We start from the raw sequence: 55,624 nt of genomic DNA on the forward strand, positions 1-55,624 counted from the left end.
CAGCGGCTCGCCGATCAGTTGCACCAGCATGTTCAGTGCCTGCGCACGCGCACGCGCCTGCTGCTGCTGGTTCGACAGCGCCTGCTCGACCACCGTCTGCGCCTGACGCAGCTCGAGCTCGGAGCCCGTGCCGTTGTCAAACCTCAGCTTGGTCAGGTCGTACTGCGCCTGAGCGGACTTCAGCGTGTCCTCCGTGACCTTCAGCAGGTCATCGGTCGATAGCAGCGTCAGGTATTGATCGGCCACCTGCGACACCAGCGAGATCTCGAATGCCTGCCGTGCATACGACGTCGACAGGTATTGCGCGAGTGCCTGGTCTTTCAGGCTCTGCACGCGGCCGAACAGGTCGAGCTCCCACGACGCGGACAGCCCGACGTTGTAGTTGCGCGAGATCAGCGGCGCATTGGTCGTCGACAAGCCCTGCGGCACGCGCTGGACACTGCCCGTCCCCGTGCCGTCGAGCGTCGGGAACAGGCCCGCGCGCGTGATCTGGTACTGCGCACGCGCCGCCTCGATGTTCAGCACCGACACGCGCAGGTCGCGGTTGTTTTTCAGCGCGATCTCGATCAGCCGCTGCAGGCGCGGATCGACGAAGAACTCGCGCCAGCCGATGGAAGTCGCTGCCTGGCCGTTCGCGCTGCGCGCGCCGGCCGCACCCGGCTGCGTCGCGTAGACGCCGCCGGCCGGGTACGCCTGCGCGACGGGCGCGTCGGGCCGCTTGTAATGCGGCGCCATCGTGCAGCCCGTGGCAAAGAGCGCGACCGCGATTGCAGTCAAAGCGTGTTTTTGCATCATCACTGTCCCTTGTTGCCTTCGTCGCCGTTGCCCGGCTTCTCTTCGTGGTGCGAGTGCTCCTGAGCCAGGCGCAGCGCCTCGTCGACGTCTTCCTTCTCGCCGCTGAAGATCGCACGGATCTTCACGAAGAACATCGGGATCATGAAGATCGCGAGGAACGTCGCCGTGATCATCCCGCCGATCACGCCCGTACCGATTGCGTGCTGGCTGGCCGAACCCGCGCCGTTGCTGATCGCGAGCGGCATCACGCCGAGAATGAACGCGAGCGACGTCATCAGGATCGGACGCAGCCGCAGGCGCGCCGCTTCCAGCGCGGCCTCGATCGGCCCCATCTTCTCCGTCTGCTGCAGTTCGCGCGCGAACTCCACGATCAGGATCGCGTTCTTCGCGGACAAGCCCACGGTCGTCAGCAGGCCGACCTGGAAGAACACGTCGTTTTCCAGACCGCGCATCGTCGCCGCAAGCAGTGCACCGATCACGCCGAGCGGCACCACCATGATCACCGAGAACGGGATCGACCAGCTTTCATACAGTGCCGCGAGACACAGGAACACGACGAGGATCGAGATCGCGTACAGGATCGGCGCCTGCGAGCCGGACTGGATTTCCTGGAACGACAGGCCGGTCCACGAATAGCCGATACCGACCGGCAGCTTCTTCGCGAGCCCTTCCATCGCGGCCATCGCCTGACCGGTCGACTTGCCCGGTGCGGCCTGACCCTGGATTTCCATCGCCGACACGCCGTTGTAGCGCTCGAGCTTCGGCGAACCGTACGTCCAGTGACCGGTCGCGAACGAGCTGAACGGCACCATCCCGCCCGATCCGTTGCGCACGTACCAGATGTTCAGGTCTTCCGGCGTCATCCGGAACGGTGCGTCCGCCTGCACGTACACCTTCTTGATCCGGCCGTCGGTATCCAGGAAGTTGTTCACGTACTTCGATGCCCATGCGATCGAGAACGTCTGGTCGATCGCATCCGCCGTCACGCCGAGCGCATTCGCCTTCTCGCGATCGATATCGACCTTGTACTGCGGCGTATCGTTCAGGCCGTTCGGGCGCACGCCCTGCAGCGTCGGATCCTTCGAAGCCATCCCGAGCAGCTGGTTACGCGCTGCCATCAGCGCATCGTGGCCGAGACCGGCGTTGTCGGTCAGTTCGAAGTCGAAGCCGGCAGCCGTACCGAGTTCAGGAATCGACGGCGGGTTGAACGGGATCACCACGGCGTCCTTGTAACCCGAGTAGCGCCCGAACATCCGGCCGATCAGCGCCTGCACCTTCTGGTTCGCATGCTGACGCTGCGAGTAGTCCTTCAGGCGAACGAACACGAGACCGGAGTTCTGGCCACGGCCCGCGAAGCTGAAGCCGTTGACCGTGAACGCCGATTCGACGATTTCCTTCTCGTCCTTCAGCAGGTAGTCGGAAATGTTCGCGAGCGTCTTCGCGGTCGTTTCCTGCGTCGAACCCGACGGCGTCTGCACGATCACGAACATCAGGCCCTGGTCTTCATCGGGCAGGAACGACTTCGGCAGGCGCACGAACAGCAGGCCAACCGCGACGATCACGACCAGATAGATGATGAGCCAGCGGCCCGAGCGCTTGATCACGTGGTGCACGCCGACGTGGTACTTGTCGCGGCTGTTGTTGAACGTGCGGTTGAACCAGCCGAAGAAACCCTTCTTCTCTTCGTGATGCCCTTGCGGGATCGGCTTGAGGATCGTCGCGCACAGTGCCGGCGTCAGGATCAACGCGACGAGCACCGACAGCACCATCGCCGACACGATCGTCAGCGAGAACTGGCGATAGATTGCACCGACCGAACCGCCCGAGAACGCCACCGGCACGAACACCGCCGACAGCACGAGCGCCACGCCGACGAGTGCGCCGGTGATCTGGCCCATCGCCTTGCGGGTCGCCTCCTTCGGTGACAGGCCCTCTTCGGCCATCACGCGCTCGACGTTCTCCACCACCACGATCGCATCGTCGACCAGCAGGCCGATCGCGAGCACGAGGCCGAACATCGACAGCGTGTTGATCGAGAAGCCCACCATCGACATGATCGCGAACGTGCCGAGCAGCACGACCGGCACCGCGATCGTCGGGATGATCGTTGCCCGCAGGTTCTGCAGGAACAGATACATCACGAGGAACACGAGCACGATACCTTCGAGCAGCGTCTTGACCACTTCCTCGATCGACAGCTTCACGAACGGCGTCGTGTCGTACGGGTACTTCACGACGAGGCCGTGCGGGAAGAACGGTGCCAGTTCGTCGATCTTCGCGCGCACGGCCTTCGCGGTTGCGAGCGCGTTCGCGTTGGTCGCGAGCTGGATACCGAGTGCCGCGGTCGGCTGACCGTTGTACTTCGTGTCGAAGTTGTAGTTTTCGCCGCCGAGGCCGATCTGCGCGACGTCCTTCAGGCGAACCTGCGAGCCGTCCTGGTTGACCTTCAGCAGGATGTTGCCGAACTGCTCGGGCGTCTGCAGCAGCGTCGATTCGGTGATCGTCGCCTGCAGCATGGTGCCCGGCTTCGCCGGCGTGCCGCCGATCTGGCCGCCCGCGATCTGCACGTTCTGCGCGGTGATCGCGGAGCTGACGTCGACCGGCGTGAGGCCGTAGTTCGTCAGGCGGTTCGGGTCGAGCCAGATCCGCATCGCGTACTGCGAGCCGAACAGCGTGACGGTACCGACGCCGTTCAACCGGCTGATCGGATCCTTCACGTGCGACGCCACGAAGTTCGCGAGGTCGTACTTGTTCATGCTGCCGTCTTCGGAGTTGAAGGCGAGCACCAGCAGGAAGCTGCTGCTCGACTTCGTCACCGAGAGGCCGAGCTGCTGCACGACCTGCGGCAGGATCGGCGTCGCGAGCGACAGCTTGTTCTGCACCTGGACCTGCGCGATGTCGGCGTTGGTACCCGGCGCGAAGGTCAGCGTGATCGTCGCGTTGCCCGAGTCGTCACTGGTCGACGACATGTACAGGAAGTTGTCGAGACCGCTCATCTGCTGCTCGATCACCTGCGTCACCGTGTCTTCCACCGTCTTCGCGGAAGCGCCCGGGTAGTTCGCGGTGATCTGGATCGATGGCGGTGCGATCGTCGGATACTGCGAGATCGGCAGCGTGAAGATCGCCGCAACCCCGGCCAGCATCAGGATGATGGCGATCACCCACGCGAAGATCGGGCGATCGATAAAAAACTTTGCCATGAAACAGGCTCCCTGTTATTGCGCGCTCGAAGCAGCGGCAGCACTCGCCGGCGCAGCGCCCGATGCGGCAGCACCGGAAGCGGCAGCGGCGCCGGAACCGGCGGCAGCCGGCGCGGCGGACGCGGCAGCCGCACCCGACGCGGCATCGGCCGCCGGTGCGAGCTGCGCGGGGACCGTCTTCACGGTCGCCCCCGGGCGCACCTTGTCGACGCCCTGCACGATCACGTGATCACCCGCTTGCAGACCACCTTCGACCACCCAGTTCGGGCCCTGCATGCCCGTCGTCTTCAGCGGACGCGGCTCGACCTTGTTGCTGGCGTTCACCACCATCGCGATCGCCTGCCCCTTCTGGTCGTGCGTGACGCCGATCTGCGGCACCAGGAACGCGTTCTCGTTCACGCCTTCCTCGATCCGTGCACGCACGAACATGCCCGGCAGCAGCACCTTGCCCGGGTTCGGGAAGACCGCGCGGATCGTCACCGAGCCGGTGGTCTGGTCGACCGTCACGTCCGAGAACTGCAGCTTGCCCGGCTCCGAATAGGTCTTGCCGTCTTCCAGGATCAGCGACACCTTCGCCGCGCCCGGGCCGCTCGTCTTCAGGCGGCCGCTCTGCACGTCCTGGCGCAGCTTCAGCCCTTCGAGGCTCGATTGCGTGAGGTCCACATACACCGGGTCGAGCTGCTGCACCGTCGACATCAGCGTCGCCTGGCTCGCCTGCACGTACGCGCCCGGCGTCACCTGCGAGATGCCGACGCGGCCGGTGATCGGCGACACGACATCCGTATAGCCGAGGTTGATCTGTGCGGTATCGACCGCCGCCTTGCCGGCCGCGACGTCCGCCGCGGCCTGGCCTTGCGTGGCCACCGCGTTGTCGTAGTCCTGCTTGCTGACCGCGTTCGCGGCCACCAGCACCTTGTAGCGTGCGACCAGCGCGTTCTGCGTGACGAGGTTCGCCTGCGCCTTCGCGAGCGTTGCCTTTGCACTGTTCAGCGCGGCGATGTAAGGCGCCGGGTCGATCTTGTAGAGGCGCTGACCGGCCTTGACGTCGGTGCCTTCGGTGAATTCACGACGCAGCACGATGCCGTCGACCCGCGCGCGGACCTGCGCGACGAGGAACGCGCTGGTGCGGCCCGGCAGGTCGGTGAAGACCGGTACGGCTTGCGGCTGGACGGTGACGACGCCGACTTCCGGCGTTTGCGGCGGCGGTGCCGATTCTTTTTTCCCGCACGCGGCCAGGAAAACGGCGGCCGTCGCGACAGTGATTAAGCGGTATGGAACCCGTTCGACGCGCATGGAGCGACCTCTGTGTATAACCAATGGAATAAGTGCCACACCCGACCGGAGCGAGCGCAACACGGATGCGCCTCACGGCGCAGATCGAACACCTGAATTACTGGACTGCTAGATACAGCAAGCGGCACGAAACCTCCGTGCCGACAGGATGCCCCGCAACTGCGGACTGGTACTTTGGCGGGAATCAGCAGAGTGGGATATTAACTGATTGCCACTTGGGTCATTCGATCGTAGGGTGGTATTGTATATACATTCATGAATGTATGTAAAAAGCCCGCTTGTGCGCGACCGGCTGTCCAGTCTTACGGATTGTTACCAGCCGCGATCATAGCCAGTCTATATGACCGCGCAGAGGGTTGCAGACCCTATATTCACCTACGATCGATCCAATCAGGCCTGCACATGGTCAGACGTACCAAGGAGGAGGCGCTCGAGACGCGCAATCGCATTCTCGACGCCGCCGAGCACGTGTTCTTCGAGAAAGGCGTGTCGCACACGTCGCTCGCCGACATCGCGCAACATGCCGGCGTGACGCGCGGCGCAATCTACTGGCATTTCGCGAACAAGAGCGAACTGTTCGACGCGATGTTCGACCGCGTGTTTCTGCCGATCGACGAGTTGAAGCGGATGCCGCTCGACGCGCCGGGCGGCAATCCGCTCGACAAGATCCGCCAGATCCTGATCTGGTGCCTGCTCGGCGTGCAGCGCGACGCGCAGTTGCGCCGCGTGTTCAGCATCCTGTTCATGAAGTGCGAATACGTCGCGGACCTGGAGCCGCTGCTGCAGCGCAACCGCGCGGGGATGAGCGAGGCCCTGCACGCGATCGACGCCGATCTCGCGGTGGCCGTGCAACTCAAGCTGCTGCCCGAGCGGCTCGATACGTGGCGCGCGACGCTGATGCTGCACACGCTCGTCAGCGGTTTCGTGCGCGACATGCTGATGCTGCCCGACGAGATCGACGCCGAGCAGCATGCGGAAAAGCTCGTCGACGGCTGTTTCGACATGCTGCGCTACAGCCCGGCGATGCTGAAGGACGGCGAATGATCGCGCGACGCGCGTTCGCCAGCGATTCGGGTCTTCGTTTCATCGGGCGGGCCGCCCATCGCGCCGACGCCCGACCCGCCGTCCCTTCTCCCCGACCGGTTCAGGCGGCCTTCGCGCGCTGCGCGCGGGCCCGCCGGTTCGACGCGGCGACCGAATCGCGCTTCGGCATCGGCGCACCTGCCAGCCCCGCGATCCACGCATCGGTGGACATCACGGCCGCAAAATTCGACTGGAACACCACCGCGTACGCGCGGTGAATCTCCTCGGCGCTCGCCGCGCCTGCTTCGTTCTCGTAAGGCAGCGCGCCCGTCGCGTCGTTCAGGTATTCGACATTCAGCCCCGCATGCGCCGCGTGATAGACCGTCGATGCATTGCAGTTGTGCGTCATGTAGCCGGCCACCGCGAGCGTGTCGATCCCGTGCGCATCGAGCCACGCTGCAAGGTCGGTCCCGGCAAACGAGCTCGCGTGCGTCTTCTCGATCAGGTGTGCGTACGGCCGGCCGGCGACGACCGCGTGCAGCGCGACGCCGTCGGTGCCGGGCGCGAAGATCGGCGCGCCGGCCGGCGCGACGTGCTGGACGACGATCACGGGCACGCCGGCCGCATGCGCGGCATCGATCGCGCGGCCGATGTTCGCGAGCGACACGTCGAGCGGCGGATATTCGATCGGCAGGTTGCCCGTCACGTACTCGTTCTGGACGTCGATCACGATCAGTGCGCGGCGGGAAGCAGAATGGGAAACGGAATGCGGGACGGCGTTCGACATGGCGGGCTCCTGGTCCAGGGGCGCGGCCCCGCCCCGGAACGGGGTGGTCAGCGGCGCGATGCGATGCATTGTCGGGGCGCGTCGCTCACGTGGACAGTGGCCCGATAGCCATTCTTCGATAGAATCGGGCCATCACCCATCCGGAGCCCGCCATGACCGCCGCCTCGTCCACCCGGCCTGCCCCGACCGCTCCGACCGTCGTTGCCGTGATCGCGTATGACGGCATCAGCCCGTTCCACCTGTCGGTGCCGTCCGTCGTGTTCGGCAAGGAGCGCGACGCGGCCGCGTCTCCCGCGTTCGAGTTTCGCGTCTGCTCGGCGGAGCGCGGCCCGCTGTCGACGACGGGCGGTTTCACGATCACCGCGCCCTACGGCCTCGACGGGCTCGACGACGCGGACATCGTCATCGTGCCGGCGTGGCGCGACCCGGACGAAGCGCCGCCCGACGTGCTGCTCGACGCCGTCCGCGCGGTCGCCGCGCGCGGCGCGCAGCTCGTCGGGCTGTGCCTCGGCGCATACGTGCTCGCCGCGGCCGGCTTGCTCGACGGCCGCCCGGCCACCACGCACTGGGCATGGGCCGACGACTTCGCACAACGCTTCCCGCGCGTGAAACTCGATCCGGACGTGCTGTACGTGGACGACGGCAACCTGATGACGTCGGCAGGCACGGCCGCGGGGCTCGACTGCTGCCTGCACGTCGTGCGGCGGCGCTTCGGCTCGGACGCCGCGAACCAGATCGCGCGCCGCCTCGTGATCCCGCCGCACCGTCAGGGCGGGCAGGCGCAATACGTGCCGCAGCCGGTCGCCGCGCACCCGCGCGATGCACGGCTCGCGGGCCTGCTCGACTGGGTGCGCGCGCATCTCGACGCCGCGCACAGCGTCGATTCGCTCGCCGAACGCGTGCTGATGAGCCGGCGCACGTTCACGCGCCACTTCCGCCAGGCGACCGGCACGACCGTCACCGCGTGGCTGCAGGCCGAGCGGCTGGCGCGCGCGCAGCATCTGCTGGAAACCACCGGGCAGTCGATCGATGCGATCGCGCAGGCGGCCGGCTACGGGTCGAGCGTGTCGCTGCGCCAGCATTTCGCGGGCGCACTCGGCACGTCGCCGTCGGCGTATCGAAGGGAATTTCGCGGCGCCGGAGCCGGCGCCGATGCCGCGCGGTAGGCGCGCGGCGGGCGAACCTCGCAGCCGAAACGGCCGGCCGCTCAGCCGCCGTTGATCCAGCGCGCCGCGTAGAGCAGCAGCGCGACGAAGACGATCATCGCGGCCCACGCCCACACGGGCACCGTGCCGGAGCCGCGATGCGGGAGTGCGCTGGCGGCACGCCCGGTCAGCGCGCCGCCGAGGTGCGGCGGCAGCGCCCGCTTCGTCGCGGCCACCAGCGACGCCGGCCGCAGAAACACGTGCTGGCGCCGCGGCGCGGCCAAGCGCGCGCGATTCGGTGCGAGACCGTGCTTCGCCTGTACGACCGCGCAGAATTCACGGAAGAAATCGTCGGTCCATTCGCGCAGCGTATTTTCGATCTGCCGCCCCGGCAGCTCGGTGAGCGGGCCGCTCGCCGTCGCCCAGACCACGTACTCGATACGCGTGGCGTTCGCGTCGTCATCCGGCATCAGCACGAGTTCGACCTGGCCGCGCAGCGCGCCGAGCCCGTCGGCCCGCGCCTTGAAATTGAGCACGCGGCGCGGCTGGCCTTCCGCATCGCCCTGCTCGGCGGCCGCATGCGCACGCACGTCGTAGCGGGCGCGCAGCGGGCCGAGCGGCACCGTGATCGTCAGCGCGAACTCGCCGTCCGCAAGCTTCACGAACGATTCGCAATGATCGAAGCTCGCGCGCAGCAGCGCGAGATCCTCGAATGCCTCCCGCACGACGGGCGGCGCGAGCGGTATGCGCAATGTGTCGTTCAGTTCCATGACGCCTCCCCCGTGAACACGCACCGCATCAGGATGTCTCGACGAGGCTGTCGATCCGTGCGGCGTCGAAGGCGACGTAGAGCGCGAGCGCCGACGCCGCCTCCTTCGGTTCCTCGTAACTCCATGCGGCGTTCTCGATCACGCCGTCTTCCGTCTGCAAGTCGAAGTGCACGGCCTCGCCCCTGAACGGGCAGACCGACGTGACACCGGATTTCACGAGCCGGCGCATGTTGACGTCGCGGCGCGGCAGGTAGTGGATGTCCGGCAGGCCCGTTTCGCGCACGGTCAGCGCGCCGTGCGAATCGGCGTACGTGATGCCGCGATGGATCACGCGCACGCGATGACGGTTCGGCACGATTTCGAGACGAGGGTCGGCTGCGTCGGACATCGTTTCTCCTTGGGGCGGCCCGGCTGGCCGGGCTCAGGAAACGAAAAAAGCCACGGCACGGGTGCCGTGGCTTTCATTATGGGCGAAACCGCAGCCGAATGCGCGACCCGGGCCGGCGCCGCGCGCGGCAGGCTACTGCGCGCTCCACTGGAACGCCGTCTTCGCGCCGCCCTTCGCGCCGACCGTGACGGCACGGGATTCCTCGTTGCCCTGGTACGACGCATGCACCGTATAGCGGCCCGGCGGCACCTTCACGAGCATGTACGGCCCGCGCGCGTCGGTCTTCAGCACCTCGTTGCCCTTGCCGTCGACGATCCGCACATGAACGTCGGCCAGGAACTCGCCGCCCTTGCCGGTGAAGCGCAGCGCCAGCGGCCATTTCGGCTCGTTGCGCTGGAACGCCGTCGATTCGTCCTGCCCGACGCCGCCGGACACGAAGGTGACGTCGCCCTGCTGGCCCGCGGCGGGCAAACCGTCCGACTGCGCGTACGCGCCGGTCGCTCCGGCCGCGAGGCCGGCGGCCAGCGCCGCGGCGACGGCAAATCGGGACACGTTGCGTAGATATTGCATGGCTCTCTCCTTGGGGTCGGAACACATACAGGGCGCGGCGTCACGCATTCGAGCGGCGGCGGCGCCCGCCGCGGCCGGCCTGGCCGGCCGTCGGCCGTGGCCGGTCAGCTCAGGTCGACCGGCACGAAGATCTGGGCATTATCGCGCTGGATCAGCAGAGCAAGACTGTTGCCCGCGCCCTTGACCGCGTCGCGCAACTGCTCGGGGCTCGTGACCGGGCGGCCGTTGACCGCGAGGATCACGTCGCCGGGCTGGATGCCCGCGTTGGCGGCCGGCCCGCCGGCCTGCTGCACGATCAGGCCGTGCGACAGGTTGTCGGCGCTGCGCTCCTGCGGCGACAGCGGACGCACCGCGACGCCCAGGCGCCCCTGCTCGACGGGCCCGCCGTCGTTCGACGCGAGCTTCGCATCGGCCATCGCGCCGAGCGTCACGCTGATCGACTTCTTCGACTTGTCGCGCCAGATCTGCAGGTCGGCCTTCGAACCCGGCTTCAGGTTCGCGATCTGCGCGGGCAGCGACGTCGAATCGGCAACCGGCGAGCCGTTGACCGACAGGATCACGTCACCCGGCTGCAGGCCGGCCTTCGCCGCCGGGCCGTTCGGATCGACCGAGCTGACGAGCGCGCCGTCCGGCTTCTGCAGTCCGAACGAGCTCGCGAGCGTCTGGTTCAGCCCCTGCACGGCGACGCCGAGGCGGCCGCGGCTCACGTGGCCCGTCTTCACGAGTTCGTCCTTCACCTTGATCGCCTCGTTGATCGGGATCGCGAACGACAGGCCCTGGAAGCCGCCCGTCTGCGAATAGATCATCGAGTTGATGCCGATCACCTCGCCCTGCAGGTTGAACAGCGGGCCGCCCGAGTTGCCGGGGTTCACCGGCACGTCGGTCTGGATGAACGGCGTGTAGTTCTCGTCCGGCAGCGCGCGCGACTTCGCGCTGATGATGCCCGACGTGACCGTGTTGTCGAAGCCGTACGGCGAGCCGATCGCGACGACCCACTGGCCGACCTTGCTCTGCGCCGGGTCGCCGATCTTCACGGTCGGCAGGCCGCTCGCATCGATCTTCAGCACCGCGACGTCCGACTGCTTGTCCGAGCCGACGACCTTCGCCTTGTATTCGCGCTTGTCGGTCAGCTTGACCGTGACGACGTTCGCGCCGTCGATCACGTGCGCATTGGTGAGGATGTACCCGTCGGAGCTGATGACGAACCCGGAACCGAGGCTCGCGCTCGGCTGGTCGTCCGGTTGCGCGTCGCCGCCCATGCCCGGCACCTGGCCGTAGAAGTGCTTGAAGAACTGGTAGAACGGATCGCTCGGATCGATCGGCAGCTGCGGCTGCGGCACGCGGCGCGACACCTGCTTCACGACGTGCTTCGCGCTGATGTTCACCACCGCCGGGCCGTAAGTCTCGACGAGCCCGGAGAAATCGGGAATGCCGGTCTTGGCGGCCGCTTCGGCCGGCATCAGCGCGGCAGCCTGCGCGGGCGTGATGATCTGCGGATCGGCGCGGCGGGTGCCGGCGACATAACCGGCGGACAGGGCGGCCGCCACGGCGACCGCGACGGCGCCGCGCGCAAGGAATCGGGTATTCATCGTAGGACCTCCTCTTTGTTAGGACGCAGCGTAACGACCCTGACTTAAAGGAGGCTTAATCAGCCTTAAGCGGGGCTTAAGCGGCCGCCGGCGCCCGCCCGGCGGCACGCGGCACGCGTCACACGGATTCGGAAGGCTGCGGCGCCTCGGCCGGCATCTCGGCGTCGCGGAACACGACGCTGACGAGCAGGCCGCCCGCGGCCGCGTCGCCGAGCGACACCGTCGCCCCCTGCTGCGCCGCCACGCGCTTGACGATCGCGAGCCCGAGCCCGCTGCCCGACACATCGGTGCGCGCCCGCGCGGAGCTGTCGCGGTAGAAACGGTCGAACACGCGCTCGCGCTCGTCAGCCGGAATGCCGGGCCCGCTGTCGCCGATCTGCACGCACGCGCGGCCGGCCGCGTCGCGGGTGAGCGACACGTCGATGCGGCCGCCGTCCGGCGTGTACTTCACCGCGTTGTCGAGCAGGTTGCCGAACATCACGCGCAGCGCGCCGACGTCCGCGACGACGCTCGCCGCGTGCGTCTCCTCGAAGCCGAGATCGATGTCGCGCCGCTGCGCGAGCGGCGCAAGCGCAGCCACGCATTCGGCGAGCAGTGCCTGCAGGTCGACCGGTTCGCGCATCGTCGCGCCGTCGGGTTCGGCGCGTGCCAGCGCGAGCAGTTGCTCCGTGAGACGCGTCGCGCGCGACACGCCATCCTGGAGATCCGCGACCGCCTCGCGGCGCGATGCATCGTCCTTCGCGCGGGCGACGAGTTGCGCCTGGATCTGCACGGCCGCGAGCGGCGTGCGCAGTTCGTGCGCGGCGTCGGCCACGAACGCCTTCTGCGTGTCGAGCGCGGCCGACAGCCGCGCGAGCAGCCCGTTCAGCGCCCGCACGAGCGGCTGCACCTCGAGCGGCAGGCGCGCATCGGGCAGCGGATCGAGCGCTTCCGGCCGGCGCGCCTCGACTGCGCGCGTCACGCGGCCGAGCGGCGCGAGCCCGCGCCCGACGATCACCCACACGGCCGCGCCGAGGAACGGCAGCAGCACGATCAGCGGCCACAGCGTACGCAGCGCGACGTTCGCCGCGAGCCGGTTGCGCACCGACAGCGGCTGCGCGAGCTGCACGACGTTGTCGCCGACGATCGCCCCGTACACGCGCCATTCGCCGCGATCGGTGCGCTCGGTCGAGAAACCGAGCTCCGCGCGCGGCGCGATCGGCGCACGCGGATGCGAGAAGTACATCAGCACGCCGTTGCGGTTCCAGATCTGGATCACGATGCCTTCGTCGCCGTTGGTACGCGAGCCGAATACCTGCGAGAACGGTTCCGACGGCAGCGCCGCGGCGATTTCCTGCAACTGGTAGTCGAACAGTTCGTTCGCCTCCGCGAGCGCCTGCCGGTAGATCAGCCAGCCCGCGATGCCCACGCCCGCGACGACGATCGCGAGCAGCCAGATCAGCAATTGATGACGAATCGACCTCACGCGTCAGCTTTCCTTGACGACCATGTAGCCAAGCCCGCGCACGTTGCGGATCAGGTCAGAGCCGAGCTTCTTGCGCAGCGCGTGGATGTAGACCTCGACCGTGTTGCTGCCGATCTCCTCGCCCCAGCCGTACATCTTCTCCTCGAGCTGGCTCTTCGACAGCACCGCGCCGGGCCGCGCGAGCAGCGCCTCGAGCAGCGCGAACTCGCGCGCGGACAGCGCGACGGGCGCGCCGTCGAGCGTCACCTGGTGCGAAGCGGGATCGAGCGTCAGCGCGCCGTGGCGGATCAGCGATTCGCTGCGCCCCGCCTGGCGGCGGATCAGCGCGCGCATTCGCGCGCCGAGCTCGTCGAGGTCGAACGGCTTGACGAGGTAGTCGTCGGCGCCCGCGTCGAGGCCCTTCACGCGATCGGCCACCGCGTCGCGCGCGGTGACGATCAGCACCGGCAGCGCCAGCCCGCGCGCGCGCAGCGTGCGCAGCACGTCGATGCCGTCGCGCTTCGGCAGCCCGAGATCGAGCAGCAGCAGGTCGTACGTCTCGCCGCCGAGCGCCGTCAGTGCGGCGTCGCCGTCCTGCACCCAGTCGACTGCAAAGCCGTCCGAGCGCAGCGCCTTGCGCACGCCTTCGGCAATCATTCGATCATCTTCGACAAGCAGAATCCGCATCGGGACAGGCATCCATGGGGCGAGTCAAACACGCCGACCATTGTAGCGCCGCGAACCCGGCGCGCGGCACCGTGCAATGCAACAGAAAGGCGGATTGCAAGGGGGCTGTCCGGACTTGTCTCTACAATGTGCGCTTTGGCGCCGCGCGCGCCCTGCCCGAACGTCGTGCTTTCCCCGTATTCGCTCATGCCGATTTCCGATCTTTCCAACCGGTTCGCCCCCCGCGCCCGCGTCTGCCTGCGGGCGGCCGCCATCGTCGCCACCTGCACGGCCCTCGCCTTCGCGCCCGCCGCGCAAGCCCGCAAGAAATCCCACAAGGATGCGCGCAGGACCACGGTCGTGTCGCCGGCCGCGCGCGCGGCCGGCCTGCCGGCGTCCGTGCTCGTCGCGCTGCAGCGCGCGAAGGTGCCGGCGTCGGCGATGAGCGTCGTCGTCGAGCGCGTCGGCGATCCGGAACCGCTGATCGCGTGGAATGCAAGCCGGCCGATGCTGCCCGCCTCGACGATGAAGCTCGTAACGACCTTCTCGGGCCTGTCGATCCTCGGCCCCGACTACCGCTGGCGCACGACCGCCTACACGGACGGCACGGTCGACCCCGACGGCACGCTGCAGGGCAACCTGTACATCAAGGGCACCGGCGATCCGAAGCTCGTCCCCGAAGAGCTGATCGACCTCGTCGACAAGCTCCGCAAGGCCGGCGTCAAGCGCGTAGCCGGCGGCCTCGTGCTCGACAAGAGCTACTTCGCGGCGACGACGCGCGATCTCCCTTCGTTCGACGACGATGCGAGCGCGCCGTACAACGTCGGCCCCGATCCGCTGCTGTACGCGTTCAAGGCCGTGTCGTTCACCGTCACGCCGGGCGACGACGGCAAGGTGGCCGTCGACGTGCTGCCGCCGCTCGCGGACCTGTCGATCGACAACCAGCTGGTCGAAGGCTCGGGCTCGTGCAGCGCGGCCGCCGCGGCCGCGCGACCGACGCTGACGGCCGGCGGCGGGATCATGACCGCTTCGTTCGCCGGCGACTACCCGCTGCGTTGCGGCGCGCACACGACCAACCTCGCGATCCTCGATCACACGACGTTCTTCGCCCGCGGCTTCCTCGCGCTGTGGCAGCAGGACGGCGGCACGATCACGGGGCCCGTGAGCGAAGGCAAGGTGCCGACCACCGCGCGGCCGCTCGCCGTGCATCACAGCCCGGTGCTCGGCAGCATCGTCTACGACATCAACAAGTTCAGCAACAACGTGATGGCGCGCAACCTGTTCCTGACGATCGGCGCGGTCGGCGGCAGGCCGCCCGCGACGCCCGAGCAGTCGAGCCGCGTGATCCAGGCGTTCCTGCAGAAGAACGGCATCGCGATGCCCGACCTCGTGCTCGAAAACGGCTCGGGCCTGTCGCGCGAAGAGCATGTGAGCGCACTGTCGCTCGCCGCGCTGCTGCAGGCCGCGAACGCGAGCCCCGTCGCGCAGGCCTTCATCGATTCGCTGCCGATCGCGGGCATCGACGGCACGATGAAGAACCGCCTCACCAACGCCGGCGTGCTCGGCAACGCGCACATCAAGACCGGCACGCTGCGCGACGTGCGCGCGATCGCCGGCTACGTTGCCGGCGCCGACGGCCAGAGCTACATCGTCGTCAGTTTCATCAACAACGATCACGCGGAAGCCGCGCGCGCCGCGCACGACACGCTGCTCGAATGGATCTACGCCGGCGCGCAATGACGATCCGCGCGCCGCGGCATGCCGCGGCGCCGCCGGCCGCCGGCCCGCGCCGGCTTGCACCGGCCACGGGTCCGCACCGCGCAACGGGACCCTCCGGCGGACAATCGGGGCGGCCCGCAGGCGCCCCCGCGCACGGAATCCCGCCCTCCCCGGTTTGAAACGGCAGCCGCCGCCCGCGCGCGACACACCGCGCAACGATCGCACCCACAAAACAGGGCCACACCGCCCGGCCCCGTGCCGCGCGGCTTCCGTAGAAACCCTGTCCTCAGAGGGAACCCTCTACGCTGCCCCCTCGCCTAGCGCGTGGCGATTGCGTAGGCTGTTGGCCTGACCGATATCTACAACGGGCCATACGCCCGGCCTCAAGGCTTGCAGGGGAAAGAAGGAGACACGCCCATGCGATTCGACGTCGAATTGCTTCTGCTCGCGCTGGCGCCCGTCTTCCTGCTCTGCATCGCGTGGGAGGCCTGGCACCTCGCCCGCACCCGTGCGCAGGACCATGTCTATGCGTGGCGCGACACGCTGTGCAACGCGGCGCTCGCGCTGATGCACCAGGGCGCCGACAAGATCGCGTGGCTGTTCGTGATCCCCGTCTACGCGTATTGCTACCGGCACTACCGCCTGTTCACGTGGCACGACGGCTGGCTGTCGTTCGCGGTGCTGTTCGTCGCGCAGGATTTCCTCTACTACGTGTTCCACCGCGCGAGCCATCGCGTGCGCTGGCTGTGGGCCGCGCACGTCGTGCATCACTCGTCCGAGCGGATGAATTTCTCGACCGCGTTCCGCCAGAGCCTGATGTACCCCGTCGCGGGCATGTGGGTGTTCTGGCTGCCGCTCGCGTTCGCCGGCTTTCCGCCGCAGCAGGTCGTCGGCATCGTGCTGATCAACCTCGCGTTCCAGTTCTTCGTGCACACGCAGGCGATCGGCAAGCTCGGCTGGCTCGAATACGTGCTGAACACGCCGTCGATCCACCGTGCGCACCATGCGCGCAATCCGCGCTACATCGACCGCAATTACGCAGGCGTCCTTGTGATCTGGGATCGCCTGTTCGGGAGTTATGTCGAGGAAACGCCCGACGATCCGCCGCGGTACGGGATCGTCGAGCGGCTCGGCTCGAACAACCCGCTCGTCGCGACGTTCCACGAGTGGATATCGATGGCCGGCGACGCATTGCGCGTCGACGGATGGCGCAACAAGCTGCGCGCGATTTTCGGCCCGCCCGAATGGGCGAGCGCTTATCATGCGCAGATTGCCGAGGCCGCGAACCCCGATCCGCGCACCGTGCCGCCGGCGGCTGCGCGTCACCAATAAACCGTTTCAGCCAACGGCCGCCGCGCAGCCCGGAACCGAGCAGGCACGCGGCAGATGAGAAACACATCAGGCCATATCTACGAGGAGATCGAACGATGCAGACACAACAACACGCACCTTTCCGCACCCGGCAGCGCATGCTGCGCACCGCGCAGGTCGCGATCGCCGGCGCCGCGCTCGCGCTGCTCGCCGCATGCGGCGGCGGCGGTGACGACAACAACAACAGCGCGTCGAACACGCCGCCGTCGGGCGTGAAGATGCAGGTCGTGTCGTTCGGCGACAGCCTGTCCGACGCGGGCACCTACTCGCAGATCAAGCTCGGCTTCGGCGGCGGCCGCTTCACGACCAACCCGGGCCAGGTATGGACGCAGAACGTCGCGCAGTATTACGGCGACACGCTGCAGCCCGCGAACCAGGGCGGGTTCGGCATTCCGCTGCAGGCCACCGGCGGCCTCGGCTACGCACAGGGCGGCTCGCGCGTGACGCTGCAGCCGGGTATCGGTCACGCGGACGCGAGCGTGCCGAACGCCGACTACGCGCAGGCCACCACGACGCCGATCGCCGACCAGGTCAAGCAATACCTGTCGCAGCACGGCAGCTTCAACGCCGGCCAGATCGTGCTGGTCAACGGCGGCGCGAACGACATCTTCTACCAGGCGCAGGTCGCGCAGGCGCAAGGCAACACGCCGGCCGCGCAACTCGCGGCGGCGCAGGCGATCGGCCTGGCCGCGCAGCAGCTCGGCGGCATCGTCCAGCAGATCGTCGCGGCAGGCGCGACGCACGTGTACGTATCGAACGTGCCGGACATCGGCGGCACGCCGCTCGCGCTGCAGGGCGGCGCGCCGACGCAGGCCGCGTTCACGCAACTGTCGGGGCTGTTCAACCAGACGCTCGCCGGCACGCTGGCCGCGCTGAAGGTCGACACGACGAAGGTCGCGCTGCTCGACACGTTCACGTGGCAGGACGGCATCGCGGCGAACTACAAGGCGAACGGCTTCAGCGTGTCGAACACCGATACCGCCTGCAACCTGAAGGCGATGGTCCAGGCCGCCACGCAGTACGGCGTCGCGAACGCGACCGCATTCGGCTCGTCGCTGTTCTGCTCGCCGCAGACCTACACGGTCGCGAACGCGGACCAGACCTACATGTTCGCCGACACGGTCCACCCGACGACGCACCTGCACGCGCTGTTCGCGCAGTTCGTCGAACAGCAGATCGCGAAGTCGGGCGTCGGCAAGTAAGCCGCCGGCCACGCGCCCAAACAAAAACGCCCGACCGGTTCGCCGGTCGGGCGTTTTTTCATTCCTGAATCAGCCGTCGAACGTGTCAGTCGCGCGCTTCGAACGCGGCCGCCGCACGGCCGAGACGATCGTTGACCGCGATCCATTCGACGGTCTCGGGCAGCTTCTCGACGAGGATGCGTGCGACCTGCGCGCGGTCGAGCGCGCGCAGCATCCCGTACAGGTCGCGTGCATACGCCTGCGGATCTTCCGGCGCCGCGACGAAATGCACGCCATCGGCCTGCGCCCAGCGTCCCGCGCGCGACGCACGGGCGACGAGCGCGACACGCTCGCCGTCGGCTTGCGCGGCCGCGAGCAGCGGCTCGAGCGCGTCGAACGGCAGCAGCGCGAGCGGCGTGCGCGGCGCGTAATGCGCCTTCAGCGTGCCCGATGCGCGCGGCGCGGTCGCGTCGCTGCCGTCCGGCAGCTTCGGCGCGCGGCCGAGCACGTCGGCGATCTGCTGCGGCGTCACGTGGCCCGGGCGCAGCAGCGCGGGGAAACCGCGCGACAGGTCGAGAATCGTCGATTCGATGCCGACTTCGGACGCACCGCCGTCGAGCACGTGCACGGTGTCGCCGAATTCGTCGCGTACGTGCTGCGCGGTGGTCGGGCTCACATGGCCGAACCGGTTCGCGGACGGCGCGGCCACGCCGCCATGCCCTCCGCGCCGCGCGCTGAACGCGGCCAGCAGCGCCTGCGCGACCGGATGCGACGGGCAGCGCAGCCCGACCGAATCCTGGCCGCCGCTCACGGCGTCCGGAATGCGCGCATGACGCTTCAGGATCAGGGTCAGCGGGCCCGGCCAGAATGCATCGATCAACGCCTGCGCATCGGCCGGCAGATCGTCGGCCCAGTAACCGGGATCGCCGCCCGGCGGCAGGTGCACGATCACCGGATGATTCGCCGGCCGCCCCTTCGCCGCGTAGATGCGCGCGACGGCCTCGGGATTCGCCGCGTCGCCGCCGAGCCCGTAGACGGTTTCGGTCGGAAAGGCGACGAGCTGGCCCGCGTCGAGCAACGCGGCGGCCGCGTCGATCTGCGCGGCCGTCACGGCGTTCGGGAGATCGATGGACATCGGCCGGTGCCTCAGTCGAGCGGCACGCGCAGCAGCTGCGCGCACGCGGTGGCCGCGGCAACGGCTTCGTCGCGCGTTTCGGCCGTGAAGTTAACGTGGCCCATCTTGCGACCGACGCGCGCGTCTTCCTTGCCGTACAGGTGCAGGTGCGCGGCCGGCATCGCGGCGACCGTGTCCCAGGGCGGCGTGACGGGATCGGCCGCACCGTTCGGGAACCACACGTCGCCGAGGATGTTCAGCATCGCGGCCGGCGAATGCTGGCGCGGGTTGCCGAGCGGCATGCGCGTCATCGCACGCACCTGCTGCTCGAACTGGCTCGTTGCGCACGCATCGACCGTGTAGTGGCCGGAGTTGTGCGGGCGCGGCGCCATCTCGTTCGCGACGAACGAACCGTCTTCCAGCACGAAGAATTCGACGCACAGCACGCCGACGTAGCCGAGCGTATCGGCGATCCGCACGGCGGCCTGTTGCGCCTCTTCGACGCGCGCGGCATCGGCGGCCGGCGCGGGCACGACCGTCAGCGCGAGGATGCCGTTGTGATGCACGTTCTGCGCGAGCGGGAACGCGGCCGAGCGGCCGTCCGCGCCGCGCGCGATCAGCGCCGACACTTCGTATTTCAGCGGCAGGCGCTTCTCGAGCACGCACGGCACGCCGTTCAGCGCCGCATGTGCATCGCGCGCTTCCTGCGCGGTGGCGACGCGCACCTGGCCCTTGCCGTCGTAGCCGAGGCGCGCCGTCTTCAGGATGCCCGGCAGCACCGCGTCGAGCGCGGCATCGTCGAGCGCGGCGAGTGCCGCCGACGATTCGATCACGACGTGCGGCGCGACGGGCACGCCCGACGCCTCGATGAAGCGCTTCTCCGCGATCCGGTCCTGCGCGACCGCGACGCAGCGGCCGGCCGGCGCGACGAACGTCGTGCGCGCGAGGAAATCGAGGCTTGCGGCCGGCACGTTCTCGAACTCCGTCGACACCGCGTCGCACAGGTCGGCCAGTTCGGCGAGCGCGGCTTCGTCGTCGTACGCCGCGCGCAGGTGGCGGTCGGCGACCGCGCCGGCGGGGCTCGTCGGATCGGGATCGAGCACGGCGACGCGATAGCCCATCGACTGGGCGGCAAAGCAGAACATGCGGCCGAGCTGGCCACCGCCGACCATGCCCAGCCACGCGCCGGGCAGGATCGGGGAAACGGAATCAGGAGTTGCGGTCATGTCAGTGGTCGGTCGCGGCGGAACGCGAAAATGCCCGCCGCAGTGGAAAAATCCGGCGCCGGCCGCGTCGTGCGGCCGCGCGCCATGCCGTCATTCCAGCGGCGGCAGCACCATCGCGTGCGCGGCTTCGTTCTGGCGCACGCGGAACGCGGCGAGCCGGTTCGCGTAGTCGGTCGACGTGCCGGACAGGATCGACACCGCGAACAGCGCGGCATTCGCGGCGCCGGCCTCGCCGATCGCGAACGTCGCGACGGGCACGCCCTTCGGCATCTGCACGATCGAGTGCAGCGAATCGACACCCTTCAGGTACTTGCTCGCGACCGGCACGCCGAGCACCGGCACCGTGGTTTTCGCGGCCAGCATGCCGGGCAGGTGCGCTGCGCCGCCGGCGCCCGCGATGATCGCGCGCAGCCCGCGCTCGCGCGCCTTCTCCGCATAGTCGAACATCTCGTCGGGCATCCGGTGCGCGGACACGACCTTCGCCTCGTACGGCACGCCGAATTCCTGCAGGATGGCGACCGCGTGCTTCATCACGTCCCAGTCGGAACTCGAACCCATCAGCACGCCGACGAGCGGCGCGCTGTGCGTGTGGGCAGTCTGGATTTCGCTCATGTCGTATGGACCTCGATCAGGCGAGCGCCTGGCCGGTGATGCGCTCGAGCGCTTCCTGGTACTTCGCGGCCGTCTTCTCGACGACGTCGGCCGGCAGCGCCGGCGCCGGCGCCGTCTTGCCCCACGGCTGCGCCTCGAGCCAGTCGCGCACGAACTGCTTGTCGAACGACGGCGGGTTGGTACCGACTTCGTACTGGTCGGCCGGCCAGAAGCGCGACGAATCGGCGGTCAGCACTTCGTCCATCAGGTACAGCTTGCCGTGGTTGTCGAGGCCGAATTCGAACTTCGTGTCGGCGATGATGATGCCGCGCGTCGCCGCGTAATCGGCCGCTTCCTTGTACAGCTTGATCGAGATGTCGCGAATGGTTGCGGCCAGCTCGGTGCCGATGCGGCGCTCGGTTTCCTCGAACGTGATGTTCTCGTCGTGCTCGCCCATCTCGGCCTTCGCGGCCGGCGTGAAGATCGGCTCGGGCAGCTTCTGCGCGTTCTGCAGGCCTTCCGGCAGCTGCACGCCGCACACGGCGCCCGATGCCTGGTATTCCTTCCAGCCGCTGCCGGCCAGGTAGCCGCGCACGACCGCTTCGATCATGATCGGCTCGAGGCGCTTGACGACCACGCCGCGGCCCTTCACCTGCTCGACCTCGTCGGCCGCGACGACCGCTTCCGGCGCGTCGCCCGTCAGGTGGTTCGGCACGATGTGCGCGAGCTTGTCGAACCAGAAGTTCGCCATCTGGTTCAGCACGCGGCCCTTGTTCGGAATCGGCTCGCCCATCACCACGTCGAATGCCGACAGGCGGTCGGTCGTGACGATCAGGAGCTTGTCGTTGCCGACCGCGTAGTTATCGCGGACCTTGCCGCGACCGAGGAGCGGCAGCGAGCGGAGCGTGGATTCGTAAAGGGTAGACATCGTCTTTTCGCAGATAAGGAGCCAAACAGAAAGGGAAACGCCGTTCCCCGCGGCAGGCGGGAACGGCGGTCTTGCAATACGTCGGCGAACCGGCGGGCGACGGCGCCCGGCGGTTGCCGGCCGGCCCTTGTTCGGCCGGACGGAGCGGCTACCGGGGCCGGATCGGATCCGGCAACCGGGCGGCCAGCCCTTGCCCGGCGGCAGTACCGGGCGGGGGCAATCGTACTACAGTCTCAGCGCACGACCTGCGCGAGCGCGCCGGACTTGTACTGCTCGGCGATCTTGTCGAGCGACAGCGGCTTGATCTTGCCGGCCTGGCCTTCGCAGCCGAACGCGAGGTAGCGGTCGACGCACACCTTCTTCGCCGCTTCGCGCGCGGGCTTCAGGTAGTCGCGCGGATCGAACTTGCCCGGGTTCTCGAACAGGTAGCGGCGGATCGCGCCGGTGATCGCGAGACGCAGGTCGGTGTCGATGTTGATCTTGCGCACGCCGTGCTTGATGCCTTCCTGGATTTCCTCGACCGGCACGCCGTAGGTTTCCTTCATGTCGCCGCCGAATTCGCGGATCTCGGCCAGCAGTTCCTGCGGCACCGACGACGAACCGTGCATCACGAGGTGGGTGTTCGGGATGCGCGCGTGGATTTCCTTGATGCGCTGGATCGACAGGATGTCGCCCGTCGGCTTCTTCGAGAACTTGTACGCGCCGTGCGACGTGCCGATCGCGATCGCGAGCGCATCGCACTGCGTGAGCTTCACGAAGTCGGCGGCCTGCTCCGGATCGGTCAGCAGCTGCTCGCGGGTCATCGTGCCTTCCGCGCCGTGGCCGTCTTCCTTGTCGCCCTTCATCGTCTCGAGCGAGCCGAGCACGCCGAGTTCGGCCTCGACCGTCACGCCGATCGAGTGCGCCATCTCGACGACCTTGCGCGACACGTCGACGTTGTACTCGTACGACGCGACCGTCTTGCCGTCGGCTTCCAGCGAACCGTCCATCATCACGCTGGTGAAGCCGCTGCGGATCGCGGCCGTGCAGACTGCCGGCGACTGGCCGTGATCCTGGTGCATCACGACCGGGATGTGCGGGTACGATTCGACCGCTGCTTCGATCAGGTGGCGCAGGAACGGCTCGCCCGCATACTTACGCGCGCCGGCCGATGCCTGCATGATCACGGGCGCGCCGACCTGGTCCGCCGCCGCCATGATCGCCTGGACCTGCTCCAGGTTGTTCACGTTGAAGGCCGGCAGGCCGTAACCGTGCTCTGCCGCGTGGTCCAGCAATTGACGCATTGATACGAGAGGCATTGTGGAACTCCTTGGAATGAAAACCGGTGCGCCCTGACGCCGGCGCGGCGCTCGCTCCCGTTCGAACCGGGGTGGCGCGGCGCGGCTGAGCGTCGAATAGCCGCATTTTATCGCGAAGCGCCTCCGATTCCGACCGCCCGGTGGCGCCGACTCGCAATTTGTTACGTTCGCACGGCACAATGCGGGCAAAAAAGAGAAAAAAAGCCGCGTGGGGCTTCGGACCCCACGCGGCTTTCGCGTATAAAACGGTGCCGGATCGATTTTTCAGTCGATCCGGGCGGCCGGCGCACTGGCCGCCGCGATGCTCAGTCGGTGCTCAATAGTGCTCGCCGACCCGCACGATCTTCAGCGTGTTGGTGCCGCCCGCCTGCCCCATCGGCTCGCCGACGGTCAGCACGACCATGTCGCCGTGCTGCACGTAGCCTTGCTTGACGACGATCTCGAGCGCCGCCTGCAGCGCCGAGTCGCGGTCGCTGTTGAAGTCGACGTGCAGCGGCGTCACGTTGCGGTACAGCGCCATCGTGCGCTCGCTGCCGACGCGCGGCGTCAGCGCGAAGATCGGCACGTGCGTGTAGTGACGCGACATCCACAGCGCGGTCGCGCCCGATTCGGTCAGCGCGATGATCGCCTTCGCGCCGAGGTGGTACGCGGTGAACAGCGCGCCCATCGCGATCGACTGGTCGATCCGCGTGAACGTACGGTCGAGGAAATCCTTGTCGAGCTCGACCTCTTCAGACTTCTCCGCCTCGACGCACACGGCCGCCATCGTCTCGATCGTGACGACCGGGTACTTGCCGGCAGCCGTCTCGGCCGACAGCATCACCGCGTCGGTGCCGTCGAGCACCGCGTTCGCGACGTCCGACACTTCCGCGCGGGTCGGCACGGGCGCGTGGATCATCGACTCCATCATCTGCGTCGCGGTGATCACGAGCTTGTTCGACTCGCGCGCCATCCGGATCATGCGCTTCTGCAGCGCCGGCACGGCCGCGTTGCCCACTTCCACCGCGAGGTCGCCGCGCGCGACCATGATGCCGTCGGACGCGTCGAGGATGCTCTGCAGCGCCGGAATCGCTTCCGCGCGCTCGATCTTCGCGATCATCTTCGGCTTGATGCCGTACGGCGCGCCCGCGATGTTCGCGAGCTGGCGCGCCATTTCCATGTCGGTCGCGTTCTTCGGGAACGACACCGCCACCAGGTCCGCGCCAAGCGACATCGCGGTGCGGATGTCTTCCATGTCCTTCGCAGTCAGCGCGGGGGCCGACAGGCCGCCGCCCTGGCGGTTGATGCCCTTGTTGTTCGACAGCTCGCCGCCCACCTTGACGATCGTGTGGATCTCGTCGCCGAGCACGCGCTCGACGGTCAGCACGATCAGGCCGTCGTTCAGCAGCAGCAGGTCGCCCGGCTTCAGGTCGCGCGGCAGTTCCTTGTAGTCGAGCCCGACGCGCTCGTCGTTGCCGAGCTCGCAACCGGCATCGAGGATGAAGGGCTGCCCCGGCGTCAGCGTCGTCTTGCCGTTCTCGAACTTGCCGACGCGGATCTTCGGGCCCTGGAGGTCGGCCATGATCGCGATCTCGCGGCCGACCTTGCGGGCGGCCTCACGCACCATCTCGGCGCGCTGGCGGTGATCGTCGGCCGTACCGTGCGAAAAATTGAGCCGCACGACGTCGAGGCCCGCCTGCATCATCTGCAGCAGAATCTCCGGCGAACTGGAAGCCGGGCCGATCGTGGCGACTATCTTGGTGGCGCGCTGCATGAAACTCCTCATCTGGATCAAGGTGGATGCGCTGGGTGAAACGCTGCGAGAGCCGGAAGCGGCGGGCCCAGCGGCGGCCGTTCCGGGGGGCGTGCCGGTGCTTGCGCCCGGCATCGCTTTGTTCTGAATCTCGTGGTGCTGCTCGGCCGCGTCGCCGGCGGCCGCCGGTGCGCGCGGGGCGGTGTTCGCCCGCGCGGGCGCGCGTTTGCGCTTGCCCGCGCCGGCCGGCTGCTCCGCTTTCGCGGAGCGCGCGGCCTTCGTCACCCCTGCGCGCGCCGCCACGCTCAGGCCGCCCGCGTTTCGAGCACTTCCACCGCCGGCAGCTTCTTCCCCTCGAGGAACTCGAGGAAGGCGCCGCCGCCCGTCGAGATGTAGCTGACCTGGTCGTGGATGCCGTACTTCGCGATGGCCGCGAGCGTGTCGCCGCCGCCCGCGATCGAGAACGCGGACGATTTGGCGATCGCTTCCGCGAGCGTCCTGGTGCCGTTGCCGAACTGGTCGAACTCGAACACGCCGACCGGGCCGTTCCACACGATCGTGCCGGCCTTCTCGAGCTGGCTCGCGAGCGCCTTCGCCGTATCGGGGCCGATGTCGAGGATCATGTCGTCCGCTTCGATGTCGGCGACCTGCTTCACCGTGGCCACGGCCGTCGGCGAGAATTCCTTGGCCGTCACGACGTCGGTCGGGATCGGCACCGACGCGCCGCGCTCGCGCGCTTCGTCGATGATCGCCTTCGCCTCGGCGACGAGGTCGGCTTCCGCGAGCGACTTGCCGATCGACAGGCCGGCCGCGAGCATGAACGTGTTCGCGATGCCGCCGCCGACGATCAGCTGGTCGACCTTGCCGGCCAGCGACTTCAGGATGGTGAGCTTGGTCGACACCTTCGAGCCGGCGACGATCGCCACCAGCGGACGGGCCGGGTTGCCGAGCGCCTTGCCGAGCGCGTCGAGTTCGGCGGCCAGCAGCGGGCCCGCGCACGCGACCGGCGCGTACTTCGCGATCCCGTGCGTGGTCGCTTCCGCGCGGTGCGCGGTGCCGAACGCGTCGTTCACGTACACGTCGCAGAGCTTCGCCATCTTCTGCGCGAGCTCGTCCGAATTCTTCTTCTCGCCCTTGTTCACGCGGCAGTTCTCGAGCAGCACGACCTGCCCCGGCGCGACGTTCACGCCGTTCTCGACCCAGTTCGAGACGAGCGGCACGTCACGGCCGAGCAGCTCGGCGAGGCGCTTCGCGACCGGCGCGAGCGAATCTTCCGGCTTGAATTCGCCTTCGGTCGGGCGGCCCAGGTGCGACGTGACCATCACGGCCGCGCCGGCGTCGAGCGCGGCCTGGATGGCCGGCACGGACGCGCGCACGCGCGTGTCCTCGGTGATGTTGCCCTGGTCGTCCTGCGGGACGTTCAGGTCGGCGCGGATGAATACCCGCTTGCCGGCGAGCTGGCCGGCGGCGATCAGGTCGGTAAGACGCTTGACTTGGCTCATGTTGAACAGATTGAAGTAGTGGATGGGGAAAGGGGGTTCACGCTGGACGTGCGCGGGCTGCCGCGAAAGGGCGCCGGATGCGGCCGTGGCTGGCGGTTCGCATGACGCGCACGGGTAAAAAATCTCGAACGGGCATTCTAGCCGATCCACCTGGCAGACTGACCCGTGCGGCGGCGAATTCCGCCTATTTGGGATCGCGCGCGGGAACGGACACATTGCCGCAACGCAGCAATGCACCTGCGCGAGCGGCCGGAGCCCGGCGGGCCTGAACGGCGGCTCATCAGAAGATCACGCGCAGCGCGGTGAACACGAGCATCCCGACGACGATCGTGCCGAGCATGCTGCGGCGCCACAAAAACCAGCCGAGGCCGGCGAGCGCCGCGTAGAACGGATGGTTGGACAGCGCGAACGACAGCCCGGCCGGCGTTTCGAGCACGTCGGGCAGCACGACGGCGACGAGCGCGGCGGCCGGCGCATAGCGCAGCGCGCGCTGCGCGCGTTCGGGCAGCACGGTGCGCTCGCCGCCGATCAGGAACAGCGCGCGCGTGACCGCCGTGACGATCGTCATCCCGATGATGACGATCCAGATCTCCGTCGCGCTCATTCGATCTCCTTCTCGTGCACGGTTTCGGTGCGGATGCGCCGCCAGTCGGCCCGTTCGACGAAGAAGTCGGCCGTGCAGCCGGCCGCGAGCGCGGCAAGCACCGCGAGCGGCAGCGCGAGCCGGTACGGCAGGTCGAACGCGACCAGCGACACGATGCCCGCGACCGCGACGGCCGCGAGCGTCGAGCGGTTCGCGACGGCCGACACCATGATCGGGATCAGCGCGAGCGTGCCGGCCAGCTCCAGCCCCCAGCTCGCGGGGAAGAAGCTCGCGAGCAGGATGCCGGCGAGCGACGACACCTGCCACGACAGCCAGCTCGCGAGCGCCATCCCCCAGAAATACGCTTCCTTGCCGGGCACATGACCGTAGGCGAAGCCCTGTTTCTGGAACAGCAGGTAGATCACGTCGCCGTTGAAATAGCCGATCGCCAGGCGCCGCCACAGCGGCAGGTAGGAAAAATGGGGCGCAAGCCCGGCGCTGAAGATCACGAAGCGCGTGTTGACCATCGCGGCCGTGAGCAGGATGGTCCAGATCGGCAGCTTCGCCGCGAGGAGCGGCAGCACCGCGAGTTGCGACGAGCCTGCGTAGACCAGCAGCGACATCGCGCTCGCCTGCGCGAGTGTCATGACCGACTTGCTCATCGCGATGCCGGTGACGAGCCCCCACGAGAGAATCGCCATCAGCGTCGGGGAATAGTCGCGCGCGCCCTGGATCAGCGCGAAGCGGTCGGTGGCGGACAATCGAGCGAGCATGGGAAGCGGGCCGCGGCGGGCGGTTCGTCGGGCCGCCGGCGCCTCCTGCCGGTACGACCCGTCGTTATTGGAATCGGTACCGGGCGATTATAGCGCCGGCCCCGTGTCGACCGACCGGATCGCCGGCAAATGACGCTAAAATAAGCGTCTTTCCGGCTCAACGCTGCATACAACCCGCTGTACAACTGCTTCCCAGGAGAATCCTATGTCAATGGCCGACCGCGACGGCAAGATCTGGATGGACGGCAAGCTGATCGACTGGCGCGACGCCAAGATCCACGTCCTGACCCACACGCTGCACTACGGCATGGGTGTCTTCGAGGGCGTGCGCGCGTACAAGTCGGCTGACGGCAGCACCGCGATCTTCCGCCTGTACGAGCACACGAAACGTCTGCTGAATTCGGCGAAGATCTTCCAGATGGACGTGCCGTTCGACCGGGAAACGCTCGAAGCCGCGCAGCTGGAAGTCGTGCGCGAGAACAAGCTCGAGTCGTGCTACCTGCGCCCGATCATCTGGGTCGGCTCGGAAAAGCTCGGCGTGGCCGCGAAGGGCAACACGATCCACGTCGCGATCGCCGCATGGCCGTGGGGCGCGTACCTCGGCGAGGAAGGCCTCGCGAAGGGCATCCGCGTGAAGACGTCGTCGTTCACGCGCCACCACGTGAACGTGTCGATGGTCCGCGCGAAGGCGTCGGGCTGGTACGTGAACTCGATCCTGGCGAACCAGGAAGCAACGGCCGACGGCTACGACGAGGCGCTGCTGCTCGACGTCGACGGCTACGTGTCGGAAGGCTCCGGCGAAAACTTCTTCCTCGTGAACAACGGCAAGCTGTACACGCCCGACCTGTCGTCGTGCCTCGACGGCATCACGCGCGACACGGTCATCACGCTCGCGAAGGACGCCGGCATCGAGGTGATCGAGAAGCGCATCACGCGCGACGAGGTCTACACGGCCGACGAGGCGTTCTTCACCGGCACGGCCGCTGAAGTCACGCCGATCCGCGAGCTCGACAACCGCACGATCGGCAGCGGCGCGCGCGGCCCCGTCACGGAAAAGCTCCAGTCGGCGTTTTTCGATATCGTGTCGGGCAAGAACGCGAAGTACGCGCACTGGCTGACGAAGGTCTGAGCGCGCCCCGCGCCACCGACCGCCCCACAAAAGAGTGATAAGAGAAAGTCTCATGAGTGAAATCAAGGAAATGCCGCTGGTCGAGCTGACGGCCAAGGATCTTCCCGCGTACTGCCCGAACCCGGCCATGGCGCGCTGGAGCGCGCACCCGCGCGTCTTCATCGACGTCTCGCACGGCGAAGCACGCTGCCCGTACTGCGGCACGCGCTACAAGCTGCGCGACGGCGAGGTCGTCAAGGGCCACTGAGCCCCGGCGGCCGGGCCTGCAGGCTTGCAGGCCCGCCGACCCAAGGCGGCGCAGCCGGGCTTCCGGCGCGCCGCCGTTCTCCATTCTGGCAACCCGAACGCGGCGCCTGGGCGCCGCGCTTCATCAAGACATCGGAAGTCGACCTGATGCGTCGAGCGCTGGTTATCGCACCGAACTGGATCGGTGACGCATTGATGGCGCAGCCGCTTTTTGCGCTGCTGAAGAAACTCCATCCCCGCATCGCGATCGATGCCGTCGCGCCCTCGTGGGTCGCGCCCGTGCTCGAGCGGATGCCCGAGATCCACGATGTCTACGCGACCGATCTCGCGCACGGCAAGCTGCAGCTGCTGCGCCGCTGGCAGCTCGCGAGCGACCTGCGCGACGTCGGCTACGACGCGGCGTACGTGCTGCCGAATTCGCTGAAGTCCGCGGTGATCCCGTGGCTCGCGAACATCCCGCTGCGGATCGGCTACACGGGCGAGCACCGCTACGGGCTGCTGAACGTGCGGCACGCGAATCCGACCAAGTCGGGCGAGCGGCCGCCGATGACGACCCACTACGCGGCGCTTGCGTACGCGCCGGGCGCGAAGCTGCCCGAGTCGATGAAGACGCTGCCCGCGCCGCGCCTCGACGCGGACCTGAACGAGACGGCGCGCGTGTCCGCGCGCTTCAACCTCGACACCCGCAAGCCGCTCGTCGTGTTCTGCCCCGGCGCGGAATACGGCCCGGCCAAGCGCTGGCCGCCCGAGCACTTCGCGTCGCTCGCCACCATCGTCCACCAGTCGTTCCCGTACACGCAGATCGTCGCGCTCGGCTCGCAGAAGGACGCCGCGGCCGCGCAGGCGATCGCCGACCACGCGCCGAACGTGCGCAACCTGTGCGGGCAGACATCGCTGTCGGAGGCATGCGCGCTGATCGCGCGCGCGAACGCGGTGGTCACCAACGATTCGGGGCTGATGCACGTCGCCGCCGCGCTGCGCCGGCCGCTCGTCGCGCTGTACGGCTCGACGGATCCGCGCCACACCCCTCCGCTGTCGGACCTGGCGAAGGTACAATGGCTTCATCTCGAATGCAGTCCCTGCTTCGAACGCGAGTGCCCGCTCGGCCACCTGAAGTGCCTGCGCGAACTCGGTCCCGAGCAGGTATTCGGCGATTTGCGCGGCATGCTCGTCGGGCAACGCTGACCCTGGCCGGCAGCGTCGCACGACGCGCCGGGCAATCCGATTCACCGGTGTACGGCGGCTCCATCCGGGCCGCCGTGCTGAATACGGCGCGCGACGCGCGCGAGAGATAACCCCGATGCCACGTTTTGCCCGCCTCTTCGAAGCCGCCGCCGATACGCTGAATGCCTACTACCAGGCCGTCGCCGATGCCAATCTCGACGCGCTGCTGGGATTGTGGATCGACGAGGATTTCGCCAGCTGCGTATGGGCGGACGGCGAGCATCTGCACGGCCTCGACCAGATCCGCAGCGGGCTCGCCAACCGGCTCGCCACACGCCCCGTGACGATCGAGCCGCTCGACATCCGTGTGTACGACAGCCTCGGCACGGTCGTCTATACGATCGCCGAAGCGCATCAGCAGGCCGACCTGACGGCCGAACCCGACATGGTGTTCGCCACGTACGTGATGATTCACGAGCGCGGCGAGTGGCGCATCGCGCATATTCACGCGAGCCCGATTCCCGAACAGGCGGCCGGACAATTCGCCGCGAAGATCCGTCACGGGCAGGGTCCGCTGCACTGACGAAGAACGAAGCAACGCATTAGCGGGGCGATCATGAGTACGGCTTCTCCGCCCACCTCGCCGCTGACCGGGGCCCCGGCCCCCAACGACGATTCATCGCGCTATCGCGCACCGCGCTGGCTGCCGAACAGCCATGCCCAGACCATCGTGCCCGCGCTGTTCGCGCGGCGCCCGGCCGTCGCTTACCGACGAGAGCGATGGGAAACCCCCGACCACGATTTCATCGATCTCGACTGGGTCGCGCATCTCGACAGCGCGGCGCCGCCGCCCGATGCGCCGCTGTTCGTGCTGTTCCACGGCCTCGAAGGCAGCTCGGGCTCGCACTACGCGCTCGCGATGATGGCCGCCGCGCGCGCGAAGGGCTGGCACGCGGTCGTCCCGCACTTTCGCAGTTGCAGCGGCGAGATCAACCGCCAGCCGCGCTTCTACCATCTCGCCGACAGCGCCGAAGTCGACTGGATCCTGCGCCGGCTCGCCACGCAGCATCGCGGGCCGCTGGTTGCGGCCGGCGTGTCGCTCGGCGGCAACGTGCTGCTGCGCTGGCTCGGCGAGCATCGCAGCGACACGTCGATCCTGCGGGCCGCCGCCGCGATCTCGACGCCGATCGACGTGCACGCGGGCGGGCGCGCGCTGTCGCAAGGCTTCGCGATGGTCTACACGCGCAGCTTCCTGAAGACGCTCAAGCGCAAGGCACTCGCGAAGCTCGACCAGTATCCGGGGTTGTTCGACCGTGAAGCGATGCTGCAGGCCGTGACGATGCGCGACTTCGACGAGGTCGTGACCGCCCCGCTGCACGGTTTCGCGAACGCGGACGACTACTGGACGAAGGCGACGACCCGGCCGCTGCTGCCGGAGATCGACGTGCCGACGCTGATCCTCAACGCCCGCAACGACCCGTTCCTGCCCGAATCCGCGCTGCCCGGCCCGGCCGACGTATCGCCGGCCGTCGAGCTCGACCAGCCCGCGGACGGCGGACACGCGGGATTCATGACCGGGCCGTTCCCCGGCCGTCTCGACTGGCTGTCGGCGCGGGTGTTCGGCTATTGCTCCAAATTCGTCGACCATGGATGACATCGTCAGGCAGGCCCTCGCCAAATGGCCGAACGTGCCGCACTGTACCGGCTGGCTGCTGCTCGACCGGCGCGGCGAATGGCGGCTGCGCGACGACGCGGCCCAGGCGGCCGGCGAGCTCGGCTCGCCGATCCGGCATGCGGCGCTGAACGCGTTCATCGGCCGCAACTACGAATGCGACGCGCAGGGCCAGTGGTTCTTCCAGAACGGGCCGCAGCGCGTGTACGTCGAGCTTGCCTATACGCCGTGGGTCGTCCGCCTGGCCGAACGCGACGGGCAACTCGCGCTCACCGACCAGACCGGTACGCCGTTCGAACCGGACGAAGCCTGGCTCGACGACGCGGGCGGCGTGCTGTTTCGCTCGGCCGGCACGGCGCCGCGCATCGCGGCGCTGCACGACCACGATCTCGGGCTGTTCGCCGATCACGCGGATTTCGACGCCGCACCGCCGGTACTGCGCTGGCGCGACGGCCGCACGCTGCCGCTCGGCAGCATCGTCTGCGCGGACGTGCCTGCGCGGTTCGGCTACGTCGCCAGCCCGGCACGACAGGCCCGCGACGCGGCCGGCGGCGACGCCTGACCCGCAGCGGCTTCGCGCGCGCCCGGCGCGCGCCGGACGCTAACCGCGGCCGTTCTTCTCGTCTTCACGCTCTTCCTTGTAGCGCGCCTCGAATTCCAGCAGCCGCGCGCCGATCATCGACTGCTCGTAGAACGAGACATCTTTCGCGTCGCGCGCTTCCTTCAACTGACGAATCGCAGACGGCCACGCGCCGTCGAGCGCAAGCTTCTCCGCGAGCGCGCGGCGCCGCGCCAGCACGTCGCCCTTGCCGTCGCTCGCCTTCGCGAGATAGTCCCACCAGTCCGGCTGCTCGGGGTCGGCCTTCGCCTGCGCGCGCGCCTGCGCCTGCGCGTCGGCGAAACGACGCGCCGCGATCAGCGCCTGAAGATGCCCGACGATCGCCGCGTGCGACGCCGGCCAGCGCCGCTGCGCGAGCGCCGCGAGCCGCACCGCTTCGTCGGTGCGCCCCGCACGGCGCGCGATGTCGGCGGCCAGCACGTCGAGGCTCGGCGAACTCGTCGCCGGATCGTCCTCGCGCCGCTCGCGCGCGTCGAACGCGGTGCGCGCCGACGCGAGCGCCTTGCCGGCCGCGTCGTACTCGCCGAGCTGCGCGTTCGCGAGCGCGATGCCGTACCAGTTCGCCGCGACGTTCGGCGCCGTGCGATCGTCGATCTCGGACTGCATCCGGCGCGCTTCGGCCGCGATGTCGGTCGGCACGCGGTTCTGCAGGACCCGCAGCCGCGCGCGCACGAACCCGTATTCGGGCGACTGGCGCGGCTGCCGGTACGGCGCGCGGCGCGCGCGATCCTCCATGTCGGCAATCCGCTCGCCGGTCAGCGGGTGCGTGCGCGCATACGCGGGCACGCCCGCATCGCCCATCGACGCGCGATCGAGCCGCTCGAAGAAACCCGGCATCCCGTACGGGTCGTAGCCCGCGCCCGCGAGCAACTGGAAGCCGACGCGATCGGCCTCCCGCTCGGCCGAACGCGAGAAGCGCAGCTGGTTGTCCACCGCGTATGCCTGCCCGCCCACCGCGATCGCGCTGCCGAGGTCGCCGCTTCTCGCGAGCACGCCGGCCAGCACGCCGAGCAGCATCGTCGCGAGCGCCGTATAGCCGGTCTTCTCGTTCGCGCCGATCATCCGCGCGATGTGCCGCTGCAGCACGTGCCCCATCTCGTGGCCGACCACCGACGCGAGCTCCGACTCCGTCTGCGTCGTGACGACGAGCCCGCTGTTGATCCCGATGAAGCCGCCCGGCATCGAGAATGCGTTGATCTGCGGATCGCGCACCGGGAACAGGTCGAAGTCCGGCGTGTAGCCGCCGATGAAGCGCGCGGCCGCCGCGGCCGCGAGACGCGCCGCCATCGCATTCAGGTAGTCGCGCACGAGCCAGTCGTCGAGGTAGTCGGGATCGCGCCGCACTTCGCGCATCACCCGCTCGCCGAGCCGGCGCTCGGCCTGTGGCGTCAGCGAACCGCCGGAACCGTCGCCCAGGTCGGGCAGTTCGAGCGCGCGCAGCGGCGCGCGCAGGCTCGCGGCCGGTGCCGATGCGCCGCCCGCGTCGGAGAACCGGCTCTCCGCGCCGCCGTACGTACCGAATACGCCGGCCGCGATGCCGGACGGCACGGTGGAAATCGACCGGGCGCCGTCGGCCGCCGCTTCGAGCGGCGGTGCGGACGCACGCTGCGCATGGCCGCTCGGCGGCAATGCGAGCGCCATCGACAGCGACACGGCAAGCAACTGTTTGACACGCATGGCAGGATGAAAACGACGCCGTCCCGCGCGCCGGGCGCGCATCGCGGCGTTTGGTCTGAATATTCGGGTCATTGTACCGGCGCCGCGATGACTGTCCCGTGCCGCGCCGGCGCCATCTGCGCTCCGGCGACGCGAACGCCGCTGCTATGATAAGCGCCCGTTGAAGCGTTGCATCGGGTCGGGGAGCCGGTTTCGGATGCCGCGCGCTGCCCGATCGCGAAGCAGGATCGACGGACGTGCTCGTGCGAGCACGCCGTTCCACTGGAGCATGACATGTCAGGACTCACCCATTTCGACGCCGCCGGCCATGCGCACATGGTCGACGTCGGCGGCAAGCAGGAAACCCAACGCATCGCGATCGCGCGCGGCACGATCCGGATGCTGCCGGCCACGTTCGCGCTGATCCGCGACGGCAAGGCCAAGAAGGGCGACGTGCTCGGCGTCGCGCGCATCGCGGCCATCCAGGGCGCCAAGCGCACGGCCGACCTCATCCCGCTGTGCCACCCGCTCGCGCTGACGCGCGTGGCCGTCGATTTCGAGCTCGACGACACGCTGCCGGGCGTCCACTGCGTCGCGCAGGTCGAGACGTTCGGCCGGACCGGCGTCGAGATGGAAGCGCTGACCGCCGTGCAGGTCGGGTTGCTGACCGTCTACGACATGTGCAAGGCGGTCGATCGCGGGATGGTGATCAGCGACGTGAGCGTGCGCGAGAAACGCGGCGGGAAGTCGGGAGACTGGAAGGCCGAAGACGTCGCGGGTTGACCGCCAGCGGTAAGAGCAGCCACTCACGGAGCAGCGCCGGCCGTAGCGATGCCCCGTTCGAACGATAAAAACCAGAAAAACGCCTCATTCATGAAGAATCCCACGCTGAAATGCGCCGCGCCGCTGCTGTGCGCGCTCCTCCTGCTGCCGGCCGCCGCATCGGCCGCCGGCGCCTGCCCCGCCGCCGACACCGCCGCACGCGCGGCCATCGACGCGCAACACCGTGTACAGCAGGTCCGCAATCCGCCGAGCGACGGGCCCGGCGTCGAGATTTCGCCGCCGCTGCGCGACGCGCTGCGTACGTACAAGCAGGCGCTCGCCGGCGCGATCGATGCGCGGCTCGCCTGCAGTGACGAACAGGTCGACCCGGCCGCGCTGAAACGCACGCTCGCAGCCGCGCTCGGCGTGCCGGCCCGGCCCGTCCAGCCGAAAGACGGCGAATCGGCGTTCGGCCGCAATCCGGACGTCGACGTCGAACGCGGCGGCACGTCCCGCCCGTTGCTCTTCGTGCGCGCCGGCTTCGACATCGCATGCGGCGATGACAACCTGCTGACCGCCTACGCATGGGAAAACGGCGGCTGGCGGCGCGTGCTGCGCTGGCAGGCCGACGACTACAAGGACATCGGCGGCGCATACGGCGGCGGTTTCTGGTTCTCGGCGCTGCCCGGCGGGCAGGTCGCGGTCGTCCACGGCACGCCGTGGTGCGCGTCGCGCTGGAGCCAGTTCGCCGCGGATGTGGTCGCACCGGCCAACGGCCCGACCGCGCAACGCGTGCTGTTCCATGCAGAGAACAGCTACGTGCTCGACGAAAACCCGATCCGGTTCAAGGTGCGCCCCGACGGCTTCGAGGTGCGCGCGACGGTCAGCTCGATGGACAGCGAACTGTTGACGCGGCCAGGCGTCTTCCGCTATCGCGTCGACGGCGGCACCGTGCAGCGCGTACAACCCGTCGCGCTCAACGGCCGCGATTTCGTCGACGAATGGCTGAATGTGAACGATGCGCAGGCGCGCGAATGGAGCGAACCCGCCGCCGCGGCTGCCGCGCTAAAGGGCCGGCAGGCGTTCGACAAGGCCCGCAAGGCACCCGGCACCGGGTTCGAGTACGGCCCGGTGCGCAGTTGCTCGGACAGCAAGGACCGCTTTCAGGTCGAACTCGATCTGACGGGCGATAACGGGGAAACGGTTGCGCGGCACTATGCGCAGATACGCCAGGAACGCAACGGTTTCACGCTGCTCGGGCTGAGCACGGCGGCCGAGCCGGCTTGCCGTGGCGCGAACCTGATGCCGCGGCACTGAACGTCGGGCACGCGCGGCCCGACGGCCGCGCGTGGCGACTTTCGGCGGGCGTGCGCCACGAAGGGGCCGGCAGGAGACCATACCGGACGGCAACCGGCACGCACGCCACGCCGCGCCGCCCGCGCATCACTTGCCGCGCTGCGGCTCGAACACGAACGGTTGGGTCAGCAGGAACGGATTCGCGGTCGCGCCCGTCTGCACGCAGGTTGCGTGCGTCATCGCGTCGGCGGCCGCGCGATCGGCCGCCGCATTACGGCTGCTCGTCGTCACGGTGACGTTCTGCGCTTCGCCGGACGTCGTCATCAGCGCACGCACGAGCACGGTCGCCTGGCGCGTGAGCGGCTTCGCGGTATCCGGATAAACGGCGCGGGGGATGTGGCAGGTCAGCTTGCTTTCCTGCGACGACGACAGCATCGCGCAGCCGGAAAACAGCATCGCGACGGCGGGCAGGATCAGGTAGGTCGAGCGAATAGCCATGGTCGAATATCGTTCTTCAGCACTGTTGCGGACGAACGCGCCGCGCGCCGGGGAACATCGCCCGGCCGCATCGCATGCGTCACACCGCGCCGCGGCCATCGGACCGGCGCCCCGTTACGGCCGCACGGCCGATCGATGCTCGGCCGCGATCCTGCGTGGCGGACTTCCCGGGTAGCCCGGTGTTGCCGGTGTTCGCGCCGCTCCTGCCTCACACGGGCCGGCACGCGAGCGCTTTCGCGCATTGTGCACGCGCCGCCCGGCGAGCGGCGGCGATTTGACAATGGTTGACGCGAATCGCCGCGCCTTCAGCCGGAATCCGCGCAATCCACGAGGTAATCGATACGCGCCGGATTCGCCCGGTTCACACCGCGCGGTTGCGTTCGGCACGCGCCGCTGCTCCCGCACGGCACGGCCCCTGCCGGCATTCCCCGTTCCGGCAGAGGCCGCGCGTATCAATCCGAATCGTCGTCGTCCTCGTCGTCGGCCGCGTCGGCCGGAACTTCGCCGTATTTCGCGACGACCGCCGCCTTGAACGTCTTCAGCGCCGGCTGCTGGTCGCACAGCTTGTACAGCGCCGCCAGCTGTTGCGGCCAGTCCTTCAGCTCCTTGGCGAAGACGTGCAGGCGCGCGACGGTGTCGAGCGCGTCGGCTTCGCGGCCGGCCAGTGCCTGCAGCACCGCATAGCGGCGCAGCACCGTTTCGCCGGGCAGCAGCGCGATCGCGCGCTCGTGCGCGGCGAGCTTGGCCGGCAGGTCGTCCGCCGAAATCGGGAGCAGCGTGGCCGCGCCGTACTCGCCCCAGGCGCCGAACAGCAACGACGGCGCGTCGCGGTATTGCGCGGCCGGATCGCTGCCGTAATACAGCACTTCCGCGCGCTGGTAGTCGCGCAGCACGGGCACCGCCGCCAGCACGCCGCCGACCGACAGCACCGCGAACAGCCCGAAGGCTGCGCGCCCCGGCAGGAAACGCAGCGGCTTCACGTCGAGCAGCCCGATCACGAACATCGCCGGCAACAGGAAGAACATGTACTGCTGCGGATACTCGACCAGCGCATGCATCAGCAGGATGCCGATCAGCGCGAAGCCGAACACGCGCATGCTCGACTGCGGCGCGCGCACCGCACGCACGAACCACGTCACCAGCGCAACGACGAGCACGCCCAGGCCGACGAGGCCGGACTTCGCGAGCAGGTCGATGAAGATGTCGTGCGAGTTGTTCGCGATCTCGACGCCGCCCAGCGAGCGCACGAGCGCGAACTGGTGTGACGGGAACTCGCCCCAGCCGACGCCGAGCAGCGGGTGCTCGCGGAACATCGCGAGCCCGTACCTCCACAGCGCGAGGCGCGGCGCGATCTGCCCGGCGTCACGCATCCGGTCGGCCGCGGATTCCGCGAGGTTCAGGTGATAGTGCACGTTGGCCCAGCGCACCGCGACGTTCACCGCGATGAACGCCACCGCGAGCACGACCGGGATCAGCCACGCGCGCGCATTGCCCGGCGCGCGGCGCGATTCGAGCCACGCCATCCAGAAGCCCGCGACGACCATCACCGCGACCTGCAGCCACGGCCCGCGCGACACCGTCAGCGCAAGACCGACCGACAGCACGAGCGACAGCGCGAGCCACGCCCATACCGCGAGCCGGCGCGTCTGCACGAGATACAGCGCGCCCGCAAGCGCGAACGCGATGTAGCTGGCCAGATGGTTCGCCTGCGCCATGTTGCCGTACGGGCGGCGATCGACCGCGACGTTGTACACCACGACGAACGGCGACAGCGCCGACTCGAGGTGGAACAACTGCACGATCTGGGTGCCGACCGCGAACACGCCACCGACGAGCAGCGCGCCGGCCATCATCCGCGACACGGCCTCGGCCAGCCCGTCGCGCGCGAGCGTAAAGCCTGCCTGCATCGCGACCAGCGCGGCGGCGAGATAGCCGACCGCGAGCCAGTTCATCGACGGCACCTTGAGCGGGATCAGCGCGACCTGCGCGATGAGCACCGCCGCGAACCCGAGCGGCGCAACGAACGCGGCCGGTGCGGCGAACGGTTCGGCCGGGCGACCGGTGCGCGCGAGCAGCACGACGGACACCCCCACCAGCAGATACAGCACCAGCGCGGAAAACTCGGAATAGAAGGTCGGGATCGGATACGTGTGATTCGTGATCGCGTACGGCACGATCAGGGCGACAGCCAGCGCAACGAGCGGCAACGAACGGGAAAAAGTAGAAGGCATGAGCGAACCGGATGTCAGCAACCGGCGCACTATACAAAACTTTCCCCCCTCTGTGCGGGGCCTTCGCGCCGCGCCCCGGCGCGGCGCGGCCGCCCTGGCCGACCGAAGCGGCGGCCGGCATGCTGCCCGTGCCGTCCTGCTCCGCTGCCGGCACTATGCGCGGCACTCCGCCGGCGCATATTTCGCAGGCAGCGTCGCGGCATCGCCCGGCAACGGACCGGCCCCCGGCGCCGGCAGCGACGACGCGCCCTTGCCGGCGGCGAAGCATTCCCACGCGATCGCGCCGGCCTGCATCGCGCCCTTTTTGAGCGGCACGCGTGCGGTGGGCGCGTCGGCCTTGTCGGGCGCGGACGGCACGAGCACCAGCGTATTGGCGCCCGCCGCCGCAACGCGCGTGGTGAAGGCGACCGTGATCTGGCCGGTCTCGCCGTCGATCGCGACGGATTCGACGTTGCGGGTCGCGGCCGGCGGGCTGTAGCCGCCGTCGAGGCCCGCGCCGCTCGCGGCGTTGTCGGCGACGGCCAGCCGCGCGGACGACGCAAGCGCGAGCCCCTCGCCGACACGCGAGCGCGCAAGGTAATCCTGGTACGCGGGAATCGCATAGGCGGCGATCACGCCGACGATCGCCAGCACGATCATCAGTTCGATCAGCGTGAAGCCGGCCGGCCGCCAGCGCGGTGACGACCGGTTTGCGCGCCGCAGGTCGGCGGCAACACGACGGAACAGGGAAACGGAAAAGGCTTCGAACATGGCAGGCTCCGGAAACGAAAAACGCCTGCCGTTAAAGGCAGGCGTCTCGATCGTAGCCAGCAGGCCGTGAATCCGGCAGTCGGCCGGATGGCCAGTGTCAGTGCGCGCGCGGTGCGCCGCTGCGCCGCCTGAGCGCGTAACCGATCGCCACCACGAACAGCGCGCCCGCGATGCTCGCCCCGTACAGCACCGGCTGCGTATCGAGCACCGGCCAGCGGTCGCCGACCGGGTCGTTCACGATCAAGCCGCCCGCGATCCAGCCGAGCAGCCCGGCGCCGAGCGCCACGACGATCGGGAAACGGTCGAGCAGCTTCAGCACCAGCGTGCTGCCCCACACGATGATCGGCACGCTGACGACGAGCCCGAAGATCACGAGCGGGATCCGGTGCGACGGGTCGGCCTGCTCAGCCGCACCGGCGATCGCGATCACGTTGTCGAGGCTCATCACCGCGTCGGCGATCACGATCGTCTTCACGGCGTCCCACAACCGGCTGGCCGGCTTGATGTCGTCGTGCGCATCGGCGGCCGGCGCCATCAGCTTGATACCGATCCACAGCAGCAGCAACCCGCCGCCGAGCTTCAGGAACGGCACGTCGAGCAGCGCGACCGCAAACGTGATCAGCGCGACGCGCAACAGGATCGCACCCGCGGTGCCCCAGATGACACCGCGCAGCCGCTGGTTCGCGGGCAGGTTGCGGCAGGCGAGCGCAATGACGACGGCGTTGTCGCCGCCGAGCAAGATATCGATGATGACGATCTGGAGCACGGCGCCCCAGTGCAGCGACGTCAGGAATTCGAGCATGGGGTGATGTGCGGGGCAGTGGCGGCCTGGCAGGCGGCCGGGTTCATCGCCGGCGCATGCACGACGCATGTCCGGTGGGTGCTTACGAATTCATTGCGCGAGCATAACAAAAAACGCCGGCAACGCCGGCGTTTTTTGCAGGACGAACCCAGGGGGAAATATTACAGCGCCTTCTTCAGCAGACGGCCCATTTCCGACGGGTTGCGCGTGACGGTGATGCCGCACGCTTCCATGATTTCCAGCTTCGCTTCGGCCGTATCCGCACCGCCCGAGATCAGCGCGCCAGCGTGGCCCATGCGCTTGCCCGGAGGCGCCGTGACGCCCGCGATGAAGCCGACGACCGGCTTCTTCATGTTGTCCTTGATCCACTCTGCCGCGTTGGCTTCGTCCGGACCGCCGATTTCGCCGATCATCACGACCGCATCCGTATCCGGATCGTCGTTGAACATCTTCATCACGTCGATGTGCTTCAGACCGTTGATCGGGTCGCCGCCGATACCGACTGCCGACGACTGGCCGAGGCCCAGTGCCGTCAGCTGCGCGACGGCTTCATACGTCAGCGTGCCCGAACGCGACACGACGCCGATGCGGCCCTTGCGGTGGATGTGACCCGGCATGATGCCGATCTTCAGTTCGTCCGGCGTGATCGTGCCCGGGCAGTTCGGCCCGAGCAGCAGCGTCTTGCGGCCTTCGCGACGCATGCGGTCCTTCACTTCGATCATGTCGCGCACGGGGATGCCTTCCGTGATGCAGATCGCGAGATCGAGGTCGGCTTCGACCGCTTCCCAGATCGCAGCAGCTGCGCCTGCCGGCGGAACGTAGATGACCGACACGGTCGCGCCGGTTTCTGCCTTCGCTTCCTTGACGCTCGCGTAGATCGGAATGCCTTCGAAATCTTCGCCGGCCTTCTTCGGGTTCACGCCCGCGACGAATGCTTCGCGGCCGTTTGCGTATTCACGGCAGGCGCGCGTATGGAACTGACCGGTCTTGCCGGTAATGCCCTGCGTGATGACCTTCGTGTCCTTGTTGATCAGAATCGACATGTATTTTGACCTCTGTTCGATTGGCGTCGCGTGCAAGCCGCGCCGCCATACCTATTCATTGAGCGCGCTTACTTGCCTGCGGCAGCCGCGACGACCTTCTGCGCAGCTTCTTCCATGCTGTCCGCCGAGATGATCGGCAGGCCCGAATCGGCCAGCATCTTCTTGCCGAGGTCCTCGTTCGTGCCCTTCATGCGCACGACGAGCGGCACGTTCAGGTTCACGGCCTTCGAACCGGCGATCACGCCTTCCGCGATCACGTCGCAGCGCATGATGCCGCCGAAGATGTTCACGAGGATCGCCTTCAGGTCCGGGTTCTTCAGCATCAGCTTGAACGCTTCCGTGACCTTCTCGGTCGTCGCGCCACCGCCGACGTCCAGGAAGTTCGCCGGTTCGCCGCCGAACAGCTTGATGGTGTCCATCGTGGCCATCGCGAGGCCTGCGCCGTTCACGAGGCAGCCGATGTTGCCGTCGAGCGAGATGTATGCGAGATCGAACTTCGACGCTTCGATTTCAGCCGGATCTTCTTCGTCCAGGTCGCGGTACGCGACGATTTCCGGGTGGCGGAACAGCGCGTTCGAGTCGAAGTTGAACTTCGCGTCGAGTGCGGTGACCTTGCCGTCGCCGGAGACGTTCAGCGGGTTGATTTCAGCCAGCGATGCGTCGGTTTCCCAGAATGCCTTGTACAGGCCTTGCAGGATCGCGCGCGCTTGCGGGATCGAAGCAGCCGGCACGCCGATCTTCGCGGCGAGGTCGTCGGCTTGCGCGTCGAGCAGGCCCGTCGACGGCTCGACGATGACCTTGTGGATCAGTTCCGGGTGCTTCTCGGCAACTTCCTCGATGTCCATGCCGCCTTCGCTCGAACCCATCAGCACGATCTTCTGCGAGATGCGGTCGACGACGAGGCTGACATACAGTTCCTGCTTGATGTCCGCGCCTTCTTCGATCATCAGGCGGTTGACCTTCTGGCCTTCCGGACCGGTCTGGTGCGTGACGAGCTGCATGCCGAGGATCTGGTTCGCGTATTCGCGGACCTGCTCGATCGACTTCGCCACCTTCACGCCGCCGCCCTTGCCACGGCCACCCGCGTGAATCTGAGCCTTCACGACCCATACCGGGCCGCCGAGCTCTTCTGCCACCTTGACGGCCTCGTCAACCGAGAACGCCGGCTTGCCGCGCGGTACCGCGACTCCGAATTTCCGCAGGATTTCCTTACCCTGGTACTCGTGAATCTTCATGCGTGATTCCCTTCAGTCTGAGAGTTGGATGAAAAGTCGCTTTAGACGCTTCTTCGAATGATTTCCGTTCATTCCTTCGTGCTGCCATCACCGGGCAAATCCGGCCGAAGCGGGCCATACCACCGCGGGTAATACTGCCGCACGACCTCGCCGTCGAACCGCAACGCCCGGCAGCGGCCGAGCTGGAAAGGCGGTTCGGCGTGCACGTCGCCGTGATCCGGCCCTTCGCCGCCCTCCTCGCGCACATTCCACACGTCACCGGCGAACGCCTGGATCGCTGCGGTCGGCAGCACGGCGCACAGTTCGGTGAGATGGGAACAGCCTGCGACGCCAGCGAGCAGCCGGTTCGCGTTGCGGCGGAAATTGCGGAAGAGATTGAGCCCGATGAGGGCCCGATAGGCAGGAGGGGCGGATTGACAGTGACCGGGATAGGGAACCCATTCCGAAGACGCTTCGGCGTCGACGACATTGAGGTCACGATCGATAGTCACGCGCAGCCAGAGTTCGTGGATCGGCAGGCCCTGGGGCCGGATGCCCGACGCAAGCGCGACATCGCGCGGCTTGTGGTCGGTCAGGCAGGCTTCGATGTCCCACAAGCCGTCGCCGCGCTCGTAAGCTTCCGCTCGGATTGCGCGTCGATGTCGCAACTGACGGGGCACGGGCTCGGATAGCGGCATGCTGGAGGTTGAGGCCGAAGAGGAAAACCCACGGATTTTAGCATATTGGGTATTTGAGACACTTTGACGCGACGGCGGGTATTCCCGCCTGTCCGGAAGCAGTTGCGTTGCAGCAAAATCGCGCGCCACGCGCGCGATCGGCACGGTCAGTCGTCGATCGGGAAATCGTCGCCGACCTTCAGCAACTTCACGATGGTCGCGCTCGAGAAGCCCCGCGCCGCGAGAAAGCGCGCCTGCTTCGCCCGCTCGGCCGGCGTTTGCGGCAGTGCACCGAATTTCTTGCGCCAGACCGCCTGCGCACGCGCCCATTCGGTCTCGCGAAGCTGCGCGTTGACCTCCTCGACGAGCGTGTCGCCGACCGCATGACGCTTCAGCTCGCTGACGATGCGTGCGACGCCGACACGCGACGCGCGGCGATGCACGAGACTCTCGGCAAAACGCGCATCGGACAGCCAGCCATCCTTCTCCAGCGCATCGAGCACCGGTTCGACGGACTCGTCTTCGCCGACATACGGCGCGAGCTTGCGCGCGAGTTCCGTGCGGCTGTATTCGCGCCTCGACAGATAGCCGAGCGCACGGCCTTTCAACGAACGCGGCGGCTTCGACGACTTGCGCGCGCCGGCACCCGGATCGTCGCCGGAAGCAGCGCTTGAAGCACCGCCCGACGCACGGCGTGTGCGGCGCGGATGCTGGCTGCTGCGCGTATAGACATCTTCCGTCGCAGGCGCCGACGTATCGGATGCGCGATCGCCAGGGAAACTGACACCGGACACGCGACGACGGGAGCGGTCGTGTGCGTCGAACGACTCATCGTCGTCGAACGGATCGTCCGGTGCGGCAATCTCAAACGAAACGAGGGCATCGTCGGATGCCCTCGTCGCGGTGCGGTTCGCGGCATGGCTGCCCGCGATCCGCCGATCGGCGCTCGAGGATCCGGCTCGCCGGCCAGGGCGACCCGCCGCTTCGGGCGCGTCGCTCTCCTCCGGCTCGCCAGCCTGACCTCGGCGCCCGACCATCACTCTTCTTCGTCCACCGCCTCGGCTTCGTTGCCTGCACCATCGGGCATTGCGACGACGCCGAGCGATTCGCGGATGCGGTTCTCGATCTCGCGCGCGATTTCCGGATTCTCGCGCAGGAATTCACGCGCGTTGTCCTTGCCCTGGCCAATCTTCTCGCCGTTGTAGCTGTACCAGGCGCCTGCCTTGTCGACGATCTTCGCCTGCACGCCGAGATCGATGATTTCGCCCTGACGCGAAATGCCCTCGCCATACAGGATGTCGAAGATCGCTTCGCGGAACGGCGGCGACACCTTGTTCTTGACGACCTTCACACGGGTTTCGTTGCCGATCACCTCGTCGTTCTTCTTGATCGAGCCGATCCGGCGGATATCGAGGCGCACCGACGCATAGAACTTCAGCGCGTTACCGCCCGTCGTGGTTTCCGGGTTGCCGAACATCACGCCGATCTTCATACGAATCTGGTTGATGAAGATCACCAGGCAGTTCGTGCGCTTGATCGTGCCGGTCAGCTTGCGCAGCGCCTGCGACATCAGGCGGGCCTGCAGGCCCGGCAGCGAATCACCCATCTCGCCTTCGATTTCGGCCTTCGGCACGAGCGCCGCGACCGAGTCGATGACGATCATGTCGATCGAGCCCGAGCGCACCAGTGCATCGGTGATTTCCAGCGCCTGCTCGCCGGTGTCCGGTTGCGAAATCAGCAGCTCCGGCACATTCACGCCGAGCTTCGACGCGTACTGGACGTCGAGCGCGTGCTCGGCGTCGATGAACGCTGCGGTGCCGCCCAGCTTCTGCAGCTCGGCGATGACCTGCAGCGTGAGCGTGGTTTTACCGGACGATTCCGGGCCGTAGATCTCGACCACCCGGCCGCGCGGCAGGCCGCCGACGCCAAGCGCGATGTCGAGGCCCAGCGAACCCGTGGAGACGACCTGGATATCTTCCGCCGCCTCGCCGTCGCCCATGCGCATGATCGAGCCCTTGCCGAACTGCTTCTCGATCTGGGCAAGCGCGGCGGCCAGCGCCTTGCTCTTCTCGGCGGTCATCCCGGAGCCCTTCTTGCTATCTTCCATGAATCGTCCTTTGCTATGATGAGCAGCGTCTGTCAGAGGCGCGCCCGCTTTCAAGCGCCGCCCACGAATGCAGACACTGTATAAAAAAACAGTGTTTTGTGCAAGCCCGCAATGCAGGCTGCGTTGTACACGAATAACTTCGGAGACAGCCGGCCGGCGCGAACGCCCTGCCGGCCATCGGTCAGCACCATGCGAATTCTCATCGCGGAAGACGACAGCATACTCGCGGACGGCCTCACCCGGTCACTCTGCCAATCGGGCTATGCGGTCGACCACGTGAAGAGCGGCGTCGATGCCGATACGGCACTGTCGATGCAGACGTTCGACCTGCTGATCCTCGACCTCGGGCTCCCGAAAATGTCCGGGCTCGACGTGCTCAAGCGCCTGCGCGCCCGCAATTCCAATCTCCCCGTGCTGATCCTGACGGCCGCCGACAGCGTCGACGAGCGCGTGAAGGGGCTCGACCTCGGCGCCGACGACTACATGGCCAAGCCGTTCGCGCTCAACGAGCTCGAGGCGCGCGTGCGCGCGCTGACCCGGCGCGGTGCGGGCGGCGGCCCGACCGTCGTGCGCCACGGCTCGCTCGCGTTCGACCAGGTCGGCCGCATCGCGTACGCGAACGATCGCGTGCTCGACCTCTCCGCGCGCGAGCTCGGCCTGCTCGAGGTGCTGCTGCAGCGGATCGGCCGGCTCGTGTCGAAGGAGCAGCTCGTCGACCATCTGTGCGAATGGGGCGAGGAAGTCAGCAACAACGCGATCGAAGTCTACGTGCACCGGCTGCGCAAGAAGATCGAACCCAGCGGCGTACGGATCTCGACCGTGCGCGGCCTCGGCTACTGCCTCGAGAAGGCCGCGCCCGCCACGCCGGCCGACTCGGCCGCGCCCCAGCCCGCGGTGGCCGGCACGCCGCTGCGCTGACCCCGGGCGTTGCCGCGATGGCCACGCCGGCCCATACCCGCCACCCGACCGGCGCGCCGTCGTCGGCCGCCGACGAGGCGCGCGACGCGCGCTACGAGAACCCGTTCGCGCCGCCCGACGAAACCGATGCGCCCGAGGCGCCGCGCCCGCGCTCGCTGTTCGGCGAGATCCTCGACTGGATGCTCGCGCCGCTGCTGCTGCTGTGGCCGATGAGCATCGCCGTCACCTACCTCGTCGCGAAGACGATCGCGAACGGCCCGTTCGATCGCGCGCTCGAGACCAACGCGTACGTGCTCGCGCGGCAGATCCATCCGGTAAACGGCGTCGCCGAGCTGACGCTGCCGCAGCAGACGCGCGACTTCCTGCGCGCGGACAACGTCGACAGCGTCTATTTCCAGGTGCTCGGCACCCGCGGCGAACTGGTCGCGGGCGAAGCCGACATGCCGCTGCCGCGCGACGAGGACCGCCCGCCGCCGGGCGTCGTCATGTTCCGCGACGACCTGCTGCGCGGCAACGACGTGCGCGTCGCGTATACGACGGTCGCGCTGCCGCAATCGGACAGCACACAGCCCGTGCTCGTGCAGGTCGGCGAAACGCTGGACAAGCGCAACGCGCTCGCGAACGACATCATCAAGGGCGTGATCCTGCCGCAATTCGTGATCCTGCCGCTCGCGATCCTGCTGGTCTGGTTCGGGCTGTCGCGCGGGCTCGCGCCGCTCAACGCGCTGCAGGCGCACATCCGCGCGCGGCGGCCCGACGACCTGTCGCCGGTCGAGGCGCAGCGCGCGCCGCCCGAGATCGAGCCGCTCGTCACGTCGTTCAACGACCTGCTCGCCCGTCTCGAGCAGAACATGGCGCTGCAAAAGCGCTTCATCGCCGACGCCGCCCACCAGATGAAGACGCCGCTCGCGGGCCTGCGCACGCAGGCCGAGTTCGCGCTGCGCCACCCCGTCCCGCCCGACGTGCAGCGCTCGCTCGAACAGATCGCGACGAGCTCCGAGCAGGCAGCACGGCTCGTCACGCAACTGCTCGCGCTCGCGCGCGCCGAGAACCGCGCGAGCGGGCTGACGTTCGAGCCGGTCGAGATCGCCTCGCTCGCGCGGCGCGCGGTGCGCGACTGGGTGCAGGCCGCGCTCGCGAAACGCATGGATCTCGGCTACGAAGGGCCGCCGGACGACACGCCGCTCGACGTCGACGGCAACCCGGTGATGCTGCGCGAGATGCTCGGCAACCTGATCGACAACGCGATCCGCTACACGCCGGAAGGCGGCCGCATCACGGTGCGCGTGCGCGCCGAGCCCGCCGCGCGGCTCGTGCATCTCGAAGTCGAGGACACCGGGCCGGGCATCCCGGCCGCCGAACGCGAGCGCGTCGTCGAGCGCTTCTACCGGATCCTCGGCCGCGAAGGCGACGGCAGCGGCCTCGGGCTCGCGATCGTGCGTGAGATCGCCACGCAGCACGGCGGCACGCTGACGCTCGACGATCACGTCTACCAGCACGCCCCGCGCCTCGCCGGCACGCTCGTGCGCGTCAGCCTGCCGCTGACCGAAACCGCCCCGGATTAACCCTGACGCGCGCCGCCGCGGCCCGCCCCGATTACGTCAAAATCGACGATTTTGGCGACGTTGAAAGCGCGATAGGCACTCAAAGCCGAAAATTGGACGCAAGTCGACGCACATCCGCTTTGCACACGCGAGTCAGTCCGCCGTAAGTTTCCCTACCAATAATCGTCAACAGGCCCGCCCCACCCAAGGCGGCCGCACACCTACAAAGGGACTTGGAGACGACTCATGGCAACGTTAGGCGGGCAAATTTCGCACGCGCCGATGACGGGCGAAGAGAAGAAGGTGATCTTCGCGTCGTCGCTCGGCACCGTGTTCGAGTGGTACGACTTTTACCTGGCCGGCTCGCTCGCGGCCTACATCAGCAAGAGCTTCTTCTCCGGCGTCAACCCGACCGCCGCCTTCATCTTCACGCTGCTCGGCTTCGCGGCCGGCTTCGCGGTGCGGCCGTTCGGCGCGATCGTGTTCGGCCGCCTCGGCGACCTCGTCGGCCGCAAGCACACGTTCCTCGTGACGATCGTGATCATGGGCGTGTCGACGTTCGTGGTCGGCTTCCTGCCCGGTTACGCGTCGATCGGCATCGCCGCGCCGGTGATCTTCATCGCGATGCGGCTGTTGCAGGGTCTCGCGCTCGGCGGCGAGTACGGAGGCGCGGCGACCTACGTCGCCGAACACGCGCCGGCCAATCGTCGCGGCTTCTACACCGCGTGGATCCAGACGACCGCCACGCTCGGCCTGTTCCTTTCGCTGCTCGTGATCCTCGGCGTGCGCACCTTCATCGGCGAGGAAGCGTTCGGCAGCTGGGGCTGGCGCGTGCCGTTCGTCGCGTCGATCCTGCTGCTCGCGGTGTCGGTGTGGATCCGGATGCAGTTGAACGAATCGCCGGTGTTCCTGCGCATCAAGGCGGAAGGCAAGACGTCGAAGGCGCCGCTGACCGAAGCGTTCGGCCAGTGGAAGAACCTGAAGATCGTGATCCTCGCGCTCGTCGGCCTGACCGCCGGCCAGGCCGTCGTGTGGTACACGGGCCAGTTCTACGCGCTGTTCTTCCTCACGCAGACGCTGAAGGTGGACGGGGCGAGCGCGAACATCCTGATCGCGATCGCGCTGCTGATCGGCACACCGTTCTTCCTGTTCTTCGGTTCGCTGTCGGACAAGATCGGCCGCAAGCCGATCATCCTCGCGGGCTGCCTGATCGCGGCACTGACCTACTTCCCGCTGTTCAAGGCGCTCACGCACTACGCGAACCCGCAGCTCGAGATCGCCACGCAGAAGGCGCCGATCACGGTCATCGCCGATCCGGCCGCCTGTTCGTTCCAGTTCAACCCGGTGGGTACGTCGAAGTTCACGAACTCGTGCGACATCGCGAAGAGCGCGCTCGCGAAGGCCGGCCTGAACTACGAGAACGTCGCGGCACCGGCCGGCGCAACGGCCGAGATCAAGGTGGGCGACACGGTGATCCCGGCCTACGAAGGCAAGGTGGCCGACGCGAAGGCGCAGGGCGCGGCGTTCGACAAGACGCTCGCGTCGACGCTGAAGGCGGCCGGCTACCCGGCCAAGGCGGACCCGGCGCAGCTCAACTGGCCGATGACGATCGTGATCCTGACGATCCTCGTGATCTACGTGACGATGGTCTACGGCCCGATCGCCGCGATGCTGGTCGAGATGTTCCCGACGCGAATCCGCTACACGTCGATGTCGCTGCCCTATCACATCGGCAACGGCTGGTTCGGCGGCTTCCTGCCGGCCACCGCGTTCGCGATCGTCGCGGCGAAGGGCGACATCTACTCGGGCCTCTGGTATCCGATCGTGATCGCGCTGGCGACGTTCGTGATCGGCCTGCTGTTCGTCAAGGAGACGAAGGACTCGAACATCTACGCGCAGGATTGAAGGTGAAGGGCGGGTTGTCGTTTGCCGGACGCGGGTTCCGGCGACCGACACCTCGCCCCACGGCGAGGCCGGCACGGGCCGCCGGCAACTTTTTTCGCGGAAGATGAAAAAAGGTGTTGACAGCCCAAGCGTCGATCTACATAATTCAAGTCTTCGGCGAATTAGCTCAGTCGGTTAGAGCGACGGAATCATAATCCGCAGGTCCGGGGTTCGAGTCCCTGATTCGCCACCAAATGCAGAAAGGGCTCAGCGCAAGCTGGGCCCTTTTTCTTTGCTCCGCAAACGCAGACGCGCTCCGCAATCCTTTACCGAATACTGGCGAAGCTCACTCGGAACTACGAGATGCCTCGCACCAATCGGACGAGGGATCATCTCGAAAAATCAAAGCTCGCCACCCTCGTCCTCGTCCACTTCCGTGTAGATGTCCAAGCAATCGAGCACTCGGACCGACTCAACTTCATTGGATCGCGACAGCTTGCGATGCAGGCTATCCGGCAAGCGTCGCTTGCGCAAATAGCCATAAATCAACTCACGTTTATCAGGGTTCAGCGCGTACTTCTTCTTGGAGTTACTGATCTTGTAAACCACGATCTCCTCCTGGAAGAGCGTGTTCAGCACGTGCGGCACCCGCCCACTGTATTTATCATCGATGCCGCGACCCTTCGGAATGTCGCTCGACCACATATACCCCTTCGAGTTTCCCGTCCACATGTGCTCCTGATCCAGCTTGCGCATCAGGAGAAAAGCCACGACAACGTCGAGGGCTTCGTGCGGCTCGCCGCCTTGATGGCGCCGGCAAACGTCGGCGATTGAAGCCCTCAGGCCGTCAATCTCGTACGCCTCACAAACAACAACTGGCACAAAACCATCGAGCTTTTCACGCACCAGCTCAACGGTCTTGTTTTGCACCGGGCGAATTAACAAGACCGGCCCAGGAGTCTGACGGACAACAGAACAGAACTCCCGAACATTAAGCGACGAGTTGCGCTCATAAATGGTCGCTTTGATCACCCAACCGCCGTGCCCATCCGGTTCTCGCACGCAAAGCTCAACCAAAGCCGCGGCATCGCCGGCATATTGGTTAGCAGCATGACCTATGTAAACGACTGGCATCGCGCGTTCCTTTGACTCGCGCTAAATTAGCGCGTCTTAGCCTGGGAAAGCGCGGACAGCATCACTCCTGCGGGAATTGGAATTTCCAGAAGCCTTTCGAGCGGCAGCGTCGAAATCGCCAACAGAATGGCCTCACGAAGGCCCTCGCCACCAAGTACAGGCGCCGATTGAACACTCGGAAGCGCATCCCCCACTTCCTGCTGCCGAGGGCGCGCAGCCCCCTGGAATCCTCGCTCCACCGGCAACGAGTGCTGCGTCAACCACTCTTGAACGCGCGTCGACACCTTCGCAGAACGAAAGCGATTCCACATCCGCGCAATATTTTCGTCCTGCCCCCGAAGCGCCTGGAAGAATGCGTAAGGGTGCCACCCCTCAGTCGCCAGAGTCTGCTCTGCCCCCGCGACATTTTGTCCGTCAGCAGTAGCGAGGAAATCTCGCGCCCACTCGCGCTGCTCGTCCGTAGAAATCGGGACAATCTCCACCCAATCGTCTGCCGGCGCCGGCGCGATTTCCAGCCCCGAGCGGATCAACCCGTTGACGCGATGCATAAAGCGCCGACCGCTCGGCGAAGGCAGCACAAAAGCTTCCCAAACCGACTTTCGCAGAGGATTAAAGACTTCGATAGCAGGGACATCTCCGACCGGCGACTCGCCCACTGGCGAAACCGCCAGAGCGCCCTTTGCGGTCTCAAATGTCTTGAGATGGGGCCGAACCCTCGTATCAGCCAAAAGCTCACCGAGAGTGCGCTTGCCGAAGGTTTTCCAGGTGACGTCCGGCGACGCCTGCCGGAGCATATTGCCCAAGGCCGCAGCCGTAACGGAGCGGGTCCCGGGATTCATATTTTTTGTTACGGTCTGGACCAGGAGGTCCAAGTATTCTTCGAAAGTCATCTTTGGCCCTTGAAAGCAGAAAGCCCCTTAGGAATTTCCTAAGAGGCCGTTGTCTTGGACTGCTTTTGCAGGGGGCGAGAAGATCTAGGGCGCAATTGCGCAATTATCTAAGTCATACGTAGTAGCCGCCTGCATGCGGCCCGCGACTCAGAACCCAGTCATCTGGACTTTCAGGTCCCACCACCCGATAGGCATTACACCAATCTTTCCCCCACGGTTTCCCGTGCAGCGGCAGTAGGTCTTCAGTGGGACGGATTTTGTGCGATTCCCCGCGACTTGTCAAGCGTTGCCTCCCTGCTCCAGACAACCAGCACGCAGCGCTCATCGGCCGAGCGCCGCTCAGTCAGCAATCACGCGCCAGCTCTGAGATGTCCGACCATGACCGAAATAAACTCTTCCGTCGTGATCTCGCCGGCAACCAAACGTTCCTTCTGAGCCTCCTCAAATTCACCCGGCTCGTACCCCTCCAACCGCGAAATTGCGTCCGCCCGACGAAAGTGCTCCCGCAACTCGCACTGTCGCTCAATCGAATTCAGCTTTTCCGCCATATCACCCTCACTTCGTCGGATCGACCTTATCACCCTTGCGCTCGCGCACGTAGTGCTCGGTCATCGCAAGCGACTTGTGCCCCAACTGACGCTGCGCCGCTCGCATATCGCCGGCCAACTCGGTTTTATCTGTCCCCGCTTTTGCCCGAAGATCCCGAAACTGGAACGAATCTTTCGGCACACCGGCCAATGACCTGCCCTGGAATTTTCGGACCAGTTGAAACTTGAGAGAATGGCTTCCAACGGAGAAAAGGAAGTCATGAAGAAGAGCCGGTTTACCGAAGAACAGATGGTCACCATCCTGCGCGAGGCGGACAAGGCGCCGGTCGCGGAAGTTGCGAAGAAGCACGGGGTCAGCGAGCAAACCATTTACAACTGGCGACAACATTTCGGCGGGCTGGAGGCTGCCGACGTGAAGCGGCTCAAGCAGCTCGAGCAAGAGAATGCGCGGCTGAAGAAGATGCTGGCCGAGCGCGATCTCGAGCTGGACGTGATGAAAGAGATCAACGCAAAAAAGTGGTGAGCGCGCCCGCCCGACGCCAGCAGGTCACCTACGCGAAAGCACGGGGCCTGTCGGAGCGACGTGCGTGCGCGCTGATGTCGGTCGCCCGATCGGCGCTGCATTACGAATCGACGCTGGCCGTGCGGGACGCGCCGGTGCTGGCAGCGATGAGCATTCTGTCGGCGCAATATCCGCGTTATGGTTACCGCCGCATCCAGATCTTTCTGGAGCGGCAAGGTCATCTTTGGTCATCGGCCTGACGGGGCCAGTCGCAATGCTGCTGCCGTGGGATTTCTGCGCGGAAAATTTTGTCGCCCCTGCGTCCCGATGTTGAAGTGCAGTCCGTTACGACTTGGCCACGAGACCAGCAACCTTGGCAAAGGTTTCGGCAAACCTATCTGACGCGGGCTTCGTCGCCGTCCAGTAAGTCGTCCAACGTATCATTTTGAGGTTCCGGATAAGTGCCGCAATAGCAGACGGCTCGGCATCAAGCATGTAGAGCTTGCGCAACGTCTCCTCTCTCGGTCGCTTACCGTCTGGTAACGGCCTCGCAGCAAGGAGATACACCTTGGTGGCATCGTCGAGGTAGCTCTTGCAGTGAGCGTTAATTGCCTTGCTCTCGCCCTTGATTACAGCGACTTTCGCTTCCAACGGAATAGACGCCGGAATCATCCCATTCAGCTTGCTTAGGAAGTCGAGAAGGACAAAGGCGGGGCCTCCGGCGGCTCCACCTAGGCCGAGCTCCGCTCGAATGGCCTGCTTGTCGCCTTCGGTCAGCCGCACCTTGAAATCGCCCGCGATTTTGTGGTTCCCCAGCAGTTTGAATCTCAGCATCTTCTGGGTATTGGCGAGGAGTATAAACATCTCAAGCGCGCCCCACACTATGCGCCCCGCCGAGTCTGTCGCCATGAACAGCAGAAAGACGAACTTACCCTTGCCTTCTGCGAGTGCAAAGGCAATGGATGGTTCGTGCCGGTTGACCGCCTCCAGGAAAGCTGGGTGCAGCCCTTTGAAGTTGAAGTCCATCGTCAACGCATTGTCCTCCTATAAGCGGGAACGGGAGGCATAAACTAGTGCTGATTCACCGCTCCTATATCGGCAGATATTCAAAAAACTTGCGGCGCCTGACAAGGACCACACACCGTTCAACATCCGTCTCCAGCCAGATTTCTGCGCAGAAATAAGGAAGTTTTCGTCTATCAGACGCATCTCCTATCCGAGATGAGGGAGCAATCACCTGCGGGGTCTCAGCAAAACGCGTAGACCGCCAATCCTTATGCTGCCGGCCGCAGTACCTCGACGAGGTGCTGCAATTTCTGAAGCAACTCGTCAAAGGTGATAACTAGCACAAACCTGAGACTATTCCGGAACAGTTCGAACGACTTCTGCTGTGCCCTGTCGGTGAGGTTTCTTCCTGCGATGACTACCCCATTAATTGCGTAGGCCTCTAACGACAAATCCTGTGAACTTTCCTTTAGTAGGGGCAAGTTCTTTTGCAGATTGTGTGCCTGGTCGAGGACCTGATTAACCGCCCCCGACAGCTCTCGGCTCGGCGCATAAACTTGGCTCCGATAAGCTGCCTTTTCGAGTAGTGCAGTTTTCGGCGTTTTAATTTCAACCAGACCAAGGTTGCCGGTTGCGGCGGCCTTCATAGCAAAATCGCTAATCTTGTCACCTGAACCATCGAATTTTCTGCCTCCGACAGAAAATTGTTCACCAACCTTCACCACTGGGAATCCAAACGCGAGCCTTAGAACAAACTGATTGTCACGGAAGAATTCCTGCCAAGCCGCTTCGTTCAACTGCTTCGAAAGCATCTCCTGCATTCTTTCAACTAGCGCTTCTAGGCTAACAATTTCGATTTCGTGCGATAGCGCCAGCAACTGTGCTGCATTTGATTGGTTCAGTTGCTTGCATGCGCTTGTCACAGTGGCGACTACCGCCTGCCGGTCAGCTGCGGACAGCGGAACGTCTTTGGGTGATGTCGCGCCGAGTGCCTGAACAATAGAGTCCTTTCGATATCGAGGACTCTTAATCGGATATTTCTTTGCATCGACAGAATTGAGCAGTGTGTTGCTTACATATGCAACCTTCTCCGAGCTTGCAACCTGCAACGCCTTTTCGTGTGCGCGATTGACTGCCTTTCGCGTTTCATCGAATAGCTTTGCAGAAATCGAATATGTCGAGCCTTTGTAAGTCGGGGACTCGCCTTTCCCCTTGAAAATCATTAGTGTTTTGACACCGCTAAGTTCTTCAACCGCATCGGTGATGAATCGAAGGTCGTAGTTCAACCCCAACCCGAAATATGGGTCCCGAACAAATCCCGATGGCAAATCTCGGAAAAATTCCTTGATGTCGTCCAGGTTCTGAGGCCAAGTCACGTCATCGTTATCACCGTCGTCATCGTCGAAGGCAAACCAACCGGGGATAGTTCGAAAACCGGAAAACGTAATTGCGCGAAGGCGGTCGTACTTTGGCTGCAAGAAGGACGGGCTTGCTGCGTTCGTATTCAGTGGATAGGTCGAGACTATCTTTTTTTCACCGTCCCCATCAGCCAGCAACAAGGCCCCCTTGGGTGCAACGAATCCGTCAATCCACTGCTTGGCAATGTCGATAGCTTTTTTCGAGGGCTTATATTTGAGCTCCCACC

The 55,624-nt window shown here is 66.8% G+C and carries 54 protein-coding genes, 1 tRNA gene and 1 pseudogene (2 of these 56 cut by a window edge); 19 read left to right on the forward strand and 37 right to left on the reverse strand.

Translation table 11 applies throughout. The annotated features are described in order from the left end of the window. The 3 genes in view from DPV79_RS12565 to DPV79_RS12575 are tightly spaced (at most 15 nt apart) and all read right to left on the reverse strand, a layout consistent with a single transcriptional unit that may run on beyond the window. On the reverse strand, positions 1-795 hold the 5' portion of the coding sequence (locus DPV79_RS12565) for an efflux transporter outer membrane subunit (protein ID WP_113045552.1). It extends 729 nt beyond the left edge of the window; the window shows 795 of its 1,524 coding nt (coding positions 1-795); the start codon lies at positions 793-795; the stop codon falls past the left edge of the window. Then, positions 795-3,995: an efflux RND transporter permease BpeB gene (gene bpeB, locus DPV79_RS12570; protein ID WP_059490398.1), complete on the reverse strand. Its 3,201-nt coding sequence runs from the start codon at positions 3,993-3,995 to the stop codon at positions 795-797. Before bpeB ends, DPV79_RS12565 begins: the two co-directional genes overlap by 1 nt. Before the next feature lie 15 nt (positions 3,996-4,010). Next, positions 4,011-5,288, reverse strand: coding sequence for an efflux RND transporter periplasmic adaptor subunit (locus DPV79_RS12575; protein ID WP_060049512.1), 1,278 nt, complete (start codon positions 5,286-5,288; stop codon positions 4,011-4,013). 402 nt (positions 5,289-5,690) lie between these two features. Here DPV79_RS12575 and DPV79_RS12580 point away from each other — a divergent pair, with 402 nt between their 5' ends. Beyond that, positions 5,691-6,332: a TetR family transcriptional regulator gene (locus DPV79_RS12580; protein WP_021164098.1), complete on the forward strand. Its 642-nt coding sequence runs from the start codon at positions 5,691-5,693 to the stop codon at positions 6,330-6,332. 100 nt (positions 6,333-6,432) lie between these two features. On the opposite strand, the gene DPV79_RS12585 is transcribed toward DPV79_RS12580, so the two are convergent. Continuing rightward, entirely contained in the window at positions 6,433-7,098 is a 666-nt protein-coding gene (locus DPV79_RS12585; RefSeq protein WP_048025028.1) for a cysteine hydrolase family protein, read from the reverse strand. 152 nt (positions 7,099-7,250) lie between these two features. On the opposite strand from DPV79_RS12585, the gene DPV79_RS12590 reads away from it, so the two are divergent. Continuing rightward, positions 7,251-8,264, forward strand: coding sequence for a helix-turn-helix domain-containing protein (locus DPV79_RS12590; RefSeq protein WP_048024985.1), 1,014 nt, complete (start codon positions 7,251-7,253; stop codon positions 8,262-8,264). 41 nt (positions 8,265-8,305) lie between these two features. Here the strand turns inward: DPV79_RS12590 and DPV79_RS12595 are convergent, their stop codons facing one another. The 7 genes from DPV79_RS12595 to DPV79_RS42615 all read right to left on the reverse strand — a co-directional run bounded on the left by DPV79_RS12595 (position 8,306) and on the right by DPV79_RS42615 (position 13,879). Beyond that, positions 8,306-9,013 carry an SRPBCC family protein gene (locus tag DPV79_RS12595; protein WP_113045553.1) on the reverse strand — a complete coding sequence of 236 codons (708 nt, stop codon included), beginning with the start codon at positions 9,011-9,013 and terminating at the stop codon, positions 8,306-8,308. Positions 9,014-9,041: 28 nt separating this feature from the next. After that, positions 9,042-9,401 (reverse strand): DUF427 domain-containing protein, encoded by a 360-nt coding sequence (locus DPV79_RS12600; protein WP_021164094.1) that lies wholly within the window; start codon positions 9,399-9,401, stop codon positions 9,042-9,044. Positions 9,402-9,533: 132 nt separating this feature from the next. Next, positions 9,534-9,971, reverse strand: coding sequence for a carboxypeptidase-like regulatory domain-containing protein (locus tag DPV79_RS12605; protein WP_059688814.1), 438 nt, complete (start codon positions 9,969-9,971; stop codon positions 9,534-9,536). A 104-nt stretch (positions 9,972-10,075) separates the two neighbouring features. Next, positions 10,076-11,560 (reverse strand): DegQ family serine endoprotease, encoded by a 1,485-nt coding sequence (locus DPV79_RS12610; protein WP_011353057.1) that lies wholly within the window; start codon positions 11,558-11,560, stop codon positions 10,076-10,078. Between the two features lie 118 nt (positions 11,561-11,678). Further along, entirely contained in the window at positions 11,679-13,025 is a 1,347-nt protein-coding gene (locus DPV79_RS12615) for an ATP-binding protein (protein ID WP_021164092.1), read from the reverse strand. Between the two features lie 3 nt (positions 13,026-13,028). Next, complete coding sequence (locus tag DPV79_RS12620) at positions 13,029-13,691, reverse strand: response regulator (protein WP_021164091.1); 663 nt, start codon at positions 13,689-13,691, stop codon at positions 13,029-13,031. After that, positions 13,658-13,879 carry a hypothetical protein gene (locus DPV79_RS42615; protein ID WP_162175317.1) on the reverse strand — a complete coding sequence of 74 codons (222 nt, stop codon included), beginning with the start codon at positions 13,877-13,879 and terminating at the stop codon, positions 13,658-13,660. The genes DPV79_RS12620 and DPV79_RS42615 overlap by 34 nt, the downstream gene beginning before the upstream one ends. On the opposite strand from DPV79_RS42615, the gene dacB reads away from it, so the two are divergent. The 3 genes from dacB to DPV79_RS12635 all read left to right on the forward strand — a co-directional run bounded on the left by dacB (position 13,878) and on the right by DPV79_RS12635 (position 17,962). Then, positions 13,878-15,410 carry a D-alanyl-D-alanine carboxypeptidase/D-alanyl-D-alanine endopeptidase gene (gene dacB, locus DPV79_RS12625; RefSeq protein WP_113045554.1) on the forward strand — a complete coding sequence of 511 codons (1,533 nt, stop codon included), beginning with the start codon at positions 13,878-13,880 and terminating at the stop codon, positions 15,408-15,410. The genes DPV79_RS42615 and dacB overlap by 2 nt on opposite strands. A 396-nt stretch (positions 15,411-15,806) precedes the next feature. Beyond that, positions 15,807-16,721 carry a sterol desaturase family protein gene (locus DPV79_RS12630; RefSeq protein WP_048024992.1) on the forward strand — a complete coding sequence of 305 codons (915 nt, stop codon included), beginning with the start codon at positions 15,807-15,809 and terminating at the stop codon, positions 16,719-16,721. Positions 16,722-16,816: 95 nt separating this feature from the next. After that, positions 16,817-17,962, forward strand: a complete 1,146-nt coding sequence (locus DPV79_RS12635) for an SGNH/GDSL hydrolase family protein (RefSeq protein WP_113045555.1) — start codon at positions 16,817-16,819, stop codon at positions 17,960-17,962. A gap of 85 nt (positions 17,963-18,047) precedes the next feature. On the opposite strand, the gene DPV79_RS12640 is transcribed toward DPV79_RS12635, so the two are convergent. The 6 genes from DPV79_RS12640 to pyk form a co-directional block, all read right to left on the reverse strand. Next, entirely contained in the window at positions 18,048-19,076 is a 1,029-nt protein-coding gene (locus tag DPV79_RS12640; protein WP_059688810.1) for an L-threonylcarbamoyladenylate synthase, read from the reverse strand. An 11-nt stretch (positions 19,077-19,087) separates the two neighbouring features. Then, entirely contained in the window at positions 19,088-20,281 is a 1,194-nt protein-coding gene (locus tag DPV79_RS12645) for a 5-(carboxyamino)imidazole ribonucleotide synthase (protein WP_113045556.1), read from the reverse strand. A gap of 90 nt (positions 20,282-20,371) precedes the next feature. Next, on the reverse strand, positions 20,372-20,893 hold the full coding sequence (purE, locus tag DPV79_RS12650) for a 5-(carboxyamino)imidazole ribonucleotide mutase (RefSeq protein WP_021164114.1): 522 nt from the start codon (positions 20,891-20,893) through the stop codon (positions 20,372-20,374). A 16-nt stretch (positions 20,894-20,909) separates the two neighbouring features. Next, positions 20,910-21,800 carry a phosphoribosylaminoimidazolesuccinocarboxamide synthase gene (locus DPV79_RS12655; protein WP_021164115.1) on the reverse strand — a complete coding sequence of 297 codons (891 nt, stop codon included), beginning with the start codon at positions 21,798-21,800 and terminating at the stop codon, positions 20,910-20,912. Positions 21,801-22,033: 233 nt separating this feature from the next. Further along, entirely contained in the window at positions 22,034-23,098 is a 1,065-nt protein-coding gene (gene fba / locus DPV79_RS12660; protein WP_021164116.1) for a class II fructose-bisphosphate aldolase, read from the reverse strand. Between the two features lie 316 nt (positions 23,099-23,414). Beyond that, complete coding sequence (gene pyk, locus DPV79_RS12665; RefSeq protein WP_021164117.1) at positions 23,415-24,851, reverse strand: pyruvate kinase; 1,437 nt, start codon at positions 24,849-24,851, stop codon at positions 23,415-23,417. Here pyk and DPV79_RS43625 point away from each other — a divergent pair. Next, on the forward strand, positions 24,850-24,978 hold the full coding sequence (locus tag DPV79_RS43625; RefSeq protein WP_021164118.1) for a hypothetical protein: 129 nt from the start codon (positions 24,850-24,852) through the stop codon (positions 24,976-24,978). The genes pyk and DPV79_RS43625 overlap by 2 nt on opposite strands. A gap of 157 nt (positions 24,979-25,135) precedes the next feature. On the opposite strand, the gene DPV79_RS12670 is transcribed toward DPV79_RS43625, so the two are convergent. The 3 genes from DPV79_RS12670 to DPV79_RS12680 form a co-directional block, all read right to left on the reverse strand. Next, positions 25,136-26,332, reverse strand: a complete 1,197-nt coding sequence (locus tag DPV79_RS12670) for a phosphoglycerate kinase (protein ID WP_048024998.1) — start codon at positions 26,330-26,332, stop codon at positions 25,136-25,138. A 280-nt stretch (positions 26,333-26,612) separates the two neighbouring features. Next, positions 26,613-26,936: an AzlD domain-containing protein gene (locus tag DPV79_RS12675; RefSeq protein ID WP_021163740.1), complete on the reverse strand. Its 324-nt coding sequence runs from the start codon at positions 26,934-26,936 to the stop codon at positions 26,613-26,615. Next, the gene (locus tag DPV79_RS12680; RefSeq protein WP_059495379.1) at positions 26,933-27,688 is read right to left on the reverse strand and encodes an AzlC family ABC transporter permease; all 756 of its coding nucleotides are present in this window, start codon (positions 27,686-27,688) and stop codon (positions 26,933-26,935) included. The genes DPV79_RS12675 and DPV79_RS12680 overlap by 4 nt, the downstream gene beginning before the upstream one ends. A 205-nt stretch (positions 27,689-27,893) precedes the next feature. Here DPV79_RS12680 and DPV79_RS12685 point away from each other — a divergent pair, with 205 nt between their 5' ends. The 6 genes from DPV79_RS12685 (at position 27,894) to DPV79_RS12710 (ending at position 32,461) form a co-directional block, all read left to right on the forward strand. Continuing rightward, complete coding sequence (locus DPV79_RS12685; RefSeq protein ID WP_011353071.1) at positions 27,894-28,817, forward strand: branched-chain amino acid transaminase; 924 nt, start codon at positions 27,894-27,896, stop codon at positions 28,815-28,817. Positions 28,818-28,869: 52 nt separating this feature from the next. Further along, positions 28,870-29,064 carry a zinc-finger domain-containing protein gene (locus DPV79_RS12690; RefSeq protein ID WP_006749970.1) on the forward strand — a complete coding sequence of 65 codons (195 nt, stop codon included), beginning with the start codon at positions 28,870-28,872 and terminating at the stop codon, positions 29,062-29,064. Positions 29,065-29,210: 146 nt separating this feature from the next. Then, on the forward strand, positions 29,211-30,248 hold the full coding sequence (gene waaF / locus DPV79_RS12695; RefSeq protein WP_027785312.1) for a lipopolysaccharide heptosyltransferase II: 1,038 nt from the start codon (positions 29,211-29,213) through the stop codon (positions 30,246-30,248). Between the two features lie 115 nt (positions 30,249-30,363). Continuing rightward, positions 30,364-30,810 (forward strand): nuclear transport factor 2 family protein, encoded by a 447-nt coding sequence (locus DPV79_RS12700; RefSeq protein WP_006749968.1) that lies wholly within the window; start codon positions 30,364-30,366, stop codon positions 30,808-30,810. Between the two features lie 33 nt (positions 30,811-30,843). Then, positions 30,844-31,881: a hydrolase gene (locus DPV79_RS12705; RefSeq protein ID WP_021163738.1), complete on the forward strand. Its 1,038-nt coding sequence runs from the start codon at positions 30,844-30,846 to the stop codon at positions 31,879-31,881. Next, positions 31,874-32,461 (forward strand): DUF2946 family protein, encoded by a 588-nt coding sequence (locus DPV79_RS12710; RefSeq protein ID WP_027789222.1) that lies wholly within the window; start codon positions 31,874-31,876, stop codon positions 32,459-32,461. The genes DPV79_RS12705 and DPV79_RS12710 overlap by 8 nt, the downstream gene beginning before the upstream one ends. A 39-nt stretch (positions 32,462-32,500) precedes the next feature. On the opposite strand, the gene DPV79_RS12715 is transcribed toward DPV79_RS12710, so the two are convergent. Further along, positions 32,501-34,195 carry a M48 family metalloprotease gene (locus tag DPV79_RS12715; protein ID WP_113045557.1) on the reverse strand — a complete coding sequence of 565 codons (1,695 nt, stop codon included), beginning with the start codon at positions 34,193-34,195 and terminating at the stop codon, positions 32,501-32,503. 273 nt (positions 34,196-34,468) lie between these two features. On the opposite strand from DPV79_RS12715, the gene moaC reads away from it, so the two are divergent. Both moaC and DPV79_RS12725 read left to right on the forward strand, forming a co-directional pair. Next, positions 34,469-34,957, forward strand: a complete 489-nt coding sequence (gene moaC / locus DPV79_RS12720; RefSeq protein ID WP_021160201.1) for a cyclic pyranopterin monophosphate synthase MoaC — start codon at positions 34,469-34,471, stop codon at positions 34,955-34,957. A 90-nt stretch (positions 34,958-35,047) separates the two neighbouring features. After that, a complete protein-coding gene (locus DPV79_RS12725; protein WP_113045558.1) occupies positions 35,048-36,253 on the forward strand; it encodes a hypothetical protein in 1,206 nt (401 codons plus the stop codon). Positions 36,254-36,379: 126 nt separating this feature from the next. On the opposite strand, the gene DPV79_RS12730 is transcribed toward DPV79_RS12725, so the two are convergent. The 10 genes from DPV79_RS12730 to DPV79_RS42620 form a co-directional block, all read right to left on the reverse strand. Then, positions 36,380-36,730: a TonB family protein gene (locus tag DPV79_RS12730; protein ID WP_048025009.1), complete on the reverse strand. Its 351-nt coding sequence runs from the start codon at positions 36,728-36,730 to the stop codon at positions 36,380-36,382. A gap of 452 nt (positions 36,731-37,182) precedes the next feature. Next, positions 37,183-38,961 carry a PglL family O-oligosaccharyltransferase gene (locus tag DPV79_RS12735; protein WP_113045559.1) on the reverse strand — a complete coding sequence of 593 codons (1,779 nt, stop codon included), beginning with the start codon at positions 38,959-38,961 and terminating at the stop codon, positions 37,183-37,185. A gap of 153 nt (positions 38,962-39,114) precedes the next feature. Continuing rightward, positions 39,115-39,711 carry a pilin gene (locus DPV79_RS12740; RefSeq protein WP_059485398.1) on the reverse strand — a complete coding sequence of 199 codons (597 nt, stop codon included), beginning with the start codon at positions 39,709-39,711 and terminating at the stop codon, positions 39,115-39,117. A gap of 97 nt (positions 39,712-39,808) precedes the next feature. Beyond that, positions 39,809-40,513, reverse strand: coding sequence for a TerC family protein (locus DPV79_RS12745; protein WP_021160196.1), 705 nt, complete (start codon positions 40,511-40,513; stop codon positions 39,809-39,811). 161 nt (positions 40,514-40,674) lie between these two features. Further along, the gene (gene sucD, locus DPV79_RS12750; protein WP_006477916.1) at positions 40,675-41,556 is read right to left on the reverse strand and encodes a succinate--CoA ligase subunit alpha; all 882 of its coding nucleotides are present in this window, start codon (positions 41,554-41,556) and stop codon (positions 40,675-40,677) included. Positions 41,557-41,624: 68 nt separating this feature from the next. Further along, positions 41,625-42,791, reverse strand: a complete 1,167-nt coding sequence (gene sucC / locus DPV79_RS12755; protein ID WP_006477915.1) for an ADP-forming succinate--CoA ligase subunit beta — start codon at positions 42,789-42,791, stop codon at positions 41,625-41,627. 68 nt (positions 42,792-42,859) lie between these two features. After that, positions 42,860-43,468, reverse strand: a complete 609-nt coding sequence (locus DPV79_RS12760; RefSeq protein ID WP_113045560.1) for a DUF2889 domain-containing protein — start codon at positions 43,466-43,468, stop codon at positions 42,860-42,862. Between the two features lie 146 nt (positions 43,469-43,614). Further along, complete coding sequence (recX, locus tag DPV79_RS12765; protein ID WP_113045561.1) at positions 43,615-44,484, reverse strand: recombination regulator RecX; 870 nt, start codon at positions 44,482-44,484, stop codon at positions 43,615-43,617. Further along, positions 44,484-45,554, reverse strand: a complete 1,071-nt coding sequence (gene recA / locus DPV79_RS12770) for a recombinase RecA (RefSeq protein ID WP_021160193.1) — start codon at positions 45,552-45,554, stop codon at positions 44,484-44,486. Before recA ends, recX begins: the two co-directional genes overlap by 1 nt. A gap of 50 nt (positions 45,555-45,604) precedes the next feature. Beyond that, positions 45,605-45,745, reverse strand: coding sequence for a hypothetical protein (locus tag DPV79_RS42620; protein ID WP_153488778.1), 141 nt, complete (start codon positions 45,743-45,745; stop codon positions 45,605-45,607). Between DPV79_RS42620 and DPV79_RS12775 the strand changes: the two genes are divergently transcribed. From DPV79_RS12775 to DPV79_RS12790, 4 genes are all read left to right on the forward strand, one after another. Beyond that, entirely contained in the window at positions 45,744-46,472 is a 729-nt protein-coding gene (locus DPV79_RS12775) for a response regulator transcription factor (RefSeq protein ID WP_113045562.1), read from the forward strand. The genes DPV79_RS42620 and DPV79_RS12775 overlap by 2 nt on opposite strands. Before the next feature lie 17 nt (positions 46,473-46,489). Then, positions 46,490-48,037: a sensor histidine kinase gene (locus DPV79_RS12780; RefSeq protein ID WP_113045563.1), complete on the forward strand. Its 1,548-nt coding sequence runs from the start codon at positions 46,490-46,492 to the stop codon at positions 48,035-48,037. Positions 48,038-48,262: 225 nt separating this feature from the next. Beyond that, positions 48,263-49,921 (forward strand): MFS transporter, encoded by a 1,659-nt coding sequence (locus tag DPV79_RS12785; protein ID WP_060069792.1) that lies wholly within the window; start codon positions 48,263-48,265, stop codon positions 49,919-49,921. Positions 49,922-50,076: 155 nt separating this feature from the next. Then, positions 50,077-50,153: transfer RNA gene (locus DPV79_RS12790), tRNA-Met, on the forward strand. Positions 50,154-50,302: 149 nt separating this feature from the next. On the opposite strand, the gene DPV79_RS12795 is transcribed toward DPV79_RS12790, so the two are convergent. The 4 genes from DPV79_RS12795 to DPV79_RS12810 form a co-directional block, all read right to left on the reverse strand. Continuing rightward, positions 50,303-51,034 carry a hypothetical protein gene (locus DPV79_RS12795; RefSeq protein ID WP_133295641.1) on the reverse strand — a complete coding sequence of 244 codons (732 nt, stop codon included), beginning with the start codon at positions 51,032-51,034 and terminating at the stop codon, positions 50,303-50,305. A 26-nt stretch (positions 51,035-51,060) separates the two neighbouring features. Continuing rightward, positions 51,061-51,924 (reverse strand): hypothetical protein, encoded by an 864-nt coding sequence (locus DPV79_RS12800; RefSeq protein WP_113045565.1) that lies wholly within the window; start codon positions 51,922-51,924, stop codon positions 51,061-51,063. A 350-nt stretch (positions 51,925-52,274) separates the two neighbouring features. Continuing rightward, on the reverse strand, positions 52,275-52,472 hold the full coding sequence (locus DPV79_RS12805; RefSeq protein WP_113045566.1) for an antitoxin VbhA family protein: 198 nt from the start codon (positions 52,470-52,472) through the stop codon (positions 52,275-52,277). Positions 52,473-52,479: 7 nt separating this feature from the next. Beyond that, positions 52,480-52,653: a site-specific integrase gene (locus DPV79_RS12810; protein WP_244321742.1), complete on the reverse strand. Its 174-nt coding sequence runs from the start codon at positions 52,651-52,653 to the stop codon at positions 52,480-52,482. A gap of 78 nt (positions 52,654-52,731) precedes the next feature. Between DPV79_RS12810 and DPV79_RS12815 the strand changes: the two are divergent. Beyond that, positions 52,732-53,216, forward strand: a pseudogene (locus DPV79_RS12815) (IS3-like element ISBp1 family transposase); the annotation flags it as partial. Positions 53,217-53,319: 103 nt separating this feature from the next. Here DPV79_RS12815 and DPV79_RS12820 read toward each other — a convergent pair. Both DPV79_RS12820 and DPV79_RS12825 read right to left on the reverse strand, forming a co-directional pair. Continuing rightward, positions 53,320-54,000 carry a hypothetical protein gene (locus DPV79_RS12820; RefSeq protein ID WP_113045567.1) on the reverse strand — a complete coding sequence of 227 codons (681 nt, stop codon included), beginning with the start codon at positions 53,998-54,000 and terminating at the stop codon, positions 53,320-53,322. A 248-nt stretch (positions 54,001-54,248) separates the two neighbouring features. Then, positions 54,249-55,624: the 3' portion of a Shedu immune nuclease family protein gene (locus DPV79_RS12825; protein ID WP_113045568.1), read on the reverse strand. Its footprint extends 85 nt past the window's final position; only the last 1,376 of its 1,461 coding nucleotides appear in the window; its start codon lies off the right edge, out of view; the stop codon is at positions 54,249-54,251.

Source organism: Burkholderia reimsis (assembly GCF_003294055.1).
GTDB classification, from domain to species: Bacteria; Pseudomonadota; Gammaproteobacteria; order Burkholderiales; family Burkholderiaceae; genus Burkholderia; species Burkholderia cepacia.

Coding starts and splice junctions, on each gene's coding strand:
- bpeB (WP_059490398.1), bottom strand. CDS start 3,995: ATGGCAAAGTTTTTTATCGATCGCCCGATCTTCGCGTGGGTGATCGCC.
- DPV79_RS12575 (WP_060049512.1), bottom strand. CDS start 5,288: ATGCGCGTCGAACGGGTTCCATACCGCTTAATCACTGTCGCGACGGCC.
- DPV79_RS12580 (WP_021164098.1), top strand. CDS start 5,691: ATGGTCAGACGTACCAAGGAGGAGGCGCTCGAGACGCGCAATCGCATT.
- DPV79_RS12585 (WP_048025028.1), bottom strand. CDS start 7,098: ATGTCGAACGCCGTCCCGCATTCCGTTTCCCATTCTGCTTCCCGCCGC.
- DPV79_RS12590 (WP_048024985.1), top strand. CDS start 7,251: ATGACCGCCGCCTCGTCCACCCGGCCTGCCCCGACCGCTCCGACCGTC.
- DPV79_RS12595 (WP_113045553.1), bottom strand. CDS start 9,013: ATGGAACTGAACGACACATTGCGCATACCGCTCGCGCCGCCCGTCGTG.
- DPV79_RS12600 (WP_021164094.1), bottom strand. CDS start 9,401: ATGTCCGACGCAGCCGACCCTCGTCTCGAAATCGTGCCGAACCGTCAT.
- DPV79_RS12605 (WP_059688814.1), bottom strand. CDS start 9,971: ATGCAATATCTACGCAACGTGTCCCGATTTGCCGTCGCCGCGGCGCTG.
- DPV79_RS12610 (WP_011353057.1), bottom strand. CDS start 11,560: ATGAATACCCGATTCCTTGCGCGCGGCGCCGTCGCGGTCGCCGTGGCG.
- DPV79_RS12620 (WP_021164091.1), bottom strand. CDS start 13,691: ATGCGGATTCTGCTTGTCGAAGATGATCGAATGATTGCCGAAGGCGTG.
- dacB (WP_113045554.1), top strand. CDS start 13,878: ATGCCGATTTCCGATCTTTCCAACCGGTTCGCCCCCCGCGCCCGCGTC.
- DPV79_RS42615 (WP_162175317.1), bottom strand. CDS start 13,879: ATGAGCGAATACGGGGAAAGCACGACGTTCGGGCAGGGCGCGCGCGGC.
- DPV79_RS12630 (WP_048024992.1), top strand. CDS start 15,807: ATGCGATTCGACGTCGAATTGCTTCTGCTCGCGCTGGCGCCCGTCTTC.
- DPV79_RS12635 (WP_113045555.1), top strand. CDS start 16,817: ATGCAGACACAACAACACGCACCTTTCCGCACCCGGCAGCGCATGCTG.
- DPV79_RS12640 (WP_059688810.1), bottom strand. CDS start 19,076: ATGTCCATCGATCTCCCGAACGCCGTGACGGCCGCGCAGATCGACGCG.
- DPV79_RS12645 (WP_113045556.1), bottom strand. CDS start 20,281: ATGACCGCAACTCCTGATTCCGTTTCCCCGATCCTGCCCGGCGCGTGG.
- purE (WP_021164114.1), bottom strand. CDS start 20,893: ATGAGCGAAATCCAGACTGCCCACACGCACAGCGCGCCGCTCGTCGGC.
- DPV79_RS12655 (WP_021164115.1), bottom strand. CDS start 21,800: ATGTCTACCCTTTACGAATCCACGCTCCGCTCGCTGCCGCTCCTCGGT.
- fba (WP_021164116.1), bottom strand. CDS start 23,098: ATGCCTCTCGTATCAATGCGTCAATTGCTGGACCACGCGGCAGAGCAC.
- DPV79_RS43625 (WP_021164118.1), top strand. CDS start 24,850: ATGAAACTCCTCATCTGGATCAAGGTGGATGCGCTGGGTGAAACGCTG.
- pyk (WP_021164117.1), bottom strand. CDS start 24,851: ATGCAGCGCGCCACCAAGATAGTCGCCACGATCGGCCCGGCTTCCAGT.
- DPV79_RS12670 (WP_048024998.1), bottom strand. CDS start 26,332: ATGAGCCAAGTCAAGCGTCTTACCGACCTGATCGCCGCCGGCCAGCTC.
- DPV79_RS12675 (WP_021163740.1), bottom strand. CDS start 26,936: ATGAGCGCGACGGAGATCTGGATCGTCATCATCGGGATGACGATCGTC.
- DPV79_RS12680 (WP_059495379.1), bottom strand. CDS start 27,688: ATGCTCGCTCGATTGTCCGCCACCGACCGCTTCGCGCTGATCCAGGGC.
- DPV79_RS12685 (WP_011353071.1), top strand. CDS start 27,894: ATGTCAATGGCCGACCGCGACGGCAAGATCTGGATGGACGGCAAGCTG.
- DPV79_RS12690 (WP_006749970.1), top strand. CDS start 28,870: ATGAGTGAAATCAAGGAAATGCCGCTGGTCGAGCTGACGGCCAAGGAT.
- waaF (WP_027785312.1), top strand. CDS start 29,211: ATGCGTCGAGCGCTGGTTATCGCACCGAACTGGATCGGTGACGCATTG.
- DPV79_RS12700 (WP_006749968.1), top strand. CDS start 30,364: ATGCCACGTTTTGCCCGCCTCTTCGAAGCCGCCGCCGATACGCTGAAT.
- DPV79_RS12705 (WP_021163738.1), top strand. CDS start 30,844: ATGAGTACGGCTTCTCCGCCCACCTCGCCGCTGACCGGGGCCCCGGCC.
- DPV79_RS12710 (WP_027789222.1), top strand. CDS start 31,874: ATGGATGACATCGTCAGGCAGGCCCTCGCCAAATGGCCGAACGTGCCG.
- DPV79_RS12715 (WP_113045557.1), bottom strand. CDS start 34,195: ATGCGTGTCAAACAGTTGCTTGCCGTGTCGCTGTCGATGGCGCTCGCA.
- moaC (WP_021160201.1), top strand. CDS start 34,469: ATGTCAGGACTCACCCATTTCGACGCCGCCGGCCATGCGCACATGGTC.
- DPV79_RS12725 (WP_113045558.1), top strand. CDS start 35,048: ATGAAGAATCCCACGCTGAAATGCGCCGCGCCGCTGCTGTGCGCGCTC.
- DPV79_RS12730 (WP_048025009.1), bottom strand. CDS start 36,730: ATGGCTATTCGCTCGACCTACCTGATCCTGCCCGCCGTCGCGATGCTG.
- DPV79_RS12735 (WP_113045559.1), bottom strand. CDS start 38,961: ATGCCTTCTACTTTTTCCCGTTCGTTGCCGCTCGTTGCGCTGGCTGTC.
- DPV79_RS12740 (WP_059485398.1), bottom strand. CDS start 39,711: ATGTTCGAAGCCTTTTCCGTTTCCCTGTTCCGTCGTGTTGCCGCCGAC.
- DPV79_RS12745 (WP_021160196.1), bottom strand. CDS start 40,513: ATGCTCGAATTCCTGACGTCGCTGCACTGGGGCGCCGTGCTCCAGATC.
- sucD (WP_006477916.1), bottom strand. CDS start 41,556: ATGTCGATTCTGATCAACAAGGACACGAAGGTCATCACGCAGGGCATT.
- sucC (WP_006477915.1), bottom strand. CDS start 42,791: ATGAAGATTCACGAGTACCAGGGTAAGGAAATCCTGCGGAAATTCGGA.
- DPV79_RS12760 (WP_113045560.1), bottom strand. CDS start 43,468: ATGCCGCTATCCGAGCCCGTGCCCCGTCAGTTGCGACATCGACGCGCA.
- recX (WP_113045561.1), bottom strand. CDS start 44,484: ATGGTCGGGCGCCGAGGTCAGGCTGGCGAGCCGGAGGAGAGCGACGCG.
- recA (WP_021160193.1), bottom strand. CDS start 45,554: ATGGAAGATAGCAAGAAGGGCTCCGGGATGACCGCCGAGAAGAGCAAG.
- DPV79_RS12775 (WP_113045562.1), top strand. CDS start 45,744: ATGCGAATTCTCATCGCGGAAGACGACAGCATACTCGCGGACGGCCTC.
- DPV79_RS42620 (WP_153488778.1), bottom strand. CDS start 45,745: ATGGTGCTGACCGATGGCCGGCAGGGCGTTCGCGCCGGCCGGCTGTCT.
- DPV79_RS12780 (WP_113045563.1), top strand. CDS start 46,490: ATGGCCACGCCGGCCCATACCCGCCACCCGACCGGCGCGCCGTCGTCG.
- DPV79_RS12785 (WP_060069792.1), top strand. CDS start 48,263: ATGGCAACGTTAGGCGGGCAAATTTCGCACGCGCCGATGACGGGCGAA.
- DPV79_RS12795 (WP_133295641.1), bottom strand. CDS start 51,034: ATGCCAGTCGTTTACATAGGTCATGCTGCTAACCAATATGCCGGCGAT.
- DPV79_RS12800 (WP_113045565.1), bottom strand. CDS start 51,924: ATGACTTTCGAAGAATACTTGGACCTCCTGGTCCAGACCGTAACAAAA.
- DPV79_RS12805 (WP_113045566.1), bottom strand. CDS start 52,472: ATGGCGGAAAAGCTGAATTCGATTGAGCGACAGTGCGAGTTGCGGGAG.
- DPV79_RS12820 (WP_113045567.1), bottom strand. CDS start 54,000: ATGGACTTCAACTTCAAAGGGCTGCACCCAGCTTTCCTGGAGGCGGTC.